Origin of the sequence: Pseudomonas sp. KT_2_4 (assembly GCF_041410225.1) — a bacterium.
Taxonomy (GTDB): Bacteria; Pseudomonadota; Gammaproteobacteria; order Pseudomonadales; family Pseudomonadaceae; genus Aquipseudomonas; species Aquipseudomonas paracarnis.
On sequence record NZ_CP166962.1, the window covers coordinates 1,664,590 to 1,717,835 of the forward strand.

A 53,246-nucleotide genomic window follows, 5' to 3' on the forward strand; every position below is an offset into this window, starting at 1 on the left:
GACAAGGCGCGCGCGCTCTGGCCGAAGGCAACCAGCAACACGCTGCTGCACACCGCCATCAACGTCAGGGCGGCGAGCATTTCCAGTAAGGTGAAGCCGGCCTGGTGCTTCATGGCAGCGCCTTGGATTGCACACTGCCGGTAAGCCAGCCAATATCGATGCGCCAACGACGGCTGCCGTTGGCCAGCAGCAGATTGCCGCCGGTAGAACTGCCGTCGGGATAGAACACCACGGCGGCCCCGGCCTGCTCGGCACTGTGCAAGGTCACTTGCACCTGCGCTGGCCACTGCTGCGACGCACGCCCTGAAGCCTGGAATGTGCGGCCCTGGAGGTCAAACCGAGTGTGCGTCGCCTGGCCGCTGACGATGGCGCGCGCGCGCGTGGCGCGCAGCGCCTCGACCATCTGCGCGACCACCCGCCGCTCCTTGGCCACCTGTAGCCCTTGCCGTACACCCAGCCCCAACAAACCCGCCGCAATGCCGATCAATAGGATGACCACCAGCATCTCCAGCAGGGTAAAGCCTCGCTGGGCCACGGGCGGGTTATTCCCAGTTGCCCAGGTCGGCACTGTAGCCCTCGCCGCCGGGTTGGCCGTCCTGGCCGTAGAAGATCAGGTCGAAGGCGCCGTGCTCACCGGGGAAGCGATAGCCAAACCCGTGGCCGAACGGGTCTTTCAGCTCCGAAGGCTTGGCGTAGGGGCCGGCCCAGTTCGAAGCACTGGCCGGCTTGTCGAGCAGCTGTTGCAGGTTGTTGGGCGGCGCGCCCACGTCCAGGGCGTAGCTGTCGATCTTCATGCTCAAACTGGCCAGTTGCGCCTTGCCCGCGCCGTACTTGCCCTTGTCCACATTGCCACCGACCTGGCGCACCACAATGGTCGCGACAATGCCCAGCAGCACGATCACCGCCAGCATTTCCAAAAGGGTGAAGCCGCCTTGGCGGTGTCGGGTTTTCATCGGTTCTGCTCCTTGAAAGTTCATATATGGCTGGTGAGGCTCATCAGCGGCAGCATGATCGCCAGCATGATCACTGCCACCAGCACCGCCATGACCACGGTCAGGGTCGGCACCATTGCCGCGAGCAAGCGTTCGATGGCGCGCTTGGCCTCGACGTCGAAGATGTCGGCAACCTTGAGCAGCATGCTGTCCAGTTCGCCGGCCTGTTCACCGACTTCGATCATGTGCAGCGCCAGCTCCGGTAGCAGCGGCTGGCGACCGAACGCATCGGCCAGCGTACCGCCGCCCTTGACCCGTTGCGCTGCCAGCGCCACTTGCGCCTGGAGCGCACGGTTGCTGCAGACTTGCCGGGCGATCACCAGCGCGGGCAGCAGCGCCACGCCATTGCTGAGCAACGTGCCGAGGGTGCGGGTCAGGCGGGCGGCTTGCACCCGTTGCAACAGCGGGCCGATCACGCGGATGCCCAGCAGGTGACGGTCGTAACGCTCACGGCGCAGGGGGTCGCGCAGGCGCGCCGCCAGGATCCACCCACTGATCGACAACCCGGCCAGCACCACCAGGCCATAGGCACCGAGGAACTCGCCGAGCGCCAGGATCACCTGGGTGATCAGTGGAATCGGCACGCCAAGGTCCTGAAAAATCGGCACGAATTGCGGCACCACATAGGCCAGCAACAGCGCCAGGGAACCCAGTACACCCACCACCAGGAACGCCGGGTAGATCAGCGCATTGATCACCTCGCCGCGCAGTAACTGGCTGCGCTCCAGGTAGTCGCTGAGCTGGCGCAAGGTGCCCTCCAGCGCCCCGCCGGCCTCACCGGCGCGCACCATGCTCAGGTACAGCGGGGAAAACGTGCCGCCCTCCTCCTCCAGCGCCGCCGACAGCGGTTTGCCGGCCTTGACCTGGTCGCGAATACGCTCGATCAAGGCCTGCACCTGGGGATGGCGGGCTTGCTTGAGCAACAGATTTAAAGCGCGTTCGAGGGGCTGGCCGGCGCCCAGTAGCGTGGCCAATTGCTGGGTGAAACTCACCAGCGCTACGCCCTTCAACTGCCCACGTGCCTGGCGCAACAAGGGGCCGCTGGCCGTTTCGATGTGCAGCAACAACCACCCGCGCTGATGCAAGACGGCGACAGCGGCCGCTTGGTCAATGGCCTGCAACGTGCCGCTCTGGGCCACGCCCTGGCTGTCCAGGGCGCGGAACTTGAACAGGCTCACGCGTCATCTCCGCGGGTGACGCGCAGCACTTCTTCCAGGGAGGTGACACCGGCCAGGGCCTGGCGCAAACCGTCTTCATACAAGGTGCGCAAACCGGCGCGGCGGGCGGCGTGCTCGAGGCTGGCGGCGTCGGCGTGGCCCATCAGCAACCCACGCAACTCATCGTTCATCACCAACAATTCAGTGAGGGCGCTGCGGCCGTGATAGTCACCGCGGTAAAGCAGGATCGGACGCTGCTCGGTCAGGCGATCCAGGCCATGCTCCTTGATCAATTCCGCTGGGGCCTGGAAGGCTACTCGCGTGGCCGGGTCCAGGCGCCGCACCAGGCGCTGGGCGAGAATACCGCTGACCGTGGAGGCAATCAGGTAGCTTTCCACGCCCATGTCCAGCAAGCGCGTGATACTCGCCGCAGCGCTGTTGGTGTGCAGGGTCGAGAGGACCAGATGGCCAGTGAGTGACGATTGGACGGCAATGCGGCAGGTTTCCAGGTCGCGGATTTCGCCGATCATGATCACGTCCGGGTCCTGGCGCACGATGGCGCGCAGCGCTCCGGCAAAGTCCAGGCCGATGGCCGGCTTGACCTGGATCTGGTTAATCCCTTCAAGCTGATATTCCACCGGGTCTTCCACGGTGATGATCTTGCGTTCAGCGGTATTGAGCTGCGACAACGCGGTATAGAGCGTGGTGGTTTTGCCCGAGCCCGTAGGCCCGGTGACCAACAGGATGCCGTGGGGCCGCGCCAATAGATCCTGGAAGGCCGCCAGGCGCGGGCCATCAAAGCCCAGGCTGGGGAAATCGAATTGCACGGTTTGCCGGTCCAACAGGCGCATCACCACCGACTCGCCGAAGCTGGTGGGCACCGTGGACACCCGCAGATCCAGCGCCTTGCCCTGGATGCGCAGCATGATGCGCCCGTCCTGGGGCAGGCGTCGTTCGGCGATGTCCAGGCGCGCCATTATCTTCACCCGCGAGATCACCGCCGCCGACGAACTGGCAGGCGGTGCTTCGGCGTCGTGCAGCACGCCGTCGATGCGGTAGCGCACCTTGAGTTGGTTTTCGAAGGGTTCGATATGGATATCCGAGGCGCGCTGTTCCACGGCGCGCTGCAGGATCAGATTGACCAGGCGAATCACTGGCGCTTCGGAGGCCATGTCCTTGAGGTGTTCGATGTCTTCCAGCACGCCGCCCTGCTCATCGAGGTTTTCGATCAGGCTGCCCATGGCGGAACGGCCCTGGCCGTAATAGCGCTCGATCAGTGTGTCGACTTCATTACGCGAACCGATGGCCAGCCAGACCGGCACCTCACAGGCATACGCCAGGGCCTGGAACGGATACCACTGCGCCGGGTTGGCGGCCATTACGCGCAACCCGCCCTGATGCCAACCCATCGGCACGACCTGGTAATGACGCATAAAGCGCTCGGTGAGCACGGGAAGCGGGTCGAGCAACGGCGGCGCCGCGTCGGCCAGCAGCAGTGGCGCATTCAGCAAATCGGCCCAGGCGCGAGCCAGTTCGACCTCGGACACCAGGCCCAGGCGCGTGAGTAAACCGAGCAGGTCGCCAGGCTCAGTGGATAAACGCTGGGCGCGTTCCAGATCAGCGATTTTGAGCCCGGCGTGCTGCATCAGCCACGCGCACACCTGGTCGGTATGCGGGATCTGCATTTTGCAAGCATCGATGGGCGCTGACGACATCATTGAGGAATATCTAACGTTGCGAAAAGTATGGCTATTTAGAACTACCGAACAATGCCATTAGTTCGCCATAGCCCAGGCAGGCGTTAGCCGGGTGTATCGACTGGAAGTTATAGCCCTAGTTCCGGACGAGGGGGTAATTAAATACAAAACATTGCCAAATGCACTGATTTAGAGCGTTGACAGCCAATAGCCACTAGTTGCACTTAGCCATAATTAAGTTGTTCAGGTGCTCTCTCGTTCAATTAACTGACAGTGCAAAAGATTCAAGCGCTCAACTTCCTCATCGGTTGCTAATACACCCAGACTTTGCAGGACGCGTGTGGCGGCGAGCACACCGATCTCCAACGCGGGTGGCTGGAGGGTGCTGAGGCTGGGCAACAACATGTGGGCAAACGGGTAATCGCCAAAACCCAATACGGCGCAGTCCTGGGGGATGCTCAGCCCGGCGCGTTGACCGGCCAGCAAACCGCCCGCGGCGAGGTTGTCATTGGCGAAGAAAATCGCATCGGGCGTGATCGCCTGCCCCATCAGCGCTTCCATGGCTTGCTTGCCGGCTTCGAAGGGCGCACGGTCGGCGTCCGGCACAAAGACCCACGGGTGCACACCCAACTCGGAGAGGGTCGCGGTAAATCCATCGCGCCGCTCCAATGCGCTGAAGTCGCCCACTGCACTGTTTTGTACGAAGGCGATGCGTCGATAGCCTTTGCCATGCAAGTAGCGCGCGGCGGTGACGCCCACTTCATAATGAGAAAACCCCACTTGCAACGGCGCGCGTTCCGGCACGTAGTCCCAGGTTTCGACGATCGGTATATCTGCCTCGGCGATCATCTTCTCGGTGCCAGGGCTGTGAAAGCGGCTGGTCAGCACCAGCGCTGCCGGCGACCAACCGAGAAAAGCGCGCACCGCGCTTTCCTCCTGCTCGACGCTGAAATAGCTGGAGGCCAGCAACAGTTGGTAGCCGTGACGATTGAGGGTGTCGCTGAAGCCCTGCAGCGTATTGGCAAAAATCGGCCCCGAGATATTCGGAGTCACCATCGCAACGATTTTGCCGCGCGCGGAGGCCAACCCGCCGGCCACCAGGTTCGGCACATACCCCAACTGCGCGACTACCTGGGCGATACGTTCACGGCGCTCGGGTGACACCTGTTCAGGTTGGTTGAAGTAACGCGACACCGTAATGGCCGACACCCCGGCCTGGCGCGCCACGGTATTGAGGGTGACGCGGCCGGCGCCCCGGCGCTTGCGCGGTTTGTGTTCGTTCACGGCAAAAACCTCAAAAAGGAATATAAAACTAATTTTTTAGTATTTGACGCTCTAAACCGACGCCTTCAATAATGCCGATGTTAGCGCTAACAAAGCGCACTGTCTGCTACTCGCTCGAGCGAATGCCCAAGACATTTTCAGGCGCTGAAGGTCGCAGAACCGCAGCGGACCAGGGTATTTTTTCGAGCGGGCACAGCATGCATAACTTTCCACGGCACACCCATTTGTTGCTTCTGGCTGGCCTCAGCGCCTTGCCCGTCTGCGGCGCTGTAGCGGCTGACGAACAGGAACCCACGCTCCAATCCGTGACAGTCACCGCTACCCGCCGCGAAGAATCGCTGCAAAAAGTCCCGGTGGCCGTCTCGGTGCTCGATGGCGAGCAACTGGAGCGTGACAATCGCAACGGGGTGGCGAGCATCGCGCAGCAAGTACCGTCGCTGAACTTTCGCACCGGCGCCTCGAACAAGGACACCTCATTGTTCGTGCGCGGCGTGGGCACCATTTCAACCTCGCCGGGCGTTGAGCCAACGGTGGCTACGGTGATCGATGGCGTGGTCTATGCACGCCCCGGCCAGGCCACACTCGACCTGTTGGATTTGGAGCGCATCGAAGTGCTGCGTGGCCCGCAAGGCACGCTGTTCGGCAAGAACGCGTCGGCCGGTGTGCTGAATATCACCAGTAAGGCGCCGACTGCCCAGACCCACGGTTTTATCGACCAGTCGTTCTACAGCGGCCATGAAAGCCGCACGCGCTTTGGCATCGGTGGCAGCCTGGTGCCGGAGGTGCTCAAGGGCTCGATCAGTACTTTGTTCGGCAGCTACGACGGTAACGTCGACAACCGCCACAACGGCCAGGAGGTCAACGGTTACAACCACAAGGGCATTCGCGGCAAGCTGGAATTCACGCCCAACGATGACGTGACACTGACCCTGATCGCCGACTACATGCAATCCCACGACGACGCGCCCAATGGCGTGGTCAGCAAGTCCCTCAGCCCGGCGTTCAGCAATGCCTTGAGACCGGTGCGCGCCTCAAGTGACAACCGCGATATCAACACCGATACCCGCAGCCATGTGGAAGACATTAACAAGGGCTTGTCGGCGCAGTTGGACTGGAATCTGGGTGACTACACCCTCACGTCAATCACCGCCTGGCGCGGCTGGGACAACACTCAATATCAGGATGGCGACCGTCTGGGCACGGTCACCGCCGCGTTCCCCGGCACCGCTGACAAGGGCGACCTGGCGTTCGACCAGTATTCCCAGGAGCTGCGCCTGGCCTCGCCCAAAGGCGAGTTCCTGGAGTACGTCGGCGGCCTGTTCTACATGCATGGCAAGGATGAGGAGACCTATCAGCGTACCCTCACCACCACGACGCGGGTCGATAGAGGCATTGCCGACTACAGCACCACCAGCGACAGCTACGCGGTGTTCGGCGAGACCACGCTCAACTTCACCTCGCGCTTTCGCGGCATCGCCGGGTTGCGTTACACCCATGACGACTTGCAGTACGACCATCGCCGCGTGTCCACCTCTGCCACTACCGTCAGCGGCATTCAACCGGCGACGTCGAGTTCCGGTTCGGTAGACGAGGATGGTTGGTCCGGTCGGCTGGGCGTGCAGTACGACCTCAGCGACAACATCACCAGCTACCTCACCTACTCACGTGGCTACAAAGGCCCGGCCTACAACGTGTTCTTCAACATGCAGCCGCGCGATACCGACGCGCTCAAGCCGGAGACCTCCAATACCTGGGAAGCCGGAATCAAGGCCACGGCCTGGAACAACCGCCTGACCACCAACCTGGCGGTGTTCCACAGTGACTACGACAACTACCAGGCCAACTTTTTTGACACGGTTGCCGGCCAAGTCGTGACGCGCCTGATCAACGCCGGCAGCGTCAGCACCGAAGGCGTCGAGCTCGATTACGCCCTGCAAGCCACTCAGCAACTCAAGCTCTCCGGCGCCCTGGCCTATACCCGAGCGCGCATCGATCAGTTCGCGTGCCCGCCAGGCGCAGCAGCAACCTGCAACGTCAATGGCAAACCACTGCCGTTCAGCCCGGACTGGAAAAGCTACGTGCGCGCCGACTACAGCATCCCTCTGGATAACGGCCTGGATATCGAACTGGGCACTGACTACAGCTGGCAGAGCGAAGTGCAGTACGACATCAGCCAGAACCTCGACACCAAGCAAGGCGCCTACGGCCTCTGGAACGCCAGCGTGGCCCTGGCCGACTACACCAATGGCTGGCGCGTGGCGCTGTTGGCGAAGAACCTCGCTGACAAATCCTACTCACCGCTGCTGGCCAGCGGCGGCAACTACATCTACCGCGCCGTGCCTCGTGACGATGAGCGTTACTTCGGCGTGCAACTACGCAAGGATTTCTAGCATGGGCCGTCAACTCAAACTCGGCGCCTTCCTGATGGCCACCGGGCACCATGTGGCCGCCTGGCGCCACCCCGACGTACCGGCGAACGCTGGCCTGGACTTTGCCCACTACAAGCATTTGGCACGGGTGGCGGAAGCGGCGAAGTTCGACGCCCTGTTCGTGGCCGACAGCATTGCCGCCGCCACCGGCGAGGTCGCCAGCCAGATGGCGCGCTCGGATCATTTCGAGCCGCTCACCCTGCTCTCGGCCCTCAGTGCCGTGACCGAACATATCGGCCTGATCGCCACCGCCACCACCAGCTATAACGAGCCGTACCACGTGGCGCGCAAATTCGCCTCGCTGGATCACCTCTCCGGCGGTCGCGCAGGCTGGAACCTGGTGACCTCGGATAACGCGGCCGAGGCGCTGAATTTCGGTCGCGACGAGCACCTGGGGCATGCCGAACGCTACAGCCGCGCACGGGAATTTCATCAGGTGGTGACGGGGCTGTGGGACAGCTGGGACGACGACGCCTTCGTGCGCGACAAGGCCAGCGGGCGCTATTACGAGCCAAGTAAGCGCCATGTGCTGGACCATGTGGGCGAACACTTCCAGGTCAAAGGCCCCCTGAACGTGGCGCGCTCGCCCCAGGGCCAGCCTTTGATCGTGCAGGCTGGTTCCTCGGAAACCGGTCGTGAACTGGCCGCGCAGACCGCCGAAGTGGTGTTTACCGCGCAGACCTCATTGGCCGACGCACAGGCCTTCTACAGCGACCTCAAAGCTCGCCTGGGCCAATACGGGCGCGAGGCCGATTCGCTGAAAATCATGCCGGGCGTGTTTGTGGTGGTGGGGCAAACCGAAGCCTTGGCCCAGGCCAAATTCGAAGCGTTCCAGGCGCTGGTCGAACCCGAGGTGGGGGTGGCGTTGCTGGGGCGCATGCTGGGTAATTTCGACCTGTCCGGCTACCCCCTCGATGGGCCGCTGCCCGAGTTACCCTTGACCGACAGCGGTCAACGCAGCCGCCAGCAACTGCTGAGTGAACTGGCCCAGCGCGAACAGCTGACATTGGCGCAACTGGGCCGACGCATTGCCGGTGGCCGCGGTCATTACAGCGTGATCGGCACGCCGATTCAGATCGCCGATGAACTGCAGCGCTGGTTCGAAGAAGGTGCGGCGGATGGCTTCAATATTCTGGTACCGCACCTGCCGGGCGGGCTGGAGGATTTTGCCCGCCTGGTCATTCCCGAATTACAGCGACGCGGCTTGTTTCGTCGCGAATACACCGGCACCACACTGCGTGAAAACCTTGGTTTGGCGCGCCCGGGCAACCGTTACAAGGCGGCTCGATCATGAAGAACACGGCCAGCTCGCCGAGCAAAGGTGGCCTGAGCGATTACTGTTTTGTCGCCAACACGAACCTGTGCACCAGCCCACCACACACGCCACCGAGCAAAGGCACCACCCAGAACACCCACAACTGGGCTATCGCCCAATCGCCTTGAAACAGTGCCACGCCCGTACTACGCGCCGGGTTAACCGATGTATTGCTCACCGGAATGCTGATCAGGTGAATCAAGACCAGGACGAACCCGATGGCCAGCGGCGCAAAACCGGCCGGCGCCTTTTTATCGGTAACACCCAGGATAATCAGCAGGAAAAACGCCGTGAGTACAAACTCGGTGACCACCACTGACAGAAACGAGAAGCCACCTGGAGAGTGCTCACCATAACCATTAGTGGCAAACCCGGCCGACACATCAAACCCGGCCTTGCCGCTGGCGATCAGGTACAGCACCCCGGCAGCTGCAATCGCACCCAGGACCTGAGTGAGGATGTAGGGCGCCACGTCCTTGCCGTCAATCCGCCCGGCGGCGAGCAAACCCAGGGTGACCGCGGGATTGAAATGCCCGCCGGAAATATGGCCGACGGCGTAGGCCATGGTTAATACGGTTAAGCCAAATGCCAAGGCCACGCCGACAAAGCCGATGCCCAGCTCAGGGAAGGCGGCAGCCAGAACGGCACTGCCGCAACCGCCCAGTACCAGCCAGAATGTGCCGAAGAACTCGGCGGCTAGACGTTTTGTCATCAGGTAACTCCTTGAAGTTAGGTCAAAGAGTGGGAGCCTAACAACGGGGTACCGGCGTTGGATGTGGGAAATTTCCTTGGTGTGTGGTGATTATGAAAAATGGCGACGGATGCTGGGAAGGGCATTTATTCCCTGAAAAAGCCCAACCGTCACCGATTGGGCTAATTCATTGAATAATATGGTCGGGACGGAGTGACTCGAACACCCGCCCCCTGGCGCCCCATGCAAGCGGACACCTCTGCTGGTCTCGGTCGTCGACTGGGCGATTTCAACGGAAAAGGCCGCGCTGAGAACAGAGTTGATGCCGATCTGCACGCCCATCCGTATGAACCCGGAGCCGAAAGCTGCCCCGTCCGGTAAAGGCTATGGATTACCTCCCAGTCGGGTTGCCTTGAGGCGAAACAAATAGCCCGGCGCTGGGCCGGGCTATCGTCATTGCTACCTGCTAAGCCAGCAGGTCTGCGTCCCGCTCCCGCCACAGAGCTTCCAGCTTCGTCAGCCCCATCCCGGTAATCAGCGTCGAGCATGTTGGGATCATGGTTCACCCCGCGCTCAGCCAACCAATGCCGGGCGCCATTGGTCGACTTTTTCAACCACGCCGCAGCCAAGAGCCTCTGCCCGGACAACCCAGCGGCCAGCACCATCAAACGAGTCGAGAAGAAGCAGCGCAAGCGGCACACCGTTGAGGGCCTGAAGGCTATCAGGGAAAAGTCGCCTGCCTGGCTACAGAACGCCATCGGCCTGGCGCTTATCATCGCTCAGCGGCGGACCGACATCCTAGGCATGCGTTTCGAGGGGCAGAAGATCTGCGGGTCATGCGAGCGAGGGCATGAACAAAAAATACCAGCGAGACCATGAGGAAATCATCTGGTCCGAGGCAGTTCCGGACCTGAATATTTGCGAAATCACTGGGTAGTTTTGTGCAGGTTTTGCGCAGGCACAAAAAAGCCGATTCATCTTATCGGCTTAAGTGACTGATTTTACTCAGGAATAAATGGTCGGGACGGAGTGATTCGAACACTCGACCCCTAGCACCCCATGCACGCAGTACCTCTGTAATACCTTGTTAAGTAGCTGTTTTTATTGGCGCTCGCTGCAATCGACTGCCCACAAGAGCTTACAAGTGCGTGAGAGTGTCACGCAAAAGTCACGCACCCTCCCCGGCGTCCTGCCGACGAACACCACTCCCCAAACCTGCCACACCTCGATTACTGTACGCACATACAGTATTTGAGATTCACGCTATGAACGTAGACATGGACACCGATGATTGGCTCGGCTGCCCCACTCCGCTGGAGATGTACCAGCACCAATGCTCAATCCTCGTGGATGAGCTGGTGGAGACGGAGCGCATGCTGCGTCGAGCGCGGGCGAATATCGCCGGCCTGGTGCAGATGAATGATGTGCTGATGACGGGAAAGGAGCAGGCGGAGACTTCCTTGAAAGCCGCCCTATCCCAAGTAGCTGCCTTGAACCTGGAAAACTCACGCCAGGGCCGCAAGTTAAACGGGTTGGCGATAATCACGGAGCAGAGAGACCACCTTCTCAGGGAAAACCAGCGATTGCTGGAAGAGCTGCGGGCACTCAAGGAGCCACAGCCCTGACGTACGCCTGGCATGCGCGCAGCGCGATTATGGCGTTATCCCCGTCGTCGGTGATGGCGACAATTCGTTGCGCATGCGCTGGGTCAAGTTGGGCTCGACGGGCTGCATGAACCACGCCGACGGCGCCGGGGGTGGCAGGCACGTTGCAGCCACTGGCTGGATCCTCGGTAAGGAGGACTGACAGCCGGACATCAGCAGTAGCAAGCTGGTCACGCAGGCGAGCCTGATTGCGTTGGGCATCGGAGAGTTCCTTGGAATGTTGTTGGTCCTGGCCGGCGAGTTGCTGCTCCAAGGCCAGGCGCTTGCCTTGCTCGGCCTGGGCCTGGGCGGCCGCCGCCTTGCTGATTGCGGCCAGGTCCTTCTCGAACTGCCCCTCCTGCTCAGCAAGCTTTTCGCCCATGCGCCAGTCCTGAACCTGCCACGCGCCACCAAACCCGATGGCCAGCGCCAGCAGGATCGCGCAAAGGATCTGCCCGGGCGTCATCACGGCACATCCTTGAAGAACACATGGTGACCGAGGCGCAGGGTCTGTGTGGCCTTCGCCGCCCAGGCCGGGGCCTTGGGCATAGTGGTTGCGTAGTAGTGCGTGGCGCCACCGGTTGGATCAGGTACCGCACCCGACATCACCTGGTCTGCCGCACGCTGTGCCTGGGCGAACTGCGCGACCGGGATCTGCTTGGCACCGCTCAGGTAGACATAGTTCGGGTCGTTCTGGTTCCAGCAGCTGAACTGCCACGGCTTCAGGCAGACACCGGCGTAGCCCTCACCCCACCAGGACTTGGCCTTGCCGTCGAACACTCGGTTGCGGATGGTCCAGGCCACGGCGATCTGGCCGTCCAGGCCCTCACCGCGGGCTTCGCCCCACAGCGTGCGCGCCAGGATGTCCCGGTCTTTTTCAGTAGTGGTCATGCTTTTCTCCAGGCGAAAAAAACCCCGCCAAGGCAGGGTTTCTGTTTTAGTTAAAGCTATTTGTTAGCGGAGCGTCATCCGGGCGAGATCTGGAGAGCCATAGAACTTCAGCTCGCCGTTCTCCCACCAACTGGCAAAGTTCTCACCGATGTCGCCAGGCTCCGATGCCTGGGCAGTATCAATCGCGAAAGGTGCGCCTTGACTGGAAACCTCGGGCAGCGACAGGAAGCCGGTGATAACGCAGCCTTTTGGGGCCGTGCCTGGCGCCGCATTCCTGCGCTCAAGGACCACCGAGCCGTAGGCAATCTGACCGGTTTGCAGAACGAAAACATTCTTTACGCGAACATAATTAACATCAGTAATCAGAACTGCAGCGTCGCCGCAGTCGCCATACACGCCATCGACTTCGACGTCATAGCTACCCACACCAAAAATATCAACAAGCTGCCCAGTTACATTGTCTCCGACGTTGTCGATGAACTTGTTATTACCGTAAGAAGTAACGAGTTCGTAGCAGTCCTCGGGCGCACCGTCTGTCCAGCACTCTTTTACCAACAGCCCTGATGTTTCCCAGAACTCGCATACTTCGTTGCCGGCAGAGTTCGTACCATCGATCTTTCGGAAAAAGCACTGCAAAAGCTTGACGTCGGTAGTGCGGCGCCATTCAAAAAGGCGACGATCCGCAACGTTGCCATCGAACGAGCAGTTTTCAAAGACGCAGTTATCTGCGCCATTGCCGTAGGCGGCAGTCTTGGTGACGCCCGGAGTGTAGGTAAAACGAACGTTTTTGAAATGACTGTTGCGAATCATATTGGGCAGCTGGCTGCCGATATTACCGCCAGGCTTCAGATAATTTAGGTCGCCAATCCCCACGTTGCAGCCACTGATAACGGTATCGCGGACGGCTGTGTAATCGATCGTCCAGCCGTTACCAACGTGCCAATGGAAATGGCTCGAAGTGAACGCGCAACGGTTGATCTCAACTTCGAAAGTGCCTGCACCGTACGCATAGAAAACACCGTTTGTAGGCGTATTTTTTGCTGTGCCTCGAACGATGCAGTCGGTGAGCTTGACCTTTTTGGACAGCGTACCGGCACCAAAAAAGCAGTAGTTGGAGATACCGGAAACCTCGGAGGAAATCATTTCCAAGGTGCCGGAGCTGATGTTTGCCATCACCTCGTCAGCGGTACCGCTGCCGCCGGCGATCTTGCAGCGCTCGTAGACGATAGGCGTGCCAAACGCGACAAGGTTAATCGCAGAAGAACCGTTCGATACGCCAGAGGCCTGTACGTTGAAAAACCGCACATGATAAGTAGCTGCCGGGTCATTGAAGACGAATGCTGGTTTACCGCTTGAAAATGTGATGGATTTATTCTTGATTACATACGGGTCTGCCTGTGTTCCGGTACCGCTAGTGGCCAGAGCCGAAGCATTTGCCTGTGAGGTAATTGAGATGACAGGCGCTGCTGTCCGTGGATCGGCGGTGACGCCAACCTGAGTTGGATCCGCAGGGCCTAAGGTCACCCATGGCTGACAGCCGGCATTGCGCCGGATCGACTCCGCCTTGAACATGGCCTGCATGCGCACAAGCTCAGCGATGGGCGCTGTTCCGATAGGCGTGCTGATCTCCGTATCAGCGGGAAGCGGATCAATATCAGACGCCAGGACGCTGGCAGATTCGTAAGATTCGTTTTGGCTAGTAGATGCTTCGGATGCATTGCTCATTTCTTTTCCTTGAGTGTGAAAGCCCGATCTGATCGGGCTATTGTTCGTCCGTGATTCTATCAGCGGCGGGGAAAACATACCCCAATTTACTGTATATGAATACAGTATTTTCAAATGCCGGAAAGAATCCATAGCGCTTATGGCTATCGAAGGGTAAGGCGTGCAGGTGTTGCGGCACCGTAGATTTTAAGTTCGCCATTCTCCCACCAGGTGGCAAAATTTGAGCCTATGCCTCCAGCAACAGAGGCGAACCTGGTATCAACGGCAAATGGTGCACCCTGACTGCAGACCTCGGGCAGTGAGAGCAAACCGGTGATGCTGCATCCTTTCGGCGAAACCCCAGGCGCCGCGTTTCGACGCTCAAGCACAACAGACCCAAGAGACGTTGTGCCTGTTTGCTTAACGAAGACATTTGAAACGACCACGTAATCAACGTCCGTAATCAGCACCGCCGCGTCACCGCAGTCTCCATAGACACCATCGACCTCGACGTCGAAACTTCCGACGCCGAATATGTCTACTGCTTGCCCGGCGACATTGTCTGCGACGTTATCGATCAGGCGGTTCCGGCCATAGCTGGTGACAATCTCGTAGCAGTCCTCTGGCGCTCCATTCGTCCAGCACTCTTGGATCGTAACCCCGGCACTCTCCCAGAACTCACAGACCTCATTACCGGCGGTGTTGTTACCAAGGGGCTTCTGGAAGTAACAGCGAAGCATGGTCACATCGCTGGTACGGCGCCATTCGAACAGGCGCCGATCAACGGCACTGCCCTCAAACGAACAGTTTTCAAACTTGCAATTATCGGCGCCATTGCCGTAGCAAGCTGTCTGCGTGACCCCAGCCGTAAAAGTGAATCGAACGTTCTTGAAGTAGCTGTGCCGAATCATGTTAGGCAGTTGGCTGAGGATGTTCCCGCCTGGCTTGAGGTAGTTCAAGTCACCTATGCCAACGTTGCAACCACTGATGATCGTGTTCTGGACGCTGTTGTAATCGATCGTCCAGCCATTCCCTACGTGCCAATGAAAGTGGCTAGAGGTGAAAGCGCAACGGAGAATATCTACATCAAACTCTCCAGGGCCGGCAGCCCAAAAAACCCCGTTTGTCGGCGAGCTCTTGGCTGTGCCAATCACTCGGCAGTCAGTCAAATACGCACGTTTTGCCGTTGTTCCAGCGCCGACGAAAATTTGGCCGGATATACCAGACCATTCACACCCGTAGAAGTACAAAGTGATAGCGGTCAGCTGGATGGCTACTTCGTCGGCAGTGCCAGAACCGCCGGCAAAGCCGCAACGCTCGAAAGTTACTGGCGTGCCAAAGGCTGCCGCGTTAATAGCTGCCGAGCCATTGGAGGTGCCAGTGAAACGAACGTTGTAGAACCGGATGTAATAGGTGGCGGCCGGGTCGTTTAGAGTCAGTCCAGGAGAACCACTCGCAAACGTGACGTTCTTGTTCCGAATGATGTATGGGTCTGTGGCAGTGCCGGTACCAGAGGCCGCCAACGCTGAGGCGTTTGCCTGTGACGTGATTGTCATTGGTGTTTGCGTGGTACGAGGATCGGTGGTCACGCCCACAAGCGTGGGATCGGCCGGACCCAACGTGATCCATGGTTGCACGCCAGCTGCTCGGCGGATTTTTTCAGCCTTGAACATGGCCTGCATTCGCAGCACTTCGGCGACGGCCGTACTACCGATATCGGTCTGAATGCCGGATCCAGCTCCCAGCAAAAGGAGCTGAACCACTCGATGCCAGCGACCAGTCGCGACGCCGCCGACCTGCACCACATCAATATCTGTTGGGGTCGCGGTGCTCGAAGCTCGCCACTCGAAAGGTGAGGCGAACCGATCACCCATTGCTGTCTTGCTGCCCAGCTGAACGATATCTCCCTCATACCGCCCCGCGAACGTTTTAAGCTTTGCAAGGTTTCTGATCCACTGAAAGCTGCGGCCAAGCATACTGGCGCCCTTGGAAATATCGTCAAGGTCCGTCAGCTCCCGGCGCAACGGATAGTTCCCGACAGCTACAAGCTTCGGCAAATCAGTGGCCCAGGTGCCAGTCAGCGTTAGCGGTAATGAGGATTGAAGGGCTACGCGGTAAAGCTCACCGTTGCGCTCGATCAATTGGGTTGGACGCTGAACCGAGGCGCCGGCCGCATATTGCACAAAGACCGTTTCCCAGCCGCTTGCCGCCAGCCATTCCGCTACCTGCTGAACCAGGCCGGCCCATGTTTTCAAGATCTTTCCCAGCCGGCCCGGCCAAGTGAGGCTCGAACCATTGACGAGCTTATCAAGGATCGCCGAGTTGTCGTCGAGGTCGCGCGGATCAGTAGAGCCATTCGGCTCGACAGCGTTTCCAGTGTTAAAGGCCATGGCTTTCCCCGAGGCAAAAAAAAGCCCGCTCATTGGCGGGCTTATATGGGTTTAGTTACTTATTCAGGCGCAGTTGCGTTGTCGTACAGGTAGACCCTGTCGTCGTAGTTGAATCCCTGAACCGACACGCTTTCACTTCCTTTCGGGGTTACTTTGCTGATTAGTACGCGGTGGCATTCCCTGGTTACCGGGCCGAACAGCAGATGGGGCGGCTCCCGGTCCCAGCTTGTATCAGGGGTGAAGTCGAGCGTCGGAATGCTCAGGTGGTAATCGCTGATCCTTGTGGCTGCCCATGGGCCGCTGAGCGTACCGTCCTGGCGCCTGATACCTACCGTGTGATTCACGCCTGGCTCCCATATAAAAGCTTCCGAGCTTTCGAGGATGTAGCTGCCAGAGCCCAGGGATATGCCAAGCAGCAAGGCGCTCTGCCCTCTCCCGGGCGTATCGTCCGAAACGCCGGCAAGGCCCATGTAATCGCTGTTGTTGCCGTCCAGTTCGGTCTCGAACGAATAGCTCCAGCGTCGGTACCTGGTTTCGCTTGCGCGGCGCATACCCAAGCGATATGCCCGGTCACGGTCGCCTATGCCCAGGGCCTGTACTTTCTCGGCTTTCAGACCTTGCTGACCAGGCAGTCGACACTTAACCGTCTCTGTTTGGCGGGTGCGTCGATCCTTGTACTCAACGTCCACGCCGTCGTGCTCTGATCCAGGGTCTGGCGATTTGAAGCTGATGCGCAGCGGGCCCTTCATGTTCTGGGCCGAGTAACCTTGCGTCCCGGGCGGGAAATACTCTGTATCGAAGCCTTCCCGCTTCTGATCGCGCACAGGGCGCAGGCGACCGCGACTGATGGTGAACTCTGCAAAGCCTGGGGCGAGCGCGGTGTTCAGCGCCTCCTTGACGGTCATGAGCGAATCGATCGACAGGTTGAAGGTGTCACCCCTGGCCTTGCAAACCGTGTCGAACGCTGCCAGTTCGTCCGTGTCGATGTCGGCGTCCTGATACCCAGGTGCCTTGGCGATGTAGTTAAACGCGGGGGCGATATCGCGAGTTACGCGGTTGTCTGGCGTCCAGGCCCCATTGACCAAGATCGGCAGCTTGCGCGTGGCCACGACCGAAACCTTGTTCTCGCTTTGGCTTGAGAGCTTGCCGCCACCGGCCGCCGATAGCGCCAGAATCGTCCAGCCCGGGTAACTCGTAGGGCTTGGAAGCAATGCCCGAACGTCGTACCACTGGATATTGTCCTGCACGTTGGTCAGCGTGGACTTTGCACCGATTCGGCGCATACGGCCTTCTGGCTCCATCGCGGTCCATGTGGCAACCTCGCGCGTGAAGCCGATCTGGTCGAGGGTTCGGTCACTGATTGTTTCGATGAAAGAAACCCAAGCTCCCGCGGTGGTTCTATCTCGGTATTGGAACTCGTAGGTGACACTCCAAGGCTCAAGGTCGCCCTTGTTGTTTACCCCCGCCAACCCGCTTGGAAACAGGACGGTGAATGAGAGCTTCGTTGCCTTGAGACCTGGCGGGCAAAGCGCGAACGGCCCAGCCCAGTCGCCTTCAAGGTTCGAATTGTCCAGTCTGAGAACGGCTGAGTTGCTTTCGATGAAGTCGAATCCGGGCCAATCATTGTCTGTGACGCCAGCGTCAGTCAGGCGGTCTACGGCTATCTGCGACGTACTCGCCGCCGTGAGCCGGTACCGAAGACCAGCATACCCAATGCATGCCCAGCCAATACCGGCCAGGAGGCCAGAAACCGGCGCGCCGCTGGTGGTGTTGAGGGTCATGTGGGCCGGATCGCCCCCGGCCGCCGGCGTGAAGTCGTTGACGATGTAGCGGCCGGCATTCGCCCCAACTACCTCGATCTGCATTCCAGGGAAGGCGCCAAGCTGCTCCAGCGGGCCGGAAATCACATCCCGGCCACCAGCACCGCCGCCCGCCGTGACCATGTACTGATACATGACCTCAATGCGCAGGATCATTCCAACAGCCCAGCCGGCAGGGAATGCTCCGGCGCCAGTTGGGACGGCGACCAAATCACCGTTGAACTGATACGCCTGGGCTCCTGGTACTGGAGGAACGGTGACGGTGGTCTTCAGCTCGATACCAGAAGTGCCTGTGGCCGTTACGCCAACTTCAGGTGCCTGGTACCACCACTTGGCGGCTGGCTCGTTGCTCAGGTCTTCGCCAGGTCCGTATACCCTGGCGGTCGCGTTGGCACCCAGCGATATCACCGCCGTGTTCCCGATTTTGATATCGCTCGGGTTGACCTGGCACTCACCTCGGGTAATGCACAACAGCATGTGCTGCCACTCATCCCGCGGGCCTTTGAAGTATCGGCGCGGCTCTACTATATAGTCAGGAAAAATTTCATCCTCACCGAACAGCTCGCGTACCGGGTCGCCGTAGCGCACCTGGTTGGCCTTGGCGTTGGCGCTGGAAAGCGTGCTGCCCTGCTGGGGTGATCCAGTTTTAGGCAACTTCACCCGCGGCGTGATGAGCTTCATCACTGCTTGCACGCCCTTGATGGCGGCGATGGTGATGGAGATCGGGTCTGTGCCCTTCGGCTCGTACCAGATCTGCACGAAGTCGTCAGGGCCAAACTGCAATTCAGGCCAGGAATGATGAGTGCTTGGGCAACCATTGACCGATATGCTCACTGGCGGCACGTCCCGGCGCTCGTATGCCTTCATGTTTTCGATGAGCCACTGCTCAACGGTGGTAGGCGAACTCACCCGATACGTTCTTAAAGCAACCGGGTCAGCCTTGTTCCCATAGAACTCGATCACGATAGAACACCACCGTCATGTAGTTATCTTTGAATTCCTGAAGCCGGATGATCCTGGCCCCGCTGCCGGGGTTGATCTCCAGTACTTGCAGGCGGTCGTCTTTGAGCACCACCAGAGCAACGTGGGCGCAGATGTCACCCTTCATGGCGGCGGCGATTGCACCCGGGAAGGGGTCGCAACGCTCGAGTGCCCTGCCAACCTCAGCCCTGTAGGAGCGCTGGAAGGCGTGAATGCCCAGGCGAGTCACCTCTCCAAACTTGGATAGCCCAGGCAGGCCGTATAACTCCGACCTGGCTATCGTCGTAAGACCCCAGCAATCTACGGACGGCAGTTCGCGACCGCCGTCTTGGTAGGTGGCAGTTAGGTATCGTGATGGCATGGTTATAGGTACTTAATGCAGGGAGCGTTCAGGGCGCTGAAGGTTTCTCGATTGAAGTTCGTGTCGATGAGGTTGAAGTAGCCACCGTCGACACGGATTGTTGCGCCTTCGAAGCTTCCGCCGCTCACGACGAGGTAATAGGGCCTTTGCGCCGGCTGACTGAGGTTTGTGCTCAGGTAAAGCCGAAGCGTGGCACGTATGATTGCGTCTGCGTCCATTGCCTGCCGGATAAGGTTTTGGCCTCGCCCCGTAACACCGTCAATCGCAAACGTGACCGTCTGGCTGCCGGTGTTGTCCTTCGTCGGGTATGAAACATCAATACCTCCGGCCTCATGCAAAAGCATCCTTCCGTCTTCAGTTCCAAGCCAAAGATCTTCAAAGCCAGCAGTTATGAGTACCGGCTCAGTCCAGGAATCGCTAAACAGCTCAAATGCCGGGATGAGCACTTCGCTGCCTGGCGATGCGTAGCACACGTCGAGTGGGTTCATGCTTCTGGCCAATCCCTGTTGATTGCTAAGTCGATGATGTTCTTGCCGAACCAAAGCTCAGGGAAGTTTTCCCATCCTGGCTCTATCAATGGCCTGTCACGCAGAAGAAGCGTGCCCGATATCTCGTATCGGTTCACCTGGACAAGCTCGGGACCGTCATACATCCCTTTGATTTTGCAGATGTAATCCTTGAATCCAACAGGGGTTTTGAGCTTTGCCTCAAACCACAGAGTGCCGTCGACAAGTGTCCGGGCAAACCATGATTCGAAGAACGCCATCTGCTCCTCATCCATGTTCCAACGCGCCCTTATGGTCGTTGGAACATAGGTGAACTTGCGGCGCTCCCTGTATCTCCCTGACTCTAACGGAGTCTCCATCTTTGGGTTTTCAGTGCTGAGTTTGTATCCGTCCTGGAGTGGCAACGGCAGTTCTTTCGGGTACTTGATCATGAGCCCACCGTGCTTAAACCATATTTTTCAGCCATGGCCTGGTGAGCCGGCCCATCGCTCATAACGCTGGCAACCCAGATATCAACGATATCCCGACCACCTTCGTTTCGGCTTTGAACCTGACCACCCCGCGATGCATCCTCATGAATGTTCACCACGACTCCGGCGGACTGCGTGAGCGAAACACCACCACCGCCGCTACCACCCGATACGGAAACCCGCTCGTTTGAGTTGATCGCCTCCAGCAAACCACGGTTACGCTTTGTCGCCGCAGCGTTCACAACGAACTCGCCATCACTCAGGCGCGCAGGGATGCTGTCGGATGTCCCGGTGCCAGGGCCGGAAACGTGGCCACCAGTGCTGAATCCCCTGGTGAGCGCGAACGCTGCCAGCAAAGCAGTACCGCCGACGATTGCAGCGGCACCAAATGAGCCAACAGAGGCCACGAGCGCGGCAGGCAACCATGCGGCAAGCGTGCTGCCTGCTGCTGCCACCTGGGCAGTTTGAACGGTTGCTGTGGCTGCCAAGCTCGAAGCCGTGGCAACTCCATCCGCCGCGACCTTGGCTGTTGCAACGGCCGCCGCACCGCCGACCTTGATGCTGGTCTCGGTCGTCGACTGGGCGATCTCCTTGGCGGAAAAGGCCGAGCTGAGAGCGGAGTTGATGCCGATCTGCACACCCATCCGAATGAATCCGGAAAGGATCTCGCTGACAACCGTGCGACCGATATCACCAAGCGTGCTGAGCGAAAACGAACCACTCGCCAAAGCCGTGGTAATGCTCGTTGAGATGCTGCTGAACGCCCCTGAGAAGATCGATTGAGTCTGCCCTGCGATGTTCATGGCTTGCGTGCCAAAGTTCTGCATGGCCGCCGTCCACCCGTTGATAGGGTTGAGCATGGCCTGGTCCATCTGAGCCCAGCCGGCTTGCACCGCCTCAATCTGGAGAGGAAGGTACTCGTTGGTCAGGTCGATCTGGGCCTGCAGGTCCTGGCGCTGCTTCTCCGTAGTGGCGTTGGCCAGTTCGGTACGCAGCTCAAGGATGCGGTCGTTCGTCTGCTGCTCAAGCTGCACGCGCTGTTGAAGGCGCTGCGACTGCTGGTCACCCATGCCGACGCCTGCGGCTTCCAGGCTGTACTGGGTGCGCTGGGTGCTGAGCTGCTTCTCTAGCTGCGCCCTGTATTGCTCGGCCTGGGTAAGGCCTTGGGCGCCCTTGATAGCTGCGGCGTAGTTCGTGGATGCTTGGGCCAGTGCTTTGCCGTACTGCTCTTGAGTTATTTTCCCTTTGCTCAACACCAGCTGAAGCTGTGTTTGCTCCTTGGCCAATGCGCGTGCGGCCTGGGCGGCCGGGTCGTACTGGCTGTAGAGCTTGGCGAAGGTGTTTTCTGCCTCGGGAACACCGCGGTTCAGTCCCTTTACTGCCTTCGGCTTGTTCTTCTTCGCCTCTCGCTCCTTGATATCGGCGATCTGCTGCTCAATGTTCTTGCGCGCTACAGCGAACTTCGTTTCCTCTTCTGCGGTAAAACCACCTGCTTTCTGGGCCGATGCGCGGGCCTTATCCAGATCGATAAGCTGTTTGTTGAGCTTTTGTGTCTGGGTTTGAGAGGCCTTGAATGTCGCATTGATGGTGTCGACGCCCTTCTTGCCAGCGTCCTGGATCGCCTTGCTGGCTGCGTCCTCGGCAGACTTGCGGCCTACCTCAGCGATAGCTGCTTGAAGTTCAGCAGCTTGTTTCTTTAGCTGATCGACATTCTGGATGTTCAGGCCAAGGCCGAATGCTGCGCGCCCGCCCTGCTTGATGCCTTTGCTGGCATCGGCAATCTTGTTCTCGACTTCGGCGAGCTGCTGCTCAAGGGATTTATCGCGCCCGATATCGAGCATCGCATCCCATGCGCTCTTGGCGAATGATGCGACAGACTTCCAGGCCCCCTCCAACGAACCAAGGTTCTTCTCGATCTCGCCGGCACGCGTGCTGATTTCCTCTGCGTAAATGCCCGCGGCCATCTTTGCGGCGCCCATCGTATTGCCCTGCTCTTGCAGGGAAACGATGTTTGCGTATTGCGAGGCGGTGAGGATATTCAGCTCGGCATCAAGCTTCTTGATTGCCTCGACCGGGCTCTTGGCGATTTCGTTGAACGACTGCACGACCTCTTTAACGTCGCGCCCCGTCTGCTTCGACCATGCCAAGGATGCCTGGGTGATCTCGGCGTACATGGAGGTCAGCGGGTTACCGGCGGCGGCCAGCTTGGTCAGCAATTCAGCGGCCGCACCTACAGTGGTTCCGGTGCTGGCTACTTGGTTCGCCAGGTCGGCAAGCTGGTTCGCACTGGTGCCTGCTGCGTTTCCGTTCTCGATTAGTACCCTGCCGAAGCGCTCCGACTCCTCGGAGCCTTGATAATAGGCAAGCGCTAGCGTTGCTGCGGCTGCGGCAGCAACGGTAAACGGATTGACAAGACCAAGGATGTACCCTCCTAAGGCTCTGGCTGCCGGACCAAGCCCGCCAAACATATCCTTGAGCTGTCCGCCCTGCTGAAGGGCAACCATGGTAATTGGCTGTCCAGCAGCAATAGACGTGAAGATGTCAGTGAACTGAGCAGGAACACCACGCAAAGCCGCAGCATTTTGCTTGGCTGTATTTCCTGTGCGAGTTAGCGAGTCGTCAAACCGAGTTAGTTCATTACGAGCCTGATTGATCTTGGTCTGATATTCGACAAACGTATCGCCCTCGACGATGCCGGCCTTTTTGAACTTGGCCAGCTTGTCCTGCATGTCGTCCAGGCGGCCCAGGGCTGCTACCGTAGGGTTGATCTGCCCCAGGAGCTGGGCGAGCTCTTTCTTCTGCTGTGCAGCGCTGGACGACACGCCATCAGCCGAGGCAGCAGCAGCATCACCGCTTTTTTCCATCCGGCCGAGGGAGTCAGTCATCCGGTTTGCATTTTGCTCGGCGCCACGGGATTCAATCGTGATTCCAAGGCGTGATTCCTGCGCCATAGCTTTCTCCAGGCGTAAAAAAACCCGCTGGGCGGGCTATGGTTTCTTCGGAGGTTTCGGCTTTTCCTTCTCCTGCTGCTCTTCCCAGTACGCGCGGAAGTCGTCATCCAGTGCGAAGATGGCTGCATCGAACTCATCGCGGCATATGGCGGTGGGGTTGCGGGAAAGGTATTCAGTGATAGCGTTAGGCGATATTGGAGCCGGGGCACCCACCATGCCGACGTACTGCCTCGTCCTGCTGATCGGCCCGTATGCCTCAAGGATTTCAGCGGTAACCCCGTCAATCTCCGGCGCCTCTGGAACCGTTCCGCTTAGGCGCTCATGCTTCCAGCGCTTTTTTTCGTTTGCCGCGCCTGCCCACTCGCGGCCCCAGCGGTACGCGGCAAGGGCTTTCCCGATGTTTCCTCGGTTTTTTCTTCGGCCCGCAAGGCAATGTCTCGACCAGCCTGGATAGCGATGAAGTAAACGCTAGGCATCTGGTACATCAGCGACTTGCAAAGCTCTTTTGAATACGGCGCAGGAACGCCTGGCTTATCCGTCTCGTCGATACCTTCCCAATCCTTGATAAGGTGCCTGGCCACCAAGTCGATCAGCAGGTCGCTTTCCTGCTCAAAAACCACCGCAGGAAGATCGTCAGAACCGAATTCATTCGTGCCAACACGGGTCTGTGCGTCAATCGCTCCAAGATGGCGGAGGATCAGTGCGTAATGCGACTTGTAGAGTGGCGAGGCAGTTGAGCCGACCAGGATAGAAGCATCAGCCTCTTCTCGACTGCATTGTTCGATCCCACCTGCCGGCGTTTTTCGGAATCCTACCCAGCGCTCGCCGTTGGCGTCTAGTTCAGGCTTTTTCGTGATCGTGATGCCCATGGTATTCCTCTGCGGTAAAAGGCCCGGCACGCACCGCATGGCGCGCCAGGCAAAGGGTTTAAGCGGTGATGGTGATTTCAGCGGTGTCGGTTTTTGTGTTATCCGACTTGCTGGTAGCGGTGATGGTCGCGGTACCAACGGCCACGCCCTTGACCAGGCCGGTAGCGCTGACGCTGGCCTTGGTGGCGTCGGAAGTGGTCCAGGTCACCAGCTGGCTTGCGCCTACTGGAGTTACAGCGGCTTCCAGGTCGACAGTGCCGCCCACGGCAACACTGGCAGTGGCCGGGGTTACGGCTACGGCGGCAATAACGATTGGCGCTGGCAGTCGGGTGATCGTCGGTGGCACGCGGCGGCCGGTGTAGCTCAGTTCAACCTGGATAATGTCGGTCGAACCACCGTCAGGCCAATCACCGCTGACTTCCATTTCTGGCAAGAAGAAGGTGTAGCCGCCGTCAGCGTTGTTCAGCGTGAACTCGAAGCTGAGTGCATCACCGGTCTGCTGGGCTTTCCAGTAGGTGTACGCAGCTTTCGACCAACTCATGGTGATCGAGCCGGACGGGGTGAACGTGGTCGGGATGATGTTGCCCGGGAACGGGTTGCCGTTACCGATGCATCGCTGGGTTTGGACTGCGTTGTCGAACTCCAGGTTGAAGCTGTCGACGCAGGCGTTGTCCTCGCCCAATTGCACGCCGTTAATCTTCAGGCCGGTTACGTCTTTGAAGCCGTAGCGGCGCTGGTGGGCTTCAGCAGCAGGGTTGACGATGAACGACGTGTTGTCGGCCTTGTCGTCCCAGGCAATCGCGGCAAAGGTGGTGGTTACGTTGATCTCGTTGTCGTTCGGGATCTCAAAGTTCATCGTTGCCACTTGAGCGCCGCGGGCAATCGCCGCAATACCCACGTCGCTGGCGTAGGAGCCAATCGAGAACGAAATCCGGTCATTGCCCATGGTCAGGACGTTGCCGACCCAGTCCTTGCCGAAGCAGGAGGCCATGAACTCATCCAGCGCGCCGTAGCGCAGCTTGGTCTCCACATCGCCACCAACGTCAACCGTGGTCTGGGCCGTGCCCTGGGCCATGCGATCAACGCCGATTTCGTTGTTCTCTTCCGAGTTGTAGGTCGGCAGCAAGCCGAAGCTGACCCGGGTCAGGACATTCCAGTCGCCGGGCGGGGTGATTCCTGGGGTGATCTCGCGCTTCCACGCGGTTGAGACCTTGGCACCACTGGACATGGGGTGTTTCTCCTATCAATAGGCGTAAAAAAACCGCCATGTGGCGGTGGATGGTCTGGGCTTAGTACGCCCTGTATGGAATTCGAACGTTGACCTGGTACCAGCCCAGGCCGTCGTCGCCCACAACTTGCGCTGAGGCGGCGAAGCAATCAAAAGGACCAGATGGGTCGCTGTAGTACTCGAAGTGCTCGACCAGCGTGTCAGCGGCCTTGGTGATCGCCAAGGTGCCCTTGTAAGTCGGAACGAATAGCTGAATGACGATGATCCCAGTTCGGCGCACGCAGGGGCCTATGCCGACCTCTGGGGTACTGGATAGGCCCGGAACATCTGCGAGCCTGGCCCAGATCGGCCGACCTTCAGGATCAAATGGCCCGTCGGGATTGTTAGGATAATCGACATCCGCAGCCGGAATGCCGGCCCACTGCTCCATGCGGGCCATTACGATTTCTCGAATCTGCTCAAAGGTCATTTGGTATAGGCCTGTGTAACGCCATAGAAGGCGATACCGTAGATGCCGGCTGGCGCCTGGCGGGAATGCCCATCCTCAAGAGGACCGGCGTACACAAGGTTGTTCTGGATATAAGTGACCGTGAAGGGCTGAAGCCCCGATAGAGCGCTTTCCGCTCGACTGATCGTCTCCCGGCCAGTCTTGTCATACTCGTCAAGCGAGTAGTAGACCTGCGAACCAATGCTGACGATGTTGTTGGCAAGGAATCGGCCAGTGTCCACGGGAGCGCGCAGAACTATCTCGCCCATCATGGCCAGCACTATAGCCCTGTGCCGCTCGACGATTGCTTCCCTGATAACGCCTGAAAACGCGGATGGCGGCGTGCTCCATGCTCGCCCGCCGCGCTGTCTGGCCATTAGGCTTTTCTCAACTGAATGTCGTGGTGGACGCCCGCCGGATCGCTTGCCGCACGCACAACCCGATACCCTGCCATAGGTGCGCCAAGGATTGGCACGACGGCAGTGGTTTTAATCAGGTGGCCAACCTTGGGTCGGTCCGGCACCTCGTTGACCAATGCAATCAACTGGATGTCGCCAACCAGGATGTTCAACTGGTCAATACGCTCGGATGCGTACTCATGAAAGACGCCACGCCCGCCATAGATCACGGGAACGGCAGTAGTTTCTTCGGTAATCGGATCGCGAACACCTGGCCCCATGTACTCTCCGGTAAAGGAGGTCACGGACTCAGCGAAGACGCTATCGAATAACGCCCCGAAGATTTCCTGCATCTCGTCGCGCATAGTTAGCCCTTATGGAATATCTGGCCTGGCAGCGGCAGTTAGCTGTTTCGTCGTAACCGGCGCCTAGCGATCTGTCGCCCGGATACTGCAGAAGAGCTCCGGAGTTACTTTGGAATGGCTCGCCCAGGCCGCGCTCTTGCCCCTGCATACCTGAATGGCTGTGCCTGACCTTCTCGTCACGACGCGTATCCCAGTCCTTGGTAACCGCCTCGCGGGGTAGCCCGCGCTCCACCAACTGCTGATAGACACGGTCTCGCCCAGCACTGAAAGACTCGAGCGCCTCAGTCCTGGCGATCATTTCCGCATGGGTTTGAAGTAGGCGGTCGGAGTAGCGGCCAGCAATGCGCTCCACATCGACCTTGTTGACGGCCTTCCCTGCCTTTAGCGCCCGAAGAACCATCGAATCGAATCGGCGGTCACGGCGCGTGCGAGTCAGGTACTTCTTCAACTGCTCGCGATCTCCGCTTAGTAACTGGGTGCGCGCATCGGCGACGTACTGAGCGAAGTTTCCTGGGAGCCCTACAGAGCCACCAGTCCGCTTGCCTGTCTGCTTGCTAACTCTGCCAGCCAAGTCCAGCGCGATCTGCCTGGGCGACCTACCAGCCCGCAATCCGGATGAAACCGTCACTCGCACCGAGTCAACCAGGTCACGATCCATCTGAGCTTTGAGCGAAGCGATGTGATCGCCCAGCCATGACTCGGCGGCTGGCGCCCGCACATCGAACTCCGACTTGCCGGCCGCCTTTGGCACCTGCTTGGTTTCGTAAGCGCCGCCGGCCATGTATCCAGACCGGATCAGCTCAAACAGAAGCCCAAACACACCAAGAGCCAGAGCCTCATCCAGCGCCCCATGATCATTCGACTCGATGTATCGCTCAATTTCCGCTATGACCGCCGCATCGACAACACCGCGCACCTGCTCCAGGTAAGCCCGCTGCATCTTGGGCTCCATACCCTCGATCTGGCGCAGGATGTCTGTCTGATTCACACGGTCACCACGAACGGTAAGGGACATCGAAGGATCATGATCGGGCCGAGAATGCTATTGATCATGCCGATTACCGGCTTGTTGGGCTGGCCGTCTCCATCCTCCGGGCCGAAGAACTCGGTGTCCAGCGGACCAACCTTGGCGCGCTTGATAGCCATGGACGCGATGTAGTCCGGGTTCAGGCTCCCAGGCTTAACCAGCTCGCGCAGCGCCCCCTCATAGGTAGCCTGCTCAATCTCGCGCGGCACCTCGCCATCGGGGATAGGGTCGCCAGACCGATCTATTGCGCCTGTACGCGGCCATTGCAGGGCTTGCGCCCTACCACCAGCCTTACGGCCAGGGAATGACAGTACGCACCCAGTCATAGGCAACTGAGTGCCGATGCCATCGATGTAGGCTGATGCTCGCGCCAGGGCTTCTTCTTTGGCCTGCTCTGTGGCAGCCGCCCAAGCGGCATTGCCACGGGCCGAGTGGTAAGCGTCAGCGCCCGCCACGGTACCGTAGTAGTCAGCCATCATCATTCTCGAATAGGTGGAGCGACATGCGCTCCGGGTTTTGCGGGGTATTACGCCTTGGCGGTAGCGAGTGCGGCCAGCAGGGCTTCCAGGCTCGCTTCCTTGTCGAACTCGACATTCAGCGCGGTCAGCTCATCAATGACCTTCTGCTTTTCTTCTTGCGCAGCATGGTCGGCCTCTGCTTGTACCAGCTTGGTACGAAGGGTCTCGACCTTGCTGTTGCCTGCAGCAGTAATGCCCAGTTCTTTCAGTCTAGCTAGGACCTCGTCCTTGCTCAGCAGGGGCGAATCATCATCACCCTCTACCAGCAAGACGCCGGTCTCAACGTAGAACGCCAGGTTCTGGCGATCTCGATAGTCAGCCCACTGAGGAACATCCAGTTCGCCGCGTGGTGGGACTACCGAGCCATCAGGCAGGCCGATAGGGGTCTTACTATGGGTATTCTTTACCAGAGCCATGTAACCCCCTTAGATGCCGTCGGTGTAGCGGACTTCGGCAGGACGGCGAATGTCCACGCCGCCCAGGCGGAAGATGCCAGGCACTTCCCAGCGAATCGGGCCAGCCTGATAAACAGGCAGGAAGCGATGCGGCATAGGGATGTGCATTTTCAGTACGCTTGGATCGCGGCGGTAGGTGATCATGCGGGCAGTGCTACCGGCGCCCGCGGTGTCCAGGCCATTCAAACCGCGAATCATCAGCGGGCGACCGGTCTGAGCGGTGTACACGTTGTTTTTCTGGAGATAGGTCAAGATCGACTCCAGACCCTGATCGTTCACCTTGCGAGTGGCCAACAGCAAGAACTTGCTGTAAGGCAGCAACAGGGTGTCAGAGAACGCTGTGTACATCGTGCCAGAGGCCTGTACGGTCAGAGCAGTGTTAACGTCGGCCAAGATCTGGTCGGCGGTCGCAGTACCCCAGCCACCGGTCACCGCAGTGCCGGCGGTCACGCCTGGAAAGTTGAACAGCCCAGAGAAGCCCTTCGATGCATCGCCCGCCAGCGCAACGCGATCGACCATCTCTTCGTAGGCGCGACGAGCAGCGCTAGCATCATCAGCAGTCAGGCTGAGGCCGAGCATCTGAGCCTGGCTGATTTCTTCCAAGCCCCAGCCATAGCCGATACCCGCCATATGCACGGAGGTCTCGAACTTAGAGCGTTCGGTGCTGGCCAGCGGGATATCGTCGGCGTTGCCGTTGATCCAGTCAGCCTTGCCTACCTTGTCGGACGAGTAGTAGGTGACGCTCTTGATCCATTCAGGAGCAGACGTGTCTACCGGGATCAGGCCAGGGTACTGGATGTCCGGGTAGACGATTTCATTCACCTGACGCTCAATGTACGAGGTCTGGGAAATAACGAAGCCCATAGCAGCTTGAGCGTCGAGGAGTTGAAGGTGGCGCATGTGTTCTCCTTAGCCCAGGCGGACTTGAGCGATTTGGTTGGTACCGGTGGTGCTGGTGTCGAAGCGAGCGCCTGCAACCAGTACGTTGTCGGTAGCCACGTTGGTCCACACGCCCGTGGCGGGCAAGAAGTAGACTGGGTCGCCAGCGGCCACTTGCACCGAAGCAGTTACCCAGATGGCGCCCTTGGTCATGACGCGCGCCGACTCGTACTGGCTGTAGGCGTTGGCCTCTGCCTTGACGGAGCGGTCACGAACACTGATACCAACGAACTTGGCAGCGGTGTCACCAGTGGTAGAGGCGCGACCGGCCTTGTCTGCTGTGCCTTGGATAACCGGGATACCGAATGCCAGGCCGCCTGCCGCTTGCACGGTGCGCGAGATAAGCGTCTTCGGGATCATGTCAACGATCATGCCCGGCAAGCCGGCGCGGATGTTCGAGGTGTAGGTAGTTTGAACGGCCATTACTTGGTCTCCCCTTTCCATGCATCGTTGAGGCGAGCTTCATAGGCCGACTGGCCGTTGTCGTTCGGGTTCTTTTGCTTGCCGTCTTGAGCTTGGAAGTGTTGACGAACAGGATCTTTAGCGGCGTCTTCGACCAGGATCTCGAAGCGGGCGTCGACGTAGTCGCTCGACTTGCCGGCCACGGCCGCATCACCCAGCTTGGCGATGACCACGGCCTTGCGGATCTCGGCATCGGTCTTGCCGGTGTAGTCGGCATCGGCGATGGTCTTGGCCTTGGTGAGCAGGTCAGCGCGGGCGGTTACGCGCTTGTCGATGTCGGCATCGCTGATCACAGCCGCTTTGAGCTTGGTGATCTCGTCGTCCTTCTTGGCCAGTTCGCCGTCCTTCAGCGCAATCGCAGTAGCGTGCGCGTCGGTCAGGGTCTTGGTGGCAGTGGCAGCATCGGCAAGCTTGGTGTTCAGCTTCTCGATGGCCTGGGCGCCTTGCTCGGTGACATCAATGGAGATGCCATCGACAAGGAGTTTTCGCAGTGCATCAGCCATGTCATGGCCTCCTGTTGGGGTATTTGGTTTGCTATCACCGATACGAAACTCTTCGCCAGCCCGCGCGCTGTGCACCAGGCTGAGGTGATTCATTTTCATTGGGCCAAGACTGACGTGATAAGGATCGCCCTCTGGCGTTACGCCATCTTGGAAGATGATCTCAGCGCCATAGCCCATGGAAAGTTGTCGTTTTCCTGCTTCGAAGTCCGAGATGGCGGTGGCATCCATGAGGACCAGGGGCACCTTCACCCGCTGACCATCACGGATAACCTCGCCACCCGTGTTACCGACAGCCACGTCCTTCCAGTTCTGGGAGTTGACACCGTCGCCGCCCGGGTGGTCGTTGGTCATGGGCCGATAGGCATAGGAGTTCATCGCGTCCTTGTGGAACACCGAGCTCTCTGGCCGGTACACCTTGACGATGGGAACATCCCGCAGGCCGTGTTCGTTGTTCGGGTCAATCTCGGAGCCGAGGTAATCCTGAATACCGGTGCGTGCGACGAAGGCCTCGGCCACCAGGTAGCCGTCTGCCGTGCGTCGAACACCGGAGACAGGCACGGAGTCGGTAAAGATCATGGGATGATTTCCTCAGGGTCTGGTTTTTCGGCGCCTGGTGAGGACGGAAGATCATCACCGCCCTCTTCGTCCGGAAGCTCTGCGCCGAACTGGTCGATGGCCGCTTCCAGCCCAGGCATCACGCTCAGTTCCACCAGCAGGTTCACCGAGGCAGCCGACAGCGCGTCTTCAGGGAACAGGGCCGAATCCTTCAGCGCCTTGATGGTGTCGGCGGTGGTCTTGCCGATGTCTGCCCGCTCCTTGGCCGTGGCCTGCCACAGTGGCGCCCATGAGTAGTGGATCTCCTTGGGGCGGCTGCCCAGCGCTGAGCGGATCAGGCATTCATCCAGCACGCTCATGGCTGGCTTGATCTCCAGCTTCTGGCGCGACGCGACGTTGTCGTAGTAGTTGCGGGTGTTCTCTTCGCCGTTGGCGCCCAGGCCCGTGGAGGACTGGCCGAACATTCGGGTGCCCGGGATATCGAACGCGCCGGACACGCCCTGCTCTGTCTTGGCGATCACCTCAGGCAGATTGCCGAAGCTGGCCGACTTGGAGCTATGGGTCTCGGCGCCGTCGAGGATCAGCGTGCCGTTGATACCCTTGGCGGTAGCAGCCAGACGCAAGCGCTCCAGCAGCAAGCGCTCGTAATTCTTGTCCTGCATGCTTGCCATCAGGTTTGGGATATTGATGACGTCGATCTTGGCCTCGTAGACCAGGCTCACAACGTTGGCCACCGTCTCGTCGTAGTGACGCACGGCGGGCATCGCAGCCAGGAGCACTGAGTCACCCCAACCGAAGCCGCAACCGACCGCGAGCTCAGGGTCAGGGTGTGGCGTGCCGATGAAGATCACCAAGCGCGACGGGTGGATCTCAACCAAGCTGCCCGGTAACCGGTAAGCCTTGGGCTTGCCAAAGCGCGGGCTCTGCGGGTCTTGTTCAATCTCGGTCGCGCTGAGTTGTCGGCGAGTCATGACAGTGAGGTACTTCACGCCTCCCTGCTTGATTCGCTCAGGGTTCAGCTCGGATGCCGTATCACGCTCGCCGGTGCCGATGAACACGGCAGCACCACCGAACAGGCGGGCCTTCAATAGGGCCTCAAGCACCTTGCCCTTGACGTTCAGTCGGTCCTCTTCGGCCTCGATCAGCTCGATCTGGCCCTTGTCAGCCTGCCAACTGCGCCAGTTACGGCACGCGTCCACCGCGGGGATGGTCACGCCCTTCTGCGCAGTCCACGAACCACGGAAGGCGTTCAGCAGCTGCTGGTCGTCCATCTCCGGGATGGCATAGTGCGAGTGAGATGCCTTGTCGCGCGCAGTACCCAGTCCTGCGACCAGGTTCTGCAGGCTGTCTTTCAGGTAGCTGAGTGCGCTCATGAGTTGCTCACGTTTGCGAGTGTGTAGGAGTTTGCGAGGCCATACCGCTGGGCGATCATGTAGCCCATCGCATCCACCATGTGGTCAAACCCGCCCTTCTTGTCTGGGTCGCCCTTCTTGTCGTAAACCTGGCGCTCAAGGCACTGGGTAAGCTTTGGGCACTGGTCAATGTTGACGCGGTAGCGGCGCTCGCCGTAGGCGTTCAGGAACATGGCGTTGACTGCGTTCACGCGGTCTTTCACGCCCGGGTTCGTTGAATCGACATACACGGCAAAGCCTGCTGTGCGAAGCAGCGACAGATCGGACTCGCTCGCGTTTTTGCTGCTGGTGTTCTGGCCACTGGCATCGGGATAAACCGCGATGCTGTGCCCGGGGAACCGCGCTTTGATCTTGTCGATCATCTCGGGCGTATCGCGCACCGTATGGAACTCGTCGAGCGCCAGAGGAAGGCCGTTACGAACCACGTTGACTACCGCAGACATCTTCATGACGTTGAAGTCGATACCGATGTGCAGAGCTTCACCGGGCTTGATGCGCTCGGTGGTGCGGCATTCTTCTCGGTTGAACGTGTAGTAAACGACGCCCTGGTAGTTCTCGAAGCTCGCCTCGTATTCCTGACGAAATGTGCGAGGGTCCATCTTGCGGCGGGCGGCCTCGATCTCTTCAGGAGGTACGTTGCCGCCGTCGACTGAGGTGTAAAGCCAGCTGCGATGGTCCGGCTCGTTGCCTGGCCGCCCATCCTGGAATGTGTCGTAACAATGGTTGAAACCTTTTGGTGTACCGATACGCAGGGCATGTCCGCCTTTACGCAGGCCTACGCCCGGTATCGAGTATTGGCAGGTCGAGAGCATCGGCCGCAGAACCTCTTCCCAGGCTTCCCACGGGCAATCTGCCCATTCATCCACCAGCACGAAGAACAGTCCGGAGCCCCGCAGGTTGTCGTAGTTGTCGAGCCCCACCACCCGCATGACGTGGCCGGACTTGAGGGTGATCGAGCATTCCGTCTCGTTTGGGCGGTGCGCACGCCACGCCTCGGGAATGGCTTGCTTCAGACGCCTCCAAAACACGCGCTTGGCCTGTTTGAACGTCGGCGCGCCATACCAGATCTCGTCCTCAACGCTCACGCCCCACTCAGCAGCCAGCCGAGCAGCTCGGCGCATCTCAGCTTTGCCCAAGAACGTCTTACCGAACCGGCGACCACACACCGCGTCGCGGAAGCGCGCCTGAGGCTGGAAGCCCCAGCAGTAAATGTTCGCCTGTTTCGGCGTCAGCTTCACCGGCGCGTCATAGGTACGGGGTAGTGGGGACATTTTCGTCAGGCTCCAGGGTGTACTCAGCAACTGCGTGCTGCTGGTCCGCTTGGGAGCCCAGAGGTTTCTCAGGTTCGATTCGGCGATTCACGTAAACATCGCCCACTTCTTTGGCCGCCTGTTCGTAGAGTTGAGCGGTCAGCGCCAGGTTGCGCATGTTCTCGGCCTTCTCAGCCATTCGCCCCAGCCCCCGAAGCCTGTAGGCCCGGTTGGCAATTGGGATATCGATCGTCTGGTTACGGAAACGCTCTCTGGCGTCATGGAACATCTCCACCCAGCGCTTGGCGAGAGTTTTGCTGCATCGCTTGGTAGGGTCGTGTGACTCAACCTGCTGGCGGCTCACTACGACGTTGAATTCTTGCTTGACGGCCTCTGCCACCTGGGATGGTGTATCGAAGCAGGCCAGTGCCTGAACGATGAAGGCCTTCACCTCGCTGCTCAGGGCTGCCATAGGGTTGGGTTCCGTCTATTGCTGTCTATCCTCAGGCCAGCTTGAGCAGACAGGTTCCGCAGGCCCTCGATATGTTCAATTTCCCCACCTCGGCAGGACTGTTTGCAGCATCCACCAACGCTTGAACGTCAGGGCTTGCACCGTAGCGGCGGACCACGCCAACGAACTCCTCGACATCGTGTGAGCGCATCTCAAGCTTGGGTGCGCCATCCTTGGTAAATGCTGGCTGACCGTACTTATCCATGGCATGGGCGATGTGATAGAGCTCATGCTCAACCAGGGCACAGAAGTCGGTGTCGCTGCACTGAGCGCAGTAGTCCGCAGCTAGGGTGATGATGAAGGCCGGCACGTCGCCGAACCAATCACGCATCTGCTGTTCCATCCGGGCTTTCTGCCAGCCACCAGCGCGGAACCCCACTTGCTCGGCCTGGCCCAGGACTGTCCTACCATGCTTGGCGAAGCTCGACGACGCCCACATGACGCGGATGTCCGCATCCAGTAGGTGGGCATGGTCTTCGTTGTGAATGCAGCCGTTGTCAGCGAGGATCTCTGCTTGGAGCCATTCCCAGACCTCAGGAGCTGGTGTCAGGCGTACGCCGAAGTGAGAGAGGTCGGACAGGTCAAGCAGTGAAGATGGAGGGTACGGCCTATCCATAATCCCTCCGAGCTTGTAATAGTGGCGGGTTGCCGGTATTGGTATGGTTCACGAAAAAGGAGTGATGTATGTCAGAACTAAACAACACCTTCCGCGCAGTCGCTTACGTAAAATCGGATGATGCAGGGAAGCGCCTAGTCGCTCTGGAGGCAGCCATTGACCTTATTCTCGCTAGAGTCGGGTCTTCTGGTTCCGACCTTTCGGCTGAAATGAACAGGCTGTCCACCTACGTTGATCAAATACAAGAGGCGGCCAAACTAAGGTAAGACTCTTTAGCGCCACGAAAACCTGTAATAGGTATTCGCGGCGCAGCTTACTTGGCCCTTCGATCGCTACCCCTTGGTTGTTTATCGCACCCCATGCAGTGCTCACAGCTCAGCGTGCGACACAGCCAGACCTTCACCTGCTGCCAGTACGTGACCATGAAGATGTGGCGGGCACCGGCCATGGCCAGGGCGACATGCAGCGTCAGGCCAGCAGTCGTCGGGCCAAAGAAGATGTTTTGGCTGCGCACCGACACAACGAAACCTGTGATGGCGATCGTGGTGTAGATCAGCTTCCCGAGAATGCCGTCCCTCACCTTCCCGCTCAGTACGCACCAGGTCGCCCAGAAGGCGATCAGGCCGCAGGCGATGGAGTTGATCAGTTCAAGATTCATGGTGGATTGCCTCCCCCGAACCGCTGGCGGATGAGCGCCCAGAGGTCAGCGGCTTTGATGGCTCGGTTGATTGCCGCAAGGAGCGAGCCGCCGAACGTGCCAAGGAGAAAACCAATCCCGGCGACGATCTTTGGCTCAGTGACATTCAGGTAGGCGCTGACCATGCTCGTCAGGTACAGCGAGCAGGCCACCCCAGTGACCAAGAACACCATCCAGGCGCGCCAGTCGGACAAGTCGTCCTTGTGCCACCAGCTCGCAACAACGGCCCCAATCAGGCCCGCAATCAACAATTCGAACCTGTCGATCTTGTCGAGCAGGCGCTGTAGATACTCCATGCGCTCGACTCCGTGGGGCATGTTTGGGAATTGAATCGGCTCACACAGCACTCCCAGCTCGGAGCAATGGGTGTGGTGGAGCCGAAAACGAAGAGGCCTCGCACTTTGTCGGGGCCCTGAATAGGCCCTCATTAAAAAATGAGGGTTGCCGGTTACCTGATCCGGCGCCCTTAGGCGGTGTGTTGAGGCCTGATCCGCAGCGTTGTGCTGTTTCACTTCCTCCGTCGATGGCTGGTGAGAGTGGGATCGAACCACTGACCGATCGGTTAACAGCCGATTGCACTACCGCTGTGCTACTCACCAATGTGGTGCCGCCACGAGGATTCGAACCCCGGGCCATTCGCTTACAAGGCGACTGCTCTACCACTGGAGCTATGGCGGCTGAATTCGGGCAATAAAAAACCCGGCGCGGTGGCCGGGTTTTCTTGGATCATCGATTAAGTTGCCGAAGGCAAAACTCTAACAGTGGCGATAAGGTATCACCAGCCGCACGGGAACGCAATAGGCCCTCATGCGGCCTCGCGCATTTCGTAAATTACCGCTGCAATGGGGCTCAATGCTCGCCGATCCAGATCCTCGCAGCACTCGAAGATCAGTTGCAGCACACCACCCCAATCCCGCTCCCAGTTGCACGACTCCAGGCGCACTTCGTAGACCTGCCACATCCAGGCCCTGAACTTCTCGGCGTTGGCCAGCGGGTCTTCGTTGGACGATTGCCCGCCCTGGTGCATGTGCTGGTACCGGCGTAGCACGCCCTTTACGACGAACTCCAGCTTCTCGCGCTTGGCCGCCGTCATGCGTGGAGACCTGTTTTGCACCAGCAGGAACACGACCTCTTCCGCCGCCTCCCGAATGTCGTCGCTTTGCTCGGCGGCGTACATGAAGTCACCGAATACGCGGATCTGCGGGTGCAGACGAGCGATTGCCGACTGGATGTGCCCAGCCAAAGCTCCGTGCACTGCGTGGTTTGCCGTCGGGCCGCGCTCGGTGCTCTGCACCACCACACCTAGCTGCACAACATCGGAGGTCTGGCCGGGGGCCGGGTTGTACTTGCAGTCATGCCAAGCCTGGCGCGCTGAGTTGATCTTCATGCTGCAGCCCTCTTGAGTTCTCTGGTCTTTGCCCGGTATTCGGCGGTGATGGCTTTCAGTTGCTCTACGGTGTACTTGCGTGGCGTGTGGTCGGCTTCCAGCGCCTCGACAGCCTCCAGGCCGATGCGAGCAATGAGCCCGGTACGAAAGCCCTGGGAAACGGTGTAGCCCTTACGAGCGTGCATGTAGGAGCCCGAGTTACACGCTTTGCACTGAAGCCATATGTTGGTTGGCTCCAGGCGCAGCTCGGGGCGAGCTCCCTTGCCCATGAAGTGGCCACCATCAAATGCGCCGCCGACCTTCCAGCCCTGGGCAGACAGAATCGATTCCTGCGACTCACCGCAGCTGATGCACCCGCTGCCGATGCTCAGCTCGTAGGTGCGTCGGTAGTCCCGCACAGCCTTCTCGGAATCCTTCATGTGGTCGGCGCGACTTTTCAGGGCCTCCTTGCGGACCTTGATGTCCTTGCGCTCGATTTCGGCCAGAGCCTTGCGGGCCTTTAGTGCGTGCCTCGGCCCGTCGATCAGCGCGCAGGCTGGACTGCACACCGCCTGCCCCATACGCGAAGGGATGAATGAGGCCCTACACGCAGAGACGCGGCATTTTTTCGGCTTGGCCGGTTTCCGTTCGATGGTCATACAAGGAACTCCCGAGTCTCACACTGCTTTCCGGTCCTGCGGATGTATTCCTTGCGCTTCGAAACGGCCATCAGGTAGCACTGCTGGCAGGAGGCGTCAGGCGCAGCTTGCCAAATTGCCTTGGCGCGACGGACGACGTAATTGCCGCACTGACAACGGCAGGACCAGCGCCCTTTCCCTTGACCTATCCATCCAGCGACAACCAATCGGCCGAATTTTCTGCCCACCAGATTCTCCATGCCTTCCGGAAGCGGTTTTATATCGATTGGCAGAAACGAGCAGATCTCGGTTTCCAGCCCGCGATATTCAAATGACTCACCTCGACCTATGACACGGGCCGCCGCAGCGTTTACTGGTGTTTCGTGACCCTGCCTCATCAGTAGCGCCCTCCCCAGTTGTCCTTCTGCGTCCAGCGCACCTGGTGCTCGGCGCCGAAGGCGTGAACCCACTCGATCAACTCGCCGCACTGCTTCACGGTGAGCTTGCTGGTGCGCTCGTAGATGACGTCGAAGCCGTTGCCGTCTACCGCAGGTATCATTTGCGGTTGATCGCCCGACTCACGCAGCCAGGCGGCGGTCAACAGGCGTTTCCAGATCAGGACATCCCACTTCTTCCCGGCGTGTTCGACCTGGGCGGCGATATCGGCCAGCGCCGCGTGCAGGGCTTTGTTCTGCTCCCCGCTGCGGTCCACTTCGGTGATGGCCAGCTTCTTGGGCTTGCTCAGGTCCAGGCTGGCGATATGACCCATGGCCCTGTTGCGGTCTGATTCGTTGCGAATTTGGAGGCTGGTCATGACTGCACCCCCGTCTTCTTGCTGACCCTTCCTTCGGCCTCAAGCTGACGCATGGTCGCGCGCAGGGTCTTCAAGTCATAAATACGGATCAGCGCGCGAAGGCTCTTGTTGGCGACCGCAGCAAGCGCGCAACCGCCAACGAAGAGCATCGACGTGATTAGCAGCACGGCACCAACGATCATTGAGCCGTAGCCCAGCCACAAAGCGATTGAGTTGAGAGTCATGACTGCTCTCCCTGGCCCAGGGCGGCGTAGGCCGTTGCGCGCGTTTTCGGGCATGGCAGGCCGCCGTGGTCGGTGTACACGCCGCAAATCACGCAGCCGGTGTATCCAATCGAAGGCTCATGGAAAGGTTTGAAGGGGTGGCGTGCATCACGCTCCTTGCGCAGCTCCTCCACCTCAGCCTTCAACTCAGCATTCACCCGCTCGTAGGATTCGTAGCCGGTGCGTAGGCCGGCTACTTCGGCGCGGAGCTTGGCGATCTCAATCTGTTGCGCGTCGTCGCCATTGATGACCTCGCCGTGCAGGTCGATCGCGCTACGCAGCGAAATTTTCGCGATGCGACCGGATTTCATGTTGATGAACACCAGCTCAGGAGTGGAAATAGCAGCCTTGAGCTGGTCGCGCTCATTGCGCAACAGGTCGTGGTCGTACCCAGTGTGTTCAAGCTCTGCCTTGAGCTGGTCGATCTGCTTGCCTCGCTCTTCTGACGCGTAGCTGACCTTGTTGTAACTCGTGCAGATCTGCTCATGCGCTTCCCGAAGCTGCTCGCTCTCGGCGATCAGGGCCAGTACGGTTTTAGGCTCAACCAGCATTACTCGCGTAGACTCAATCGGGTCGACGATATCTTTTTGGACGTGCGCCTCGGCCAGACGCTTCAGTTCGGTGTTGTCGCTCATGACAGCAGCTCCTTTGGCACGCTTACGGTGTCGCCGAGAGCAGATGAAACGATGGCGCGGCAAGCTGCAATAAGCGGGGTTTCGCCCTTGTAGCCATTCGGGTGGCCCCACTCGGTAGCTGCATTCCACGGCCCGCTCTTGTTTTCCATTGGCGCCCCGATGTCGAGCTTGTACTTCTCGATCAGCGGCCCGCCCTGGGCCCAGTCGGTGGATGGCGACCAAATCGCCATAGGTTCCTCGTCTTCAAGCCACTTCGCCTTGTTCAGAACGACCACGGGCTGGTTGTTTTCATCAATGATGAAGGGGCACAAGTAGTCCGCCTCCACACCTGCCGCCTTCGCCACAGCCCAATCCAGCGCCGCGCCCGACAAGTCCTGCGTCTTAACTTCTACGAATTCGTTCATGTCCGTTGCTCCGCTGCTTCTGCGATCAATCCCAAGCGATCAAAGCGCTCAGCGGCCTGGCTGGCGAGATTGGCCATGTCCGCCTCATCCACCACCGGCATGCATACAAAACGAATTCCGTGCTTGACCATGGTGTTCGCCATCTCAAGGGATTGGCGTAGCTGTGCTGGGTTTGCTCGTTTCATGACGAATGCTCCACGCCGCGCTGTGCATCGCGCTTGATGTTCATTTTTGCCAGCAGCAGCTCGCGGGCTGACTTGCCGTCGGCCGGGATGCCTTGCTGAATGATTTTTGCCTGGACCTGCTGGTCGGCGAGCTCGTTGGCGAGTTCAAAGGGCGTCTTCTGGCTGTCGTGGCCGATCCCGGTGAGGATCTTCCCGTCCAGCGGCCGACCTTCCTGGGCTCGGCGGATCACCACGGCGTAGTTGTGGTCGAAGCGCTGGCGAAGGCCCTTGTCTTCCTGCTTGGCGGCGCGCAGGTCGAATATTCCTGTCTCGTTGGCCGCGACGCGCACACCTTCATGGCTGTAGACGCCCATCAACGCCTCCACCCACGCGTCAGCGCTCGCTGGCAGGCCGAACGCCTCAGGTCCAGGCGTGCACCAGCCTATGAACTGGCCGACGCTTGGAGCGAACGGTGAGCCGCTTTTGCGGCACTGCTCGATTCCATAACGGATCTGCTCCAGCGTGCGGATGCCGGCGGCCATGAAACCCATGGTCCAGTTGCGCATCGCTGCGGCCTTGGCCTTGTCGTCCGGCCATGCCTGCTTGTGCGCCGGGAAGATGGCCTGCAACTGCCGAAACAGGCGTTCAACCACTTCACCGGTGGCGTCATCCACAACGCCCAGCTGGGTTCCGGTCTGCGCCGGGGCCTGATAAGGGGTGGCGGTGGCCAGGGCCCGCGCTGCACCTGGGATCATCTGAGTGACGTTCTTCATAGGTCATCACTCGTATCGGTGCGCCACGACTTGTCGTAGAAGTCCGGGCCGTTGCTGAATGTATTGCCGCCCGCCACGACCTTCTCCGGGAACAGGCCGGTCCAGCCGTTGCTGATGGACTGGATGATCACGGCGTCGGCCCAGTGGTGGCCAGCCAGGGTCTTAGCTTGGCGTTCGCAGGTGGTCTTGGTCAGCGGCTTGCGGATCTCTTTGCGGTGCTGGCACCAGTCAGCCCAAACCTGCTCGCTAACGTTGGCCGGTTTGCAGGTGAGCGGGTCGAACTTGGTCGCCTTCTTCTTCGCAGAGGGAGCGTCAGCGACCGGCTGCTCTACTGGTTCAATGACTGGTTCAAAAGAGTGACTGGTTCTGGTGCTTTCTGGGCCTACAGGGGGTGTAGGCTGTGTGCCTACACCTGTGCTTTTTGGGCCTACAGGTGTGCTTTCTGTGCCCACACCCCCAAGGGTCAGAAAATAGAGGTTCGACGAGTTGCCTTTCGGGCCATCGCGGTTCTCAATTTTCAGCAGACGCTGCTCTTCCAAGTGCTTGATATGGCGGCGAACAGTGCTGCGGTCGATCTCGCATTGGTCGGCAATGTGCTGGTAGGACGGCCAGCACTCGCCCACGTCGTTAGCGTTGTCGGCCAGCTTGATCAGCACCAGCTTGCGCAGCGGGTTACCGACCTTGGTCTTCATGGCCTTAACCATCAGCTCCATACTCACGCTGCACCCCGCATAGCCTTGTCATGGGTGAACAGGCCGTCCCAGGTCTTCTTCATGGGCAGATCGCCAGCCAGGTACAGGTCGTACAGGCGTGCGGCGCCCTTCTTAAGCAGAACAGGCGTGTAGGAGATGAAAGGTTCTTTGCCGTGCGGGGTGACTTCGTGCTGGTGCTCGGTCATGTACTTGTCGCGGGCGTATGAGCCCACACGATGGCGCAGGCCGGACTTGCTCTCGTTGTAGAGCCAGCTGCGCGATTCCAAGTACTTGCCCACCTGCATGACGTTGACCCCATTGAGGCCCTTGCAGAACTGGGTGTGGGTCATGCCTTCCTTGAACAGGTTCTCCAGGGAATGGATCTTGGTGGCCTGCTGCTCGACCTGCGCGGTGAGCATCAAGCGGGACTTTTCAGACTCCATGGCGATCTGCAGGATTTCGATGGTCGAGAGCTGCTTAGGCCCCTCCAGATCTTTGATCTTTTGCAGGACCGTCCGGCGAACAGCTTTGGATTCCCGCATCCCCACCAGGGTGCATTGATCCAGGGTGAGGTCGTACGAGGCCATCATTACCCCGCTTTGGGGGTGTGCAATAAAACTGCATACCCCCAGTTCCCCGGATAACTCGTCCTCTACGCGAATAATGAACTGGTCGTTTCTGACCTTTGACTCGCCTGCACGGGTGCGGGCATCGTTTACAAGGTCGCGCAGATCTACGGATGACATTGTCCGCGCCACGTTTTGCGATTGCAGAAAACGTGGCGCGGGATTATTGAGGGCCTGTACATCAGTGTTCGACGTATGCATAATCAGCTCCACGTTGAAACGTTATTTGCAAGCGCTGTAAAAAGAGCCGGGATTGCGCCCCGGCTTTTTTGTGCCTGCGATTTGGGTTTATTGGTTGAGGTCTTCATCAGGCCCTCCTTTTTCAGGCCCTATTCCGGGCTTCGGCGGTTCTCGCCTTGTTGTTGGCAGATGCCGGATCTTTCCGGCGCCTCTTGGCCTGGTCTTCTCGAAAAAACGCTCTGCTCCAAGCTTTGCGGCGTATTCGTCGGGCGTCATGCCCGCATCCTTCGCCAAACGTTCAAGCTTCTCGTAGAGGCGCCCATCGATCCCGTGGCAGATCGTGGTTTCAGGCACATAGCCTCCTTCAGGGCCTTCAGGCCTGCATGTGTTTACCGGTAGCATTCGGTTCAACGATGCTTTCCAACTTCTCCTCGACGCACATGCGCACAAACACGGCCAGCTGCAGCTTGTGCAGGCGAGCCACAGCCTTTAACGCTTCATAGGTTTCATCGTCATAACGGGACTTGATCTCCCGGTCTTTCAGGTGGCGTGTGTCGTCGTATGCCATTGGTGAGGCTCCTTGGTTGTTCGAAAGGGTTATGCAGCTGATTTCTGCGATGGGAACGGACGCTGCTCTTGGGCCGACAAGCTGCCGTCCTCTTCGAGGGTCACGAACACATCGCGGCCTACACGGATCGCCTTGCTCAGCGCGCCCTGTGTGCAGCCAAGCATTTGTGCGGCCTTGGTATGGCCGTGCTCTTTGGCAAATTCGGTGAGTGTGATTCGGCGCATTGCGGCGTCCTCTACGTAGATTTCACCACAAGTATGACCGCCGGTATTGTTCATAGTCAATACCGGCGATATTGGTTAAGTAAATACCGTGGGTAATACCATCAGCGAATGAAAAAAGACTCCAGACGGCTTCCGTTATCCGAATGGCAGCTGCAAGACAGCGCCCGGCTCAAATCCCTATTCCAGGCTAAGCGCGGAGAGCTCAAGCTCACTCAGGAAAAGCTCGCCGCCGATCTGGGCGATGGCGTCACCCAAGGCGCTGTCAGCCACTTCATGAACGGCCGCACCGCGCTGAGCGTGAATGCGGCAGTCGTGTTTGCCAGAGCCCTCGGAGTCCCGGTCTCCGAGATAAGCCCTACCCTGGCCGCCCAAATTGAAAAAATGTCTGAGGCGTTGCCTGGAAAAGATGCACAACAGGCATCTGACGGCCGCACTCCCCCGCGCAGCTTCGATCTGAACGATGAATCCGGCTACACCGGCGTCCTGCAACTGACGGCGCGCGGATCAACCGGCGACGGGGACGACAACCCGCACGTCGAGATCCGCGGCGTGATGGCATTCAAATCGGCCTGGCTGCGCGCAAACAACCTCAACCAGAAGCACCTGGACGTGATTTATGCCAGCGGCAATAGCATGGAGCCGACGATCAACGACGGCGACGTACTGCTGGTAGATGAGTCGAAGATTGAGCCGAAGGACGGTCAGATATTCGCAATGCAGAGCGAGTCAAAAGGAACGATCGTGAAGCGCCTGGTGAAGTCAGACTTCGATGGCTGGATCATTCGTAGCGACAACCCGGACAAGGCGCGCTATGGCGACGAGACGCTGCGGGACGGGGAGATAAACGAGGTTCGCATCATCGGTCGCGTGGTTTGGCGCGGCGGGATGCTTTAAGCAATCCTTGATGCGCAGCTAGCGTTGCAGCCTCCCGCTTATTAATTTTAGATTTGATTCAGGAATTGGTGCTTAAGCATGGATGAAGAAGACAAGCTTTCAGTATTGTACGCATCAGATAAATTCAAGGTTTCGTACGGCGAATTCATCAGATTCCTGGACGGCGTTAAGATGTCGACCACCTGTCCGCACTGTGGCACGAGTGACTCCTGGACAGTGTTCACAGGGAGTGCGATTGGTAAGGATCAGGAGTTTTTGACAGCCTACAAAATGCCAATAGCCGGCACCACCTACTACCGTCTTTGCTTTTCGATGAGCTGTGAAAATTGCGGCACGTTCAGATCGATTTATGCAAACCGAGTTGTTGAGTGGGTGAAAGAAAATCCGGAGCTCCCGCAATGAAAGATCACGGCTGGGGCGACAATATCAGACCAATTCGGGAGGACGTGGCTGTCATAGAAGCAAAAAACATTCCTGACGAAAAGCCAAAAGCAAGCGATACTGGAGTCATGAACGACATTACTCGCGAAGAATTCAACGCAAAGCTCGAGACCATCGAAGCAAAGATGGATGCTCGCGTAGAATCTGTATCTGCAAAAATTGAGAGCTTCTTGGCTTCGCAGGCAGAGCGAGATAAAGCGCAGCTTGAGCGTGATAAACGCTTCGAGTTAATTGCTGAGCGAGTTACCAAGGCAGCTGAAGGCGCCGAAGATGCAGCCAAGCAAGCAGCTACAGTAAAGTCTAATTACTGGGCCGCCGTAATCGTCCAGCTTTTAGCCGTGGTAGCAATTTTGGTTGGCGCGTACTACGCCAACCAGGCCAATGTCTTAGGGGCTATGCAGACGACCATGTCCGCGTTCCAAGCAGGAAAGGCCGAGTCCCCTGCCGCGCAGCCCAGTGTCCCGCCTAAGCAATAAGAATTAAGTCCGGCCCAGCGCCGGGCTTCTTGTATCTGCCATTCTCTACCAGGCGAATGGTGGCTGTAAGCCGCTAATGGTAAAGTTCGTACTCAACTACGGGAAGGACACCATGATTAATAAAATTCGCCTAGTTTCGCTTGCCATAATTTTAGTCGTCCTAGCCGGATGCGCAGGAACGCCATTTACCTTCGGCCAGGCCAGCAAGGTGAAGGTAGGCATGACCGAGCAGCAACTGTACGAGACGATGGGCAACCCATACATGGTGTCCACTAGAGAAGACTCTCAGATCTGGGTATACACGCATGCCACGGCCTTCGGTGGGGCAAAGTCAGTGTCTTTCGAAATGAAGGACGGCAAGGTATTCAAGGTCCCAACCATCCCAAAAGACTTCATAGCAAAGCCAAGCCCTGACGAATAAATTAGGATTCTGAAAGAGGCGCCTATGGCTGGTCTTTCCTCTTATTCAGAAAACCTTGGACGCTGTGATTTGGGCGTATAAATTGAGGGATGCAGTGTGACCACAGAAGAAAAAAAATGTCCGTTTTGCGCGGAAATGATCAAAGCTGAGGCAGTCCGATGCCGCCACTGTGGTGCTGACTTATCTACCGCCATCCCTCCACAGGAAAAGAAAGGACTCCCAATATGGGCCTGGATCATATTGACGCCGATTATTCTTTTGTTGGTGATGATGGGTATTGGGGCAATGTCTGGCCCTCCCACTGCTAAAGATACCGCACGTGCCGCTATCGACCTTTGTTGGAAGGACGTGGACGATCAACTCGCCTCTGTGCAGTCGAGGCGGATGATCCGAGACGTATGTAGAAACCTCGTTGATAAGTACGAAACGGAGTACGGTCGCGCATCGAGCCTCCGAAGGGATTGAAAGAAAGCCAACCGAAAGCCCGCCCACCAGCGGGTTTTTTTTCGCCTATTGAAAAATACATGACCGGCGGTATTGACCTTGTAGAATACCGGCGGTATTGTTCACTCCATCGAGTCACCCAACAGGGACTCTCCAGGGCCTCAGGGCCTGACCGCTCTTTAACAGTCAGCGCAACAAACAACAGACCGCATTGCCTCTACCGGCGACCGGCGAGCAGACAGGCCCGAAAGCCTGCCAACGACAGGGAAAACCTTGTGCGGCTGCTCGATGGTGAAACGCCAGAACCGTGTATGCCCAGTAGGCACGAATGACCCGGCAAGCAATGCGCCCCGCGAATCCCAGCGGCAGATGGGAGAGACACCAAACTCAAGAATTAGCGGGCCCGATAGCTTCGGCTGGGACCGCCGGACCTCATGCACCCTGCCCACCTAACCGGGCAAACGAGCTGCAGCGTGCATGTTGTAGGGACCTGTGATCCAAGGCGAACAGATGCTGATTGACGCCCTGGGGAGGAAGCTCACCGCCAACCTACGAAGACGAACGGCCAGCCCTGCAATCAACAGCGGGCAACGGGCCACACCGCTGATGCAACAAACCCAGGCCGTCGCCAGTAGCGGGCCTGGGCACCCTTACCCACCTCTATTACGTCAGCACTCCTCCCCCGCGCCCATCGGCAACCAGCGGGAGGCATGAGTGTTGACGAATACAGGTGAACCAAAATGCAACGGAGCAAGCCATGAGCAAGCAGCCAAGCAAGATCCAATACGCCTACCAGATATTCAAGCCTTCAAGCCTCGATGCCCATTTTGGTGGCGGGTTCAACTCTCGCGTTCAAGGAGTTGAGCTTGCTGATGCCATCGACGGCGCATACAAGGCCGAGCGCATGCAGGGATGGTACAAGGCCGACGAAATGATCCGCGACGGCAAGATCTACTTCATCCATCCATTCCCGCACGGCCAGTGTAAGCAGACTGGCTTCGTCTACGGCGGCACCTGGGCCTGCAACACCTGCCGCACTGACGGATTCCAGAAGCCTTGGTGGGCCATCCGCGTCATGAAGGATGGCAGTGCGTGGTGCGTGGTAGGCGAAGGGTTTGAAGACCTGCAGTCGTCGGCCAACTACGCATTCGGCGATACCCGCGAAGAAGCACTCAACGCGTACGCCGAACTGATGAATCAGCCGGTAGCCGCCTAACCCCAAACACTGGAGGTCGCCATGGCCGAAGAGCTTGTAGCTCATGTTTGCAAGATCTGCGGCAGTGCCTGGCCCAAGCGGAAGAAGGCAAAGCTGCACGTCAACTTAAAACACCGCGACCGCGTCTACGCCCAGCACGGGCCGGGACAGCATGTCGATTACCTTTGGCTGGATTTGGAACACTGGAGGTCGCCATGGCCCGCACTTACGAATATTGGACGATCAAGGACGGCGAAGACATTGCCATCAACCTGAGCGTTGTTTCCTTTTCTCAGTCGAAAGGGAATTTTAGCTGCCGGGCTGCTGATCCTGAGGAGTACTTCGGTCATTGCGAAATCGAGTGGGAATCGAAAGACGATACCAGCCACCTGACTGATTCCGATATCGCCCAGATGGAGGAATGGCTTGTGAGTGAGCATTCCGAGTATCTGGCCGATCAAGCCTATTACGACTGACCCGCCACCCTGGAGGCGACCATGAACGCAGCATTGAAGATATGCCAGGAGCGTTACGACGCTCAGTTGCCGCCTCCAGTGAGCGAGTCGGCGGTGGAGATTGCCCGCAAGGAGTGGATCGACAACGCGGTTGAAACGCTGGTTGATCGGCGCAGCGACGTGCAGTTCAAGCGCCGAATGCATTCCGCGCAGGGCGTGACGTTCAAGACCTTCGCCGCCGAGGTCGAGCAGTTCGCGATCAACAGTGATAGCAAGAGCCCATGCGCCATTGGCGAGATGGTCATTGCCGGGTTGCTTGGTGATCGCTTCCTGGCCCGCGACGGCGCCGAGGACCTGCTGGCGGTAGCTGATCCCAAAGAACAGCTCAGGATCATCGCTCAGCGCCTTGTTGAGCCGTTGGCAGAAGATGCACTGGCCGCCCAGGCCGAGGACGACGAACTATGAACACCCCTACCGCCCTCGCCCGCCTGGGCCTGGAAATCGCCAAGATGAAGAAGTCGTGCACCCCGGTACCGGACCGCACCTTCGTCATGGGCATGATCGAAATGGCCGAGTTCGCCGATCTGGTCGACTCCCCTACCGCCAACCGTTATCGCGATGCGCTGGATGCCAAGTTCGTCGAGCGCAATACGCATCTCAAGGAGGCGTCATGACCATCATTGCCGGATCATTCAAAGGTATCGCCGAGGCCCTGAGAAATCAGGGTTTCTTGTTTCTGGTAGACGTGAAATGGATCGAGCAGCCTTGCAAGTGTGCGGGCCGCTGGACTTGCAAGGTGAGCGTATGAGCAGCGAGCAACTTAAAATCATGGCATTGATGCTGGCAAGGAACGCTTACGTACTTGGCATGCAGGCTGACAACCAGGGCTGCGAAGCGCGGCAAGAGTACCCGAAATGGGATTACAGCGATTTCTGCCGAGAAGCCCAAGAGCTTGAGGCTCTGGCAAGTAGAGCGATCAACCCATGAAACCGCCACAGCGATTCATGTGGCCGGTGATGAAGTTCTGGCGGTTCACGCCGTGGGCACTGGTGCTGGCCTGCATCTGGAATATTTTTGAGCTCGCCCGAAAGCCGATGCCATTTGCACCATACGCTTTTGCCGTTATCTGTGGACACAAGGGCAAGAGGACAAACCTATGACCTCCTACCAAAGAGCCAAGCGCTACTGCTTCTGGTGCGGGCCTGCCATAGCACTCTCCATCCTCACCTTCCTGATGTTGCTCAGCGCTCTCGCTGATCGAATCACCTCCTAAACACTTACGGCGCCCCTCTCCGGTGGCGCGGAGAGCAATCGTGTCCAACGAATCGAAAACCCACTTCAAGAAGGCCTTCAACAGCCCCTACTTGAGCAGTGCCGACATCGTCGGTCACATGACCTTCACCGTGGCCCGCGTATCGCTGGAGGTGGATAAGACGAAGAAGACGAAGGACCTGTTCAACACGGCCTACTTCGTCGAGCGCGAGATCCGCCCAGGCGAAAAGCTCAAGCCGATGATCCTCAACGTAACCAACAGCAAGACCATGAAGGCGCTGACCAACTCACCGTTCATTGAGGACTGGCAGGGTATCAAGATCACCGTGTACGTGGATTCGAACGTGAAGTTCGGCCGCGAGGTGATGGAAGGCCTGCGGATCAGCCCTAAAGCGCCGACGGTTGCATGGTTGACGCCTGAGGTCGCGAGGCCCTGGGCCAACGCCAAGGCCGCGTATAAGCGCGACGGCAACCTGGACGCTGTACTCGCCCGGTATTCAATGACCGATGATCACCAGCAGCAGCTGATCAAGGAGTGCAGCGATGAATCGGCAGTGGCATGACGTTGAGCAGAACACGGATGTGTGGGTTCAACTGCGAGTAGGCAAGGCCACCGGCTCCAACGCTGGCTGCTACATGGCCAACGGTGATGGCGCATTCGGGGAACCGGCCAAGAAATACGCACTCCAGGTAGCGCTGGAGATCGCCACCGGGCGCAAGGCTGAGTTCAGCTTCTCCAATGACCACACCGAGCGCGGGCATGAGCAAGAACCCATCGCCAGCATGCACTACGAGGACGCCGAGTTCGTAACCGTTACCAACGGTGGATTCTTCGACTGCGGCGACCATGGCGACTCTCCAGACGGCCTCATAGGCACTGATGGGGTGCTTGAGATCAAGTGCGTTACCGCCGCCGTGCACTACGCCACCCTAAAGCGTGGATCGTTCGACCCTGCCTATCGCTGGCAATTGGTCAGCCACCTTGATTGCACTGGCCGCGACTGGGTCGACTTCGTCAGTTTCTGCTCCGAGTTCCCCGAGGCAAGCCAGCTCATCGTGTACCGGTCTACCCGGGACGACTTCAAGGAAGAGCTGCTGCGCCTGGCCGAACGCCGCGCCAAGTTCCTTGAGCTGGTCCAGACAACACTGAAAAGCATTCCGAGGTGATCCATGATCAGCATCCTACAGAACGAAGTAGAACGCCTTCGGAAGTCTTCGAACGAGCTGGCCGCCCAGGTCGCTGAGTTTGTGGCGGCCGGCGGTGAGATAGAGGAAATAAAACCTCCACCACCGCCGAAACCGGTCGTATACGTACCTCAAGAGCCGCCCGCGCCAAAGCCGTTCGTTCGGCGCAGGGTTGAAGCGGCTCCCCTGCCCCTGGACAGGGAAGATGTCCGGGAGCAGGCCAGGCTAAAGCTGGTCGAGCACATGCGCCAACTGAGCGCCACGCACACCCAGACAGAGGCCGCCGCCGCACTGGGCATCAGTCGCCGCAACGTCTACAAGCACGCCACCATGAACGACATCACGTTCAAGAAGCCGGAGCGAGGTGGTGCGAACAGCAACTATCGCCGAGACCAAATGGGTGAGCGCGACGCGAAGTACGCCGAGCGCATCCGTGCGTTCTTGGAACTGGGAATCACACGGCGCCAGTGCTGCGGGAAGCTCGCCATCAACAATAAGGCATTCGAGCGGATCATCGCGGCCCACGGCATCGACTATCCGAAGGCCCGGCGCGGGAGCACCTCTTGCGCCGCATAGCCCGCACCCAGCAACGCAAACGACAAACCTGGCTCGCACTGCCGGCCAGCGGAATAGAAGAGGTAGGCCATGGCCAAGACTGTGCAGGAGCGCTCGGCAAAAACTGCCAGGAAGCGCGTGGCACTTGCCGAAGAGGAATTGAGGCTCAGGGTTCGCCCAGGCACCCGCAAGGCGCTGGCCGACCTGATGGAGTGGTCAGGCATTACTGAGCAGGGAGAGGCAATGACGCTGATGATTCATCACCTGCACGCGATGGGCGCCGCAAAGTGCCAACCTCTGTTGAATCCGCCGCGCCACAAAATAGAGATATCGCAAAACGTGGCGCGGGAATTCCGCAATAAAAGCCTGCTCGCCATCCAGAAAGACCCGGGCGACGAGATCATCGAGCCCGCCTGATGCGGCTCCATGCCGGTCACCCGTAATACCCCAACCCAAACCAAATTGCCACCACCGGACTCCGGAGGGCGGCGCTTATCCGGAGTAACCCAATGACCAAGCAAGCACAGCAAACAGTACTCGCCGCAGAACTCCCTGAGCGCGGCCAACCTCTGGCCGGCGGTGTGTTCGTAACCCGCTACTGGCTCAACGGCGTAGAGCGCGCCCTGATCCTACTGCCTGACGAACTCAGCGGCCCATGGGGTGAGTACGGTGTCGAGATAAAAGGCGCCGGCAGTTACAGCGACGGGGAAGCCAACACCAGCGCGATGGCCGAGGCTGGCAGCGTGATCGCCGTGAAGGCCCTGGAGTTGGATGGCTTCATCCCGTCTTGCCTTGAAGGCCAGCTGCTGATGGCGGCCAAGGCTGATGGCCTGGTGGAGCTCCGCGATGACCGCTACCACTGGCTGAGTACGCAGCGCTCCGCCTACCACGCCTACTACATGGTCTTTGAAGGTGGCTGGCTCAACTACTACGCCAAGGACTACGAGCGGCTCGCGCGCCCTGTCCGCAGCCTCATCATTCAGTAATTCATTTCTTCATTCGTTTTTCGCAGGTGATTCCCGGGAGCGCCAGGACGGCGCTCAGACCAGAAGCTCGTCGGGAAGCGCCGGCTACCTGCACCCTTATCTCGCTCACAGGAGCATCCCATGCACTCAAATGAACTGACTACCTACACCCGCGGTGATCTGACAATCAGCAGCCCGGACGAAGGTGTGGTGCTGAAACTCGCAACCCTGGCCATCGCCGCCGGGCCAGCCATTACGGCCAGCGGCATTCCTGCCGTCGGCGAATACTGGCCCGGCGAAGGCGGCGTGAACGGCGGACTGTTCCCTGGCGGCGACAAGCCCTACTACTTGATTGTGCCGACTGGCAGCGACGCTGAGGCGACCCATGAGTGGGGCGGCTACGGGCAGGAGCTCGACGGCGCCAAATCCCCATGGGATGGGCAGGCAAACACCGCATACCTGGCAAGTAGCAACCGGGAGCATGACCACCCTGCCGCCCAGTTTTGCGCCGCATTCGAGCGCGACGGGCATAAGGACTTCTACCTGATGGCGCGTCGTGAGGCGTCCTTCCTCGAAATCACCGTGCCAGATGTGTTCACGCAGTCTTATCACTGGACCAGCTCGCAGCGCTCCGCCTACTACGCCTACTTCATGGTCTTTGGAGTTGGCTGGCTCTACTACGGCGTCAAGAACGACGAGCGGCTCGCGCGCCCTGTCCGCAGAAAGTTTATTTGATCATTCAATTCTTCATTCATGGGTGCGATAGCACCCTCGCTTTTCAGGGAGGCCAGGGATGGCGCTGCATACGGATTTGGAAATCCACAAGGTGGCCGAGGAGTTGCTCGGCCTTTCGCTTGACCTGGTGCGCAATATCCCGCGCGACCTGAAACAGGTTGTCGGGGCAAAGATCCGGGACGAGTGCTTGCAGGTCCTGGTGCTGATCGGTCGGGCCAACATGACCCGGGACAAACTGCCTCAGATCAACCTGCTGCTGGAAAGCATCTGGATGCTCAATTACCTGCTGCGCGCCCTCACCAATCGAGGGTTGATCAGCAAAGGGCAGCACGCCAAGGCAATGATGATGACGGCCTCAGTTGGCCGCCAGGCAAACGCCTGGAAGAAGTCCGCAACCGCGCCCGCTGCTTGAGGGTCAAGGCCCTCTTGCCTGTGCGCAAAATCTGGTCGAGCCGCTGACCCCTGGGTCACCGCCATGCGCACAACAGATACCGCCGGTCTAAAGCGTCCGCGTAGGTCTCGCGCAGTTTCCGAACTGATCGGCAATGCCTTCGGTTCGGCGATGTAGATAGCTCGACAGGTCGCAGCGCTCCGCCAACAACGCCTACAACATGGACTTTGAAGATGGCTGGCTCAACAACAACGACAAGAACAACGAGCGGCTCGCGCGCCCTGTCCGCAGATTTAAGTGTTGCTCCCTTCCAGTTCGAGGATCTCGTCCAGGCTTACTACGACTGCCGGCGCAACAAGCGGAACTCCGCGAGTGCCCGACAATTCGAGAAGGACATGGAGATCAACTTGCTGGAACTGTACGACGACCTGATTGCCGGCACTTACCGGCCAGGCCGATCCATTTGTTTCGTGGTCACCCGACCGAAAGCCCGCGAAGTTTGGGCAGCAGCCTTTCGGGACCGCGTCGTCCACCACCTGATGTACAACCATGTGGCACCTCGCTTCTACGCCAGCTTCATAGCGGACAGTTGCGCCTGCATCCCCGGGCGCGGGACGCTGTACGCTGCGACCCGGCTTGAGTCGAAGGTGCGGAGCGCCAGCGAGAATTGGTCAAAGCCACTTTTCTACCTGAAGTGCGACCTGGCCAACTTCTTCGTCGCCATCGACAAGGCGGTGCTGCGCACGCAACTGGAAGCCAGGATCACCGAACCCTGGTGGCTGGCCCTGGCCACGCAGATCCTCATGCACGACCCACGTGAGGATTACGAGACGCGCAGCCCGGCCCACCTGTTCAATCGGGTGCCGCAGCACAAGCGCCTGGTAGCCCAGCCCGCC

At 59.1% G+C, this 53,246-nt stretch carries 68 protein-coding genes and 2 tRNA genes (2 of these 70 only partly in view); 22 read left to right on the top strand and 48 right to left on the bottom strand.

Annotated features, from left to right (window positions below; genetic code table 11):
- The 6 genes from AB9N64_RS07390 to AB9N64_RS07415 all read right to left on the bottom strand — a co-directional run.
- A protein-coding gene (locus tag AB9N64_RS07390; RefSeq protein WP_014719114.1) for a type II secretion system protein crosses the window boundary here: on the bottom strand, positions 1 to 113 show its 5' end (the start). 220 nt of this gene lie to the left of the window's left edge; the window shows 113 of its 333 coding nt (coding positions 1–113); it begins with the start codon at positions 111 to 113; the stop codon falls past the left edge of the window.
- Entirely contained in the window at positions 110 to 535 is a 426-nt protein-coding gene (locus tag AB9N64_RS07395; RefSeq protein WP_371360385.1) for a type II secretion system protein, read from the bottom strand. Before AB9N64_RS07395 ends, AB9N64_RS07390 begins: the two co-directional genes overlap by 4 nt.
- Before the next feature lie 7 nt (positions 536 to 542).
- Positions 543 to 953: a type II secretion system major pseudopilin GspG gene (gene gspG / locus AB9N64_RS07400; protein ID WP_019821138.1), complete on the bottom strand. Its 411-nt coding sequence runs from the start codon at positions 951 to 953 to the stop codon at positions 543 to 545.
- A gap of 20 nt (positions 954 to 973) precedes the next feature.
- The gene (gene gspF / locus AB9N64_RS07405) at positions 974 to 2,170 is read right to left on the bottom strand and encodes a type II secretion system inner membrane protein GspF (RefSeq protein WP_038450676.1); all 1,197 of its coding nucleotides are present in this window, start codon (positions 2,168 to 2,170) and stop codon (positions 974 to 976) included.
- Complete coding sequence (gspE, locus tag AB9N64_RS07410; RefSeq protein ID WP_230957573.1) at positions 2,167 to 3,834, bottom strand: type II secretion system ATPase GspE; 1,668 nt, start codon at positions 3,832 to 3,834, stop codon at positions 2,167 to 2,169. The genes gspF and gspE overlap by 4 nt, the downstream gene beginning before the upstream one ends.
- 255 nt (positions 3,835 to 4,089) lie before the next feature.
- The gene (locus tag AB9N64_RS07415) at positions 4,090 to 5,130 is read right to left on the bottom strand and encodes a LacI family DNA-binding transcriptional regulator (RefSeq protein ID WP_019821135.1); all 1,041 of its coding nucleotides are present in this window, start codon (positions 5,128 to 5,130) and stop codon (positions 4,090 to 4,092) included.
- Positions 5,131 to 5,327: 197 nt separating this feature from the next.
- Here AB9N64_RS07415 and AB9N64_RS07420 point away from each other — a divergent pair, with 197 nt between their 5' ends.
- Together AB9N64_RS07420 and AB9N64_RS07425 are read left to right on the top strand one after the other, a co-directional pair.
- Positions 5,328 to 7,520 (top strand): TonB-dependent receptor, encoded by a 2,193-nt coding sequence (locus tag AB9N64_RS07420; RefSeq protein ID WP_032902007.1) that lies wholly within the window; start codon positions 5,328 to 5,330, stop codon positions 7,518 to 7,520.
- 1 nt (position 7,521) lies between these two features.
- Positions 7,522 to 8,853, top strand: a complete 1,332-nt coding sequence (locus tag AB9N64_RS07425) for an LLM class flavin-dependent oxidoreductase (protein ID WP_371360099.1) — start codon at positions 7,522 to 7,524, stop codon at positions 8,851 to 8,853.
- A 40-nt stretch (positions 8,854 to 8,893) separates the two neighbouring features.
- On the opposite strand, the gene aqpZ is transcribed toward AB9N64_RS07425, so the two are convergent.
- A complete protein-coding gene (aqpZ, locus tag AB9N64_RS07430) occupies positions 8,894 to 9,586 on the bottom strand; it encodes an aquaporin Z (RefSeq protein ID WP_371360100.1) in 693 nt (230 codons plus the stop codon).
- A 525-nt stretch (positions 9,587 to 10,111) separates the two neighbouring features.
- Between aqpZ and AB9N64_RS07435 the strand changes: the two genes are divergently transcribed.
- Both AB9N64_RS07435 and AB9N64_RS07440 read left to right on the top strand, forming a co-directional pair.
- Positions 10,112 to 10,444, top strand: a complete 333-nt coding sequence (locus tag AB9N64_RS07435; RefSeq protein ID WP_058410054.1) for a hypothetical protein — start codon at positions 10,112 to 10,114, stop codon at positions 10,442 to 10,444.
- 386 nt (positions 10,445 to 10,830) lie between these two features.
- Entirely contained in the window at positions 10,831 to 11,190 is a 360-nt protein-coding gene (locus tag AB9N64_RS07440) for a hypothetical protein (protein WP_371360101.1), read from the top strand.
- On the opposite strand, the gene AB9N64_RS07445 is transcribed toward AB9N64_RS07440, so the two are convergent.
- The 41 genes from AB9N64_RS07445 to AB9N64_RS07645 form a co-directional block, all read right to left on the bottom strand.
- Positions 11,171 to 11,674, bottom strand: a complete 504-nt coding sequence (locus tag AB9N64_RS07445; protein WP_371360102.1) for a lysis system i-spanin subunit Rz — start codon at positions 11,672 to 11,674, stop codon at positions 11,171 to 11,173. The two genes, AB9N64_RS07440 and AB9N64_RS07445, sit on opposite strands and share 20 nt — an antisense overlap.
- Entirely contained in the window at positions 11,674 to 12,099 is a 426-nt protein-coding gene (locus tag AB9N64_RS07450; protein ID WP_371360103.1) for a cell wall hydrolase, read from the bottom strand. Before AB9N64_RS07450 ends, AB9N64_RS07445 begins: the two co-directional genes overlap by 1 nt.
- Positions 12,100 to 12,162: 63 nt before the next feature.
- Entirely contained in the window at positions 12,163 to 13,824 is a 1,662-nt protein-coding gene (locus tag AB9N64_RS07455) for a hypothetical protein (RefSeq protein ID WP_371360104.1), read from the bottom strand.
- 143 nt (positions 13,825 to 13,967) lie between these two features.
- Entirely contained in the window at positions 13,968 to 16,193 is a 2,226-nt protein-coding gene (locus AB9N64_RS07460; RefSeq protein ID WP_371360105.1) for a hypothetical protein, read from the bottom strand.
- 59 nt (positions 16,194 to 16,252) lie between these two features.
- A complete protein-coding gene (locus AB9N64_RS07465; protein WP_371360106.1) occupies positions 16,253 to 18,976 on the bottom strand; it encodes a host specificity factor TipJ family phage tail protein in 2,724 nt (907 codons plus the stop codon).
- Positions 18,948 to 19,121: a hypothetical protein gene (locus tag AB9N64_RS07470; protein WP_238597291.1), complete on the bottom strand. Its 174-nt coding sequence runs from the start codon at positions 19,119 to 19,121 to the stop codon at positions 18,948 to 18,950. Before AB9N64_RS07470 ends, AB9N64_RS07465 begins: the two co-directional genes overlap by 29 nt.
- A gap of 236 nt (positions 19,122 to 19,357) precedes the next feature.
- The gene (locus AB9N64_RS07475) at positions 19,358 to 19,843 is read right to left on the bottom strand and encodes a DUF1833 family protein (protein WP_371360107.1); all 486 of its coding nucleotides are present in this window, start codon (positions 19,841 to 19,843) and stop codon (positions 19,358 to 19,360) included.
- On the bottom strand, positions 19,840 to 20,292 hold the full coding sequence (locus tag AB9N64_RS07480) for a transposase (RefSeq protein ID WP_371360108.1): 453 nt from the start codon (positions 20,290 to 20,292) through the stop codon (positions 19,840 to 19,842). Before AB9N64_RS07480 ends, AB9N64_RS07475 begins: the two co-directional genes overlap by 4 nt.
- On the bottom strand, positions 20,289 to 23,282 hold the full coding sequence (locus tag AB9N64_RS07485; RefSeq protein ID WP_371360109.1) for a phage tail length tape measure family protein: 2,994 nt from the start codon (positions 23,280 to 23,282) through the stop codon (positions 20,289 to 20,291). The genes AB9N64_RS07480 and AB9N64_RS07485 overlap by 4 nt, the downstream gene beginning before the upstream one ends.
- A gap of 311 nt (positions 23,283 to 23,593) precedes the next feature.
- On the bottom strand, positions 23,594 to 24,151 hold the full coding sequence (locus AB9N64_RS07490) for a hypothetical protein (protein WP_371360110.1): 558 nt from the start codon (positions 24,149 to 24,151) through the stop codon (positions 23,594 to 23,596).
- A gap of 58 nt (positions 24,152 to 24,209) precedes the next feature.
- Positions 24,210 to 25,379 carry a phage tail tube protein gene (locus AB9N64_RS07495; protein ID WP_371360111.1) on the bottom strand — a complete coding sequence of 390 codons (1,170 nt, stop codon included), beginning with the start codon at positions 25,377 to 25,379 and terminating at the stop codon, positions 24,210 to 24,212.
- Between the two features lie 61 nt (positions 25,380 to 25,440).
- Positions 25,441 to 25,848 (bottom strand): phage tail terminator-like protein, encoded by a 408-nt coding sequence (locus AB9N64_RS07500; protein WP_371360112.1) that lies wholly within the window; start codon positions 25,846 to 25,848, stop codon positions 25,441 to 25,443.
- Positions 25,845 to 26,243, bottom strand: coding sequence for an HK97 gp10 family phage protein (locus tag AB9N64_RS07505; RefSeq protein WP_220381986.1), 399 nt, complete (start codon positions 26,241 to 26,243; stop codon positions 25,845 to 25,847). Before AB9N64_RS07505 ends, AB9N64_RS07500 begins: the two co-directional genes overlap by 4 nt.
- Complete coding sequence (locus AB9N64_RS07510; RefSeq protein ID WP_220381985.1) at positions 26,243 to 26,629, bottom strand: hypothetical protein; 387 nt, start codon at positions 26,627 to 26,629, stop codon at positions 26,243 to 26,245. Before AB9N64_RS07510 ends, AB9N64_RS07505 begins: the two co-directional genes overlap by 1 nt.
- Positions 26,586 to 27,644 (bottom strand): phage head morphogenesis protein, encoded by a 1,059-nt coding sequence (locus AB9N64_RS07515; protein ID WP_220381984.1) that lies wholly within the window; start codon positions 27,642 to 27,644, stop codon positions 26,586 to 26,588. The genes AB9N64_RS07510 and AB9N64_RS07515 overlap by 44 nt, the downstream gene beginning before the upstream one ends.
- Positions 27,614 to 28,132, bottom strand: a complete 519-nt coding sequence (locus AB9N64_RS07520; RefSeq protein WP_220381983.1) for a DnaT-like ssDNA-binding protein — start codon at positions 28,130 to 28,132, stop codon at positions 27,614 to 27,616. Before AB9N64_RS07520 ends, AB9N64_RS07515 begins: the two co-directional genes overlap by 31 nt.
- 50 nt (positions 28,133 to 28,182) lie before the next feature.
- A complete protein-coding gene (locus tag AB9N64_RS07525) occupies positions 28,183 to 28,590 on the bottom strand; it encodes a hypothetical protein (protein WP_371360113.1) in 408 nt (135 codons plus the stop codon).
- A 9-nt stretch (positions 28,591 to 28,599) separates the two neighbouring features.
- The gene (locus AB9N64_RS07530; RefSeq protein WP_220381981.1) at positions 28,600 to 29,529 is read right to left on the bottom strand and encodes a DUF2184 domain-containing protein; all 930 of its coding nucleotides are present in this window, start codon (positions 29,527 to 29,529) and stop codon (positions 28,600 to 28,602) included.
- A 9-nt stretch (positions 29,530 to 29,538) separates the two neighbouring features.
- The gene (locus AB9N64_RS07535; protein WP_371360114.1) at positions 29,539 to 29,991 is read right to left on the bottom strand and encodes a hypothetical protein; all 453 of its coding nucleotides are present in this window, start codon (positions 29,989 to 29,991) and stop codon (positions 29,539 to 29,541) included.
- Positions 29,991 to 31,109 carry a DUF2213 domain-containing protein gene (locus AB9N64_RS07540; RefSeq protein ID WP_371360115.1) on the bottom strand — a complete coding sequence of 373 codons (1,119 nt, stop codon included), beginning with the start codon at positions 31,107 to 31,109 and terminating at the stop codon, positions 29,991 to 29,993. The genes AB9N64_RS07535 and AB9N64_RS07540 overlap by 1 nt, the downstream gene beginning before the upstream one ends.
- The gene (locus AB9N64_RS07545) at positions 31,106 to 32,461 is read right to left on the bottom strand and encodes a DUF1073 domain-containing protein (protein ID WP_371360116.1); all 1,356 of its coding nucleotides are present in this window, start codon (positions 32,459 to 32,461) and stop codon (positions 31,106 to 31,108) included. Before AB9N64_RS07545 ends, AB9N64_RS07540 begins: the two co-directional genes overlap by 4 nt.
- Positions 32,458 to 33,771, bottom strand: a complete 1,314-nt coding sequence (locus AB9N64_RS07550) for a terminase large subunit domain-containing protein (RefSeq protein WP_371360117.1) — start codon at positions 33,769 to 33,771, stop codon at positions 32,458 to 32,460. The genes AB9N64_RS07545 and AB9N64_RS07550 overlap by 4 nt, the downstream gene beginning before the upstream one ends.
- Positions 33,746 to 34,222 (bottom strand): DUF2280 domain-containing protein, encoded by a 477-nt coding sequence (locus AB9N64_RS07555; RefSeq protein ID WP_371360118.1) that lies wholly within the window; start codon positions 34,220 to 34,222, stop codon positions 33,746 to 33,748. The genes AB9N64_RS07550 and AB9N64_RS07555 overlap by 26 nt, the downstream gene beginning before the upstream one ends.
- Positions 34,223 to 34,253: 31 nt before the next feature.
- Positions 34,254 to 34,877 (bottom strand): putative metallopeptidase, encoded by a 624-nt coding sequence (locus AB9N64_RS07560; RefSeq protein ID WP_371360119.1) that lies wholly within the window; start codon positions 34,875 to 34,877, stop codon positions 34,254 to 34,256.
- Between the two features lie 313 nt (positions 34,878 to 35,190).
- Complete coding sequence (locus AB9N64_RS07565; protein WP_371360120.1) at positions 35,191 to 35,535, bottom strand: hypothetical protein; 345 nt, start codon at positions 35,533 to 35,535, stop codon at positions 35,191 to 35,193.
- Complete coding sequence (locus tag AB9N64_RS07570; protein WP_003175039.1) at positions 35,532 to 35,870, bottom strand: hypothetical protein; 339 nt, start codon at positions 35,868 to 35,870, stop codon at positions 35,532 to 35,534. Before AB9N64_RS07570 ends, AB9N64_RS07565 begins: the two co-directional genes overlap by 4 nt.
- 228 nt (positions 35,871 to 36,098) lie before the next feature.
- Positions 36,099 to 36,173 (bottom strand) — tRNA-Asn (locus tag AB9N64_RS07575).
- A gap of 3 nt (positions 36,174 to 36,176) precedes the next feature.
- Positions 36,177 to 36,252: transfer RNA gene (locus tag AB9N64_RS07580), tRNA-Thr, on the bottom strand.
- A gap of 127 nt (positions 36,253 to 36,379) precedes the next feature.
- The gene (locus AB9N64_RS07585; protein ID WP_371360121.1) at positions 36,380 to 36,961 is read right to left on the bottom strand and encodes a hypothetical protein; all 582 of its coding nucleotides are present in this window, start codon (positions 36,959 to 36,961) and stop codon (positions 36,380 to 36,382) included.
- On the bottom strand, positions 36,958 to 37,599 hold the full coding sequence (locus AB9N64_RS07590; protein WP_371360122.1) for a recombination protein NinG: 642 nt from the start codon (positions 37,597 to 37,599) through the stop codon (positions 36,958 to 36,960). The genes AB9N64_RS07585 and AB9N64_RS07590 overlap by 4 nt, the downstream gene beginning before the upstream one ends.
- 376 nt (positions 37,600 to 37,975) lie before the next feature.
- Positions 37,976 to 38,392: a recombination protein NinB gene (locus tag AB9N64_RS07595; RefSeq protein WP_047882124.1), complete on the bottom strand. Its 417-nt coding sequence runs from the start codon at positions 38,390 to 38,392 to the stop codon at positions 37,976 to 37,978.
- On the bottom strand, positions 38,389 to 38,616 hold the full coding sequence (locus AB9N64_RS07600; protein WP_371360123.1) for a hypothetical protein: 228 nt from the start codon (positions 38,614 to 38,616) through the stop codon (positions 38,389 to 38,391). The genes AB9N64_RS07595 and AB9N64_RS07600 overlap by 4 nt, the downstream gene beginning before the upstream one ends.
- A complete protein-coding gene (locus tag AB9N64_RS07605) occupies positions 38,613 to 39,290 on the bottom strand; it encodes a hypothetical protein (protein WP_371360124.1) in 678 nt (225 codons plus the stop codon). Before AB9N64_RS07605 ends, AB9N64_RS07600 begins: the two co-directional genes overlap by 4 nt.
- Positions 39,287 to 39,694 carry a phage protein NinX family protein gene (locus AB9N64_RS07610; protein ID WP_371360125.1) on the bottom strand — a complete coding sequence of 136 codons (408 nt, stop codon included), beginning with the start codon at positions 39,692 to 39,694 and terminating at the stop codon, positions 39,287 to 39,289. Before AB9N64_RS07610 ends, AB9N64_RS07605 begins: the two co-directional genes overlap by 4 nt.
- Positions 39,691 to 39,879 carry a DUF1382 family protein gene (locus tag AB9N64_RS07615; protein WP_371360126.1) on the bottom strand — a complete coding sequence of 63 codons (189 nt, stop codon included), beginning with the start codon at positions 39,877 to 39,879 and terminating at the stop codon, positions 39,691 to 39,693. Before AB9N64_RS07615 ends, AB9N64_RS07610 begins: the two co-directional genes overlap by 4 nt.
- Complete coding sequence (locus AB9N64_RS07620) at positions 39,876 to 40,631, bottom strand: replication protein P (protein WP_371360127.1); 756 nt, start codon at positions 40,629 to 40,631, stop codon at positions 39,876 to 39,878. The genes AB9N64_RS07615 and AB9N64_RS07620 overlap by 4 nt, the downstream gene beginning before the upstream one ends.
- Positions 40,628 to 41,323, bottom strand: a complete 696-nt coding sequence (locus AB9N64_RS07625) for a helix-turn-helix domain-containing protein (RefSeq protein ID WP_371360128.1) — start codon at positions 41,321 to 41,323, stop codon at positions 40,628 to 40,630. Before AB9N64_RS07625 ends, AB9N64_RS07620 begins: the two co-directional genes overlap by 4 nt.
- 23 nt (positions 41,324 to 41,346) lie before the next feature.
- A complete protein-coding gene (locus tag AB9N64_RS07630) occupies positions 41,347 to 42,069 on the bottom strand; it encodes a phage antirepressor protein (protein WP_371360129.1) in 723 nt (240 codons plus the stop codon).
- A 168-nt stretch (positions 42,070 to 42,237) separates the two neighbouring features.
- Positions 42,238 to 42,483: a hypothetical protein gene (locus AB9N64_RS07635; RefSeq protein WP_065943824.1), complete on the bottom strand. Its 246-nt coding sequence runs from the start codon at positions 42,481 to 42,483 to the stop codon at positions 42,238 to 42,240.
- Positions 42,484 to 42,502: 19 nt separating this feature from the next.
- A complete protein-coding gene (locus AB9N64_RS07640; RefSeq protein ID WP_040267807.1) occupies positions 42,503 to 42,697 on the bottom strand; it encodes a hypothetical protein in 195 nt (64 codons plus the stop codon).
- A gap of 29 nt (positions 42,698 to 42,726) precedes the next feature.
- Positions 42,727 to 42,921: a Cro/CI family transcriptional regulator gene (locus tag AB9N64_RS07645; RefSeq protein WP_040267806.1), complete on the bottom strand. Its 195-nt coding sequence runs from the start codon at positions 42,919 to 42,921 to the stop codon at positions 42,727 to 42,729.
- 108 nt (positions 42,922 to 43,029) lie between these two features.
- Here AB9N64_RS07645 and AB9N64_RS07650 point away from each other — a divergent pair, with 108 nt between their 5' ends.
- From AB9N64_RS07650 to AB9N64_RS07735, 18 genes are all read left to right on the top strand, one after another.
- On the top strand, positions 43,030 to 43,815 hold the full coding sequence (locus tag AB9N64_RS07650; protein ID WP_371360130.1) for a helix-turn-helix transcriptional regulator: 786 nt from the start codon (positions 43,030 to 43,032) through the stop codon (positions 43,813 to 43,815).
- A gap of 78 nt (positions 43,816 to 43,893) precedes the next feature.
- Entirely contained in the window at positions 43,894 to 44,217 is a 324-nt protein-coding gene (locus AB9N64_RS07655) for a hypothetical protein (RefSeq protein WP_371360131.1), read from the top strand.
- Positions 44,214 to 44,732: a hypothetical protein gene (locus tag AB9N64_RS07660; RefSeq protein WP_371360132.1), complete on the top strand. Its 519-nt coding sequence runs from the start codon at positions 44,214 to 44,216 to the stop codon at positions 44,730 to 44,732. Before AB9N64_RS07655 ends, AB9N64_RS07660 begins: the two co-directional genes overlap by 4 nt.
- Before the next feature lie 112 nt (positions 44,733 to 44,844).
- Entirely contained in the window at positions 44,845 to 45,153 is a 309-nt protein-coding gene (gene bamE, locus AB9N64_RS07665; RefSeq protein WP_371360133.1) for an outer membrane protein assembly factor BamE, read from the top strand.
- 1,201 nt (positions 45,154 to 46,354) lie between these two features.
- Positions 46,355 to 46,813 (top strand): hypothetical protein, encoded by a 459-nt coding sequence (locus AB9N64_RS07670; protein ID WP_106111224.1) that lies wholly within the window; start codon positions 46,355 to 46,357, stop codon positions 46,811 to 46,813.
- A 194-nt stretch (positions 46,814 to 47,007) separates the two neighbouring features.
- Complete coding sequence (locus AB9N64_RS07675) at positions 47,008 to 47,268, top strand: hypothetical protein (RefSeq protein ID WP_371360134.1); 261 nt, start codon at positions 47,008 to 47,010, stop codon at positions 47,266 to 47,268.
- Between the two features lie 21 nt (positions 47,269 to 47,289).
- A complete protein-coding gene (locus tag AB9N64_RS07680) occupies positions 47,290 to 47,712 on the top strand; it encodes a hypothetical protein (protein WP_371360135.1) in 423 nt (140 codons plus the stop codon).
- Complete coding sequence (locus tag AB9N64_RS07685; RefSeq protein ID WP_371360136.1) at positions 47,709 to 47,921, top strand: hypothetical protein; 213 nt, start codon at positions 47,709 to 47,711, stop codon at positions 47,919 to 47,921. Before AB9N64_RS07680 ends, AB9N64_RS07685 begins: the two co-directional genes overlap by 4 nt.
- Positions 47,918 to 48,055, top strand: coding sequence for a hypothetical protein (locus AB9N64_RS07690; RefSeq protein ID WP_340052093.1), 138 nt, complete (start codon positions 47,918 to 47,920; stop codon positions 48,053 to 48,055). The genes AB9N64_RS07685 and AB9N64_RS07690 overlap by 4 nt, the downstream gene beginning before the upstream one ends.
- Positions 48,052 to 48,234, top strand: a complete 183-nt coding sequence (locus tag AB9N64_RS07695) for a hypothetical protein (RefSeq protein ID WP_371360137.1) — start codon at positions 48,052 to 48,054, stop codon at positions 48,232 to 48,234. The genes AB9N64_RS07690 and AB9N64_RS07695 overlap by 4 nt, the downstream gene beginning before the upstream one ends.
- Before the next feature lie 326 nt (positions 48,235 to 48,560).
- On the top strand, positions 48,561 to 49,082 hold the full coding sequence (locus AB9N64_RS07700) for a hypothetical protein (protein ID WP_371360138.1): 522 nt from the start codon (positions 48,561 to 48,563) through the stop codon (positions 49,080 to 49,082).
- Positions 49,063 to 49,686, top strand: a complete 624-nt coding sequence (locus AB9N64_RS07705; protein WP_371360139.1) for a YqaJ viral recombinase family protein — start codon at positions 49,063 to 49,065, stop codon at positions 49,684 to 49,686. Before AB9N64_RS07700 ends, AB9N64_RS07705 begins: the two co-directional genes overlap by 20 nt.
- Before the next feature lie 3 nt (positions 49,687 to 49,689).
- On the top strand, positions 49,690 to 50,280 hold the full coding sequence (locus AB9N64_RS07710; protein ID WP_371360140.1) for a hypothetical protein: 591 nt from the start codon (positions 49,690 to 49,692) through the stop codon (positions 50,278 to 50,280).
- 69 nt (positions 50,281 to 50,349) lie between these two features.
- Positions 50,350 to 50,676, top strand: a complete 327-nt coding sequence (locus AB9N64_RS07715) for a hypothetical protein (protein WP_371360141.1) — start codon at positions 50,350 to 50,352, stop codon at positions 50,674 to 50,676.
- Between the two features lie 92 nt (positions 50,677 to 50,768).
- The gene (locus AB9N64_RS07720; protein ID WP_371360142.1) at positions 50,769 to 51,245 is read left to right on the top strand and encodes a hypothetical protein; all 477 of its coding nucleotides are present in this window, start codon (positions 50,769 to 50,771) and stop codon (positions 51,243 to 51,245) included.
- 120 nt (positions 51,246 to 51,365) lie between these two features.
- Positions 51,366 to 51,959, top strand: a complete 594-nt coding sequence (locus AB9N64_RS07725; RefSeq protein ID WP_371360143.1) for a DUF1566 domain-containing protein — start codon at positions 51,366 to 51,368, stop codon at positions 51,957 to 51,959.
- A 58-nt stretch (positions 51,960 to 52,017) separates the two neighbouring features.
- Complete coding sequence (locus AB9N64_RS07730; RefSeq protein ID WP_014717870.1) at positions 52,018 to 52,371, top strand: four helix bundle protein; 354 nt, start codon at positions 52,018 to 52,020, stop codon at positions 52,369 to 52,371.
- 212 nt (positions 52,372 to 52,583) lie between these two features.
- Positions 52,584 to 53,246: the 5' portion of an RNA-directed DNA polymerase gene (locus AB9N64_RS07735; RefSeq protein ID WP_371360144.1), read on the top strand. The gene runs 495 nt beyond the window's last position; only the first 663 of its 1,158 coding nucleotides appear in the window; the start codon lies at positions 52,584 to 52,586; its stop codon lies beyond the right edge, outside the window.

Coding starts and splice junctions, on each gene's coding strand:
- gspG (WP_019821138.1), bottom strand. CDS start 953: ATGAAAACCCGACACCGCCAAGGCGGCTTCACCCTTTTGGAAATGCTG.
- gspE (WP_230957573.1), bottom strand. CDS start 3,834: ATGCAGATCCCGCATACCGACCAGGTGTGCGCGTGGCTGATGCAGCAC.
- AB9N64_RS07420 (WP_032902007.1), top strand. CDS start 5,328: ATGCATAACTTTCCACGGCACACCCATTTGTTGCTTCTGGCTGGCCTC.
- AB9N64_RS07425 (WP_371360099.1), top strand. CDS start 7,522: ATGGGCCGTCAACTCAAACTCGGCGCCTTCCTGATGGCCACCGGGCAC.
- aqpZ (WP_371360100.1), bottom strand. CDS start 9,586: ATGACAAAACGTCTAGCCGCCGAGTTCTTCGGCACATTCTGGCTGGTA.
- AB9N64_RS07435 (WP_058410054.1), top strand. CDS start 10,112: ATGTTGGGATCATGGTTCACCCCGCGCTCAGCCAACCAATGCCGGGCG.
- AB9N64_RS07440 (WP_371360101.1), top strand. CDS start 10,831: ATGAACGTAGACATGGACACCGATGATTGGCTCGGCTGCCCCACTCCG.
- AB9N64_RS07445 (WP_371360102.1), bottom strand. CDS start 11,674: ATGACGCCCGGGCAGATCCTTTGCGCGATCCTGCTGGCGCTGGCCATC.
- AB9N64_RS07450 (WP_371360103.1), bottom strand. CDS start 12,099: ATGACCACTACTGAAAAAGACCGGGACATCCTGGCGCGCACGCTGTGG.
- AB9N64_RS07455 (WP_371360104.1), bottom strand. CDS start 13,824: ATGAGCAATGCATCCGAAGCATCTACTAGCCAAAACGAATCTTACGAA.
- AB9N64_RS07460 (WP_371360105.1), bottom strand. CDS start 16,193: ATGGCCTTTAACACTGGAAACGCTGTCGAGCCGAATGGCTCTACTGAT.
- AB9N64_RS07470 (WP_238597291.1), bottom strand. CDS start 19,121: ATGAAGGGTGACATCTGCGCCCACGTTGCTCTGGTGGTGCTCAAAGAC.
- AB9N64_RS07475 (WP_371360107.1), bottom strand. CDS start 19,843: ATGAACCCACTCGACGTGTGCTACGCATCGCCAGGCAGCGAAGTGCTC.
- AB9N64_RS07480 (WP_371360108.1), bottom strand. CDS start 20,292: ATGATCAAGTACCCGAAAGAACTGCCGTTGCCACTCCAGGACGGATAC.
- AB9N64_RS07485 (WP_371360109.1), bottom strand. CDS start 23,282: ATGGCGCAGGAATCACGCCTTGGAATCACGATTGAATCCCGTGGCGCC.
- AB9N64_RS07490 (WP_371360110.1), bottom strand. CDS start 24,151: ATGGGCATCACGATCACGAAAAAGCCTGAACTAGACGCCAACGGCGAG.
- AB9N64_RS07495 (WP_371360111.1), bottom strand. CDS start 25,379: ATGTCCAGTGGTGCCAAGGTCTCAACCGCGTGGAAGCGCGAGATCACC.
- AB9N64_RS07500 (WP_371360112.1), bottom strand. CDS start 25,848: ATGACCTTTGAGCAGATTCGAGAAATCGTAATGGCCCGCATGGAGCAG.
- AB9N64_RS07505 (WP_220381986.1), bottom strand. CDS start 26,243: ATGGCCAGACAGCGCGGCGGGCGAGCATGGAGCACGCCGCCATCCGCG.
- AB9N64_RS07510 (WP_220381985.1), bottom strand. CDS start 26,629: ATGCGCGACGAGATGCAGGAAATCTTCGGGGCGTTATTCGATAGCGTC.
- AB9N64_RS07515 (WP_220381984.1), bottom strand. CDS start 27,644: ATGTCCCTTACCGTTCGTGGTGACCGTGTGAATCAGACAGACATCCTG.
- AB9N64_RS07520 (WP_220381983.1), bottom strand. CDS start 28,132: ATGGCTGACTACTACGGTACCGTGGCGGGCGCTGACGCTTACCACTCG.
- AB9N64_RS07525 (WP_371360113.1), bottom strand. CDS start 28,590: ATGGCTCTGGTAAAGAATACCCATAGTAAGACCCCTATCGGCCTGCCT.
- AB9N64_RS07530 (WP_220381981.1), bottom strand. CDS start 29,529: ATGCGCCACCTTCAACTCCTCGACGCTCAAGCTGCTATGGGCTTCGTT.
- AB9N64_RS07535 (WP_371360114.1), bottom strand. CDS start 29,991: ATGGCCGTTCAAACTACCTACACCTCGAACATCCGCGCCGGCTTGCCG.
- AB9N64_RS07540 (WP_371360115.1), bottom strand. CDS start 31,109: ATGATCTTTACCGACTCCGTGCCTGTCTCCGGTGTTCGACGCACGGCA.
- AB9N64_RS07545 (WP_371360116.1), bottom strand. CDS start 32,461: ATGAGCGCACTCAGCTACCTGAAAGACAGCCTGCAGAACCTGGTCGCA.
- AB9N64_RS07550 (WP_371360117.1), bottom strand. CDS start 33,771: ATGTCCCCACTACCCCGTACCTATGACGCGCCGGTGAAGCTGACGCCG.
- AB9N64_RS07555 (WP_371360118.1), bottom strand. CDS start 34,222: ATGGCAGCCCTGAGCAGCGAGGTGAAGGCCTTCATCGTTCAGGCACTG.
- AB9N64_RS07560 (WP_371360119.1), bottom strand. CDS start 34,877: ATGGATAGGCCGTACCCTCCATCTTCACTGCTTGACCTGTCCGACCTC.
- AB9N64_RS07565 (WP_371360120.1), bottom strand. CDS start 35,535: ATGAATCTTGAACTGATCAACTCCATCGCCTGCGGCCTGATCGCCTTC.
- AB9N64_RS07570 (WP_003175039.1), bottom strand. CDS start 35,870: ATGGAGTATCTACAGCGCCTGCTCGACAAGATCGACAGGTTCGAATTG.
- AB9N64_RS07585 (WP_371360121.1), bottom strand. CDS start 36,961: ATGAAGATCAACTCAGCGCGCCAGGCTTGGCATGACTGCAAGTACAAC.
- AB9N64_RS07590 (WP_371360122.1), bottom strand. CDS start 37,599: ATGACCATCGAACGGAAACCGGCCAAGCCGAAAAAATGCCGCGTCTCT.
- AB9N64_RS07595 (WP_047882124.1), bottom strand. CDS start 38,392: ATGACCAGCCTCCAAATTCGCAACGAATCAGACCGCAACAGGGCCATG.
- AB9N64_RS07600 (WP_371360123.1), bottom strand. CDS start 38,616: ATGACTCTCAACTCAATCGCTTTGTGGCTGGGCTACGGCTCAATGATC.
- AB9N64_RS07605 (WP_371360124.1), bottom strand. CDS start 39,290: ATGAGCGACAACACCGAACTGAAGCGTCTGGCCGAGGCGCACGTCCAA.
- AB9N64_RS07610 (WP_371360125.1), bottom strand. CDS start 39,694: ATGAACGAATTCGTAGAAGTTAAGACGCAGGACTTGTCGGGCGCGGCG.
- AB9N64_RS07615 (WP_371360126.1), bottom strand. CDS start 39,879: ATGAAACGAGCAAACCCAGCACAGCTACGCCAATCCCTTGAGATGGCG.
- AB9N64_RS07620 (WP_371360127.1), bottom strand. CDS start 40,631: ATGAAGAACGTCACTCAGATGATCCCAGGTGCAGCGCGGGCCCTGGCC.
- AB9N64_RS07625 (WP_371360128.1), bottom strand. CDS start 41,323: ATGAAGACCAAGGTCGGTAACCCGCTGCGCAAGCTGGTGCTGATCAAG.
- AB9N64_RS07630 (WP_371360129.1), bottom strand. CDS start 42,069: ATGTCATCCGTAGATCTGCGCGACCTTGTAAACGATGCCCGCACCCGT.
- AB9N64_RS07640 (WP_040267807.1), bottom strand. CDS start 42,697: ATGGCATACGACGACACACGCCACCTGAAAGACCGGGAGATCAAGTCC.
- AB9N64_RS07645 (WP_040267806.1), bottom strand. CDS start 42,921: ATGCGCCGAATCACACTCACCGAATTTGCCAAAGAGCACGGCCATACC.
- AB9N64_RS07650 (WP_371360130.1), top strand. CDS start 43,030: ATGAAAAAAGACTCCAGACGGCTTCCGTTATCCGAATGGCAGCTGCAA.
- AB9N64_RS07655 (WP_371360131.1), top strand. CDS start 43,894: ATGGATGAAGAAGACAAGCTTTCAGTATTGTACGCATCAGATAAATTC.
- AB9N64_RS07660 (WP_371360132.1), top strand. CDS start 44,214: ATGAAAGATCACGGCTGGGGCGACAATATCAGACCAATTCGGGAGGAC.
- bamE (WP_371360133.1), top strand. CDS start 44,845: ATGATTAATAAAATTCGCCTAGTTTCGCTTGCCATAATTTTAGTCGTC.
- AB9N64_RS07670 (WP_106111224.1), top strand. CDS start 46,355: ATGAGCAAGCAGCCAAGCAAGATCCAATACGCCTACCAGATATTCAAG.
- AB9N64_RS07675 (WP_371360134.1), top strand. CDS start 47,008: ATGGCCCGCACTTACGAATATTGGACGATCAAGGACGGCGAAGACATT.
- AB9N64_RS07680 (WP_371360135.1), top strand. CDS start 47,290: ATGAACGCAGCATTGAAGATATGCCAGGAGCGTTACGACGCTCAGTTG.
- AB9N64_RS07685 (WP_371360136.1), top strand. CDS start 47,709: ATGAACACCCCTACCGCCCTCGCCCGCCTGGGCCTGGAAATCGCCAAG.
- AB9N64_RS07690 (WP_340052093.1), top strand. CDS start 47,918: ATGACCATCATTGCCGGATCATTCAAAGGTATCGCCGAGGCCCTGAGA.
- AB9N64_RS07695 (WP_371360137.1), top strand. CDS start 48,052: ATGAGCAGCGAGCAACTTAAAATCATGGCATTGATGCTGGCAAGGAAC.
- AB9N64_RS07705 (WP_371360139.1), top strand. CDS start 49,063: ATGAATCGGCAGTGGCATGACGTTGAGCAGAACACGGATGTGTGGGTT.
- AB9N64_RS07710 (WP_371360140.1), top strand. CDS start 49,690: ATGATCAGCATCCTACAGAACGAAGTAGAACGCCTTCGGAAGTCTTCG.
- AB9N64_RS07715 (WP_371360141.1), top strand. CDS start 50,350: ATGGCCAAGACTGTGCAGGAGCGCTCGGCAAAAACTGCCAGGAAGCGC.
- AB9N64_RS07720 (WP_371360142.1), top strand. CDS start 50,769: ATGACCAAGCAAGCACAGCAAACAGTACTCGCCGCAGAACTCCCTGAG.
- AB9N64_RS07725 (WP_371360143.1), top strand. CDS start 51,366: ATGCACTCAAATGAACTGACTACCTACACCCGCGGTGATCTGACAATC.
- AB9N64_RS07730 (WP_014717870.1), top strand. CDS start 52,018: ATGGCGCTGCATACGGATTTGGAAATCCACAAGGTGGCCGAGGAGTTG.